General features: G+C 71.7%; 47 protein-coding genes and 3 pseudogenes (2 of these 50 only partly in view). 28 read left to right on the top strand and 22 right to left on the bottom strand.

Annotated elements, in window-relative coordinates; genetic code table 11:
- The 3 genes and pseudogenes from ACFY2L_RS01175 to ACFY2L_RS01165 form a co-directional block, all read right to left on the bottom strand.
- Nucleotides 1-1,484, bottom strand: partial view of an ABC transporter ATP-binding protein gene (locus ACFY2L_RS01175; protein ID WP_390821685.1) — the 5' portion only. Its footprint begins 406 nt before the window's first position; only the first 1,484 of its 1,890 coding nucleotides appear in the window; the start codon lies at nt 1,482-1,484; its stop codon lies off the left edge, out of view.
- Nucleotides 1,485-1,809: 325 nt separating this feature from the next.
- Nucleotides 1,810-2,250: a hypothetical protein gene (locus tag ACFY2L_RS01170; protein WP_390821206.1), complete on the bottom strand. Its 441-nt coding sequence runs from the start codon at nt 2,248-2,250 to the stop codon at nt 1,810-1,812.
- A gap of 923 nt (nt 2,251-3,173) precedes the next feature.
- Nucleotides 3,174-3,863: pseudogene (locus tag ACFY2L_RS01165) on the bottom strand (ATP-binding protein); the annotation flags it as partial.
- Nucleotides 3,864-4,132: 269 nt separating this feature from the next.
- Between ACFY2L_RS01165 and ACFY2L_RS01160 the strand changes: the two are divergent.
- The 3 genes from ACFY2L_RS01160 (at nt 4,133) to ACFY2L_RS01150 (ending at nt 6,161) form a co-directional block, all read left to right on the top strand.
- Nucleotides 4,133-4,993, top strand: a complete 861-nt coding sequence (locus ACFY2L_RS01160) for a helix-turn-helix transcriptional regulator (RefSeq protein WP_390655953.1) — start codon at nt 4,133-4,135, stop codon at nt 4,991-4,993.
- On the top strand, nt 4,994-5,248 hold the full coding sequence (locus ACFY2L_RS01155; RefSeq protein WP_057580268.1) for a DUF397 domain-containing protein: 255 nt from the start codon (nt 4,994-4,996) through the stop codon (nt 5,246-5,248).
- A 100-nt stretch (nt 5,249-5,348) separates the two neighbouring features.
- Nucleotides 5,349-6,161 (top strand): SAM-dependent methyltransferase, encoded by an 813-nt coding sequence (locus ACFY2L_RS01150; RefSeq protein ID WP_390655954.1) that lies wholly within the window; start codon nt 5,349-5,351, stop codon nt 6,159-6,161.
- Between the two features lie 219 nt (nt 6,162-6,380).
- Here ACFY2L_RS01150 and ACFY2L_RS01145 read toward each other — a convergent pair.
- The 4 genes and pseudogenes from ACFY2L_RS01145 to ACFY2L_RS01130 all read right to left on the bottom strand — a co-directional run.
- Nucleotides 6,381-6,701: pseudogene (locus tag ACFY2L_RS01145) on the bottom strand (dual specificity protein phosphatase family protein); the annotation flags it as partial.
- Nucleotides 6,702-7,230: 529 nt separating this feature from the next.
- Nucleotides 7,231-8,718 (bottom strand): glutamate synthase subunit beta, encoded by a 1,488-nt coding sequence (locus ACFY2L_RS01140; protein WP_390821205.1) that lies wholly within the window; start codon nt 8,716-8,718, stop codon nt 7,231-7,233.
- A gap of 94 nt (nt 8,719-8,812) precedes the next feature.
- Nucleotides 8,813-9,292: a DUF1772 domain-containing protein gene (locus ACFY2L_RS01135; RefSeq protein WP_390655957.1), complete on the bottom strand. Its 480-nt coding sequence runs from the start codon at nt 9,290-9,292 to the stop codon at nt 8,813-8,815.
- Nucleotides 9,293-9,432: 140 nt separating this feature from the next.
- Nucleotides 9,433-10,176, bottom strand: a complete 744-nt coding sequence (locus ACFY2L_RS01130; RefSeq protein ID WP_390655958.1) for a DUF2293 domain-containing protein — start codon at nt 10,174-10,176, stop codon at nt 9,433-9,435.
- Nucleotides 10,177-10,323: 147 nt separating this feature from the next.
- Between ACFY2L_RS01130 and ACFY2L_RS01125 the strand changes: the two genes are divergently transcribed.
- Nucleotides 10,324-10,965, top strand: a complete 642-nt coding sequence (locus ACFY2L_RS01125; RefSeq protein ID WP_390655959.1) for a uridine kinase — start codon at nt 10,324-10,326, stop codon at nt 10,963-10,965.
- Between the two features lie 217 nt (nt 10,966-11,182).
- Nucleotides 11,183-11,617, top strand: a complete 435-nt coding sequence (locus ACFY2L_RS01120) for a CBS domain-containing protein (RefSeq protein ID WP_390655960.1) — start codon at nt 11,183-11,185, stop codon at nt 11,615-11,617.
- Between the two features lie 39 nt (nt 11,618-11,656).
- Here the strand turns inward: ACFY2L_RS01120 and corA are convergent, their stop codons facing one another.
- Complete coding sequence (gene corA, locus ACFY2L_RS01115; RefSeq protein ID WP_390655961.1) at nt 11,657-12,784, bottom strand: magnesium/cobalt transporter CorA; 1,128 nt, start codon at nt 12,782-12,784, stop codon at nt 11,657-11,659.
- Nucleotides 12,785-13,074: 290 nt separating this feature from the next.
- Here corA and ACFY2L_RS01110 point away from each other — a divergent pair, with 290 nt between their 5' ends.
- Nucleotides 13,075-13,869, top strand: coding sequence for a methyltransferase (locus ACFY2L_RS01110; protein WP_390821203.1), 795 nt, complete (start codon nt 13,075-13,077; stop codon nt 13,867-13,869).
- A gap of 318 nt (nt 13,870-14,187) precedes the next feature.
- Here ACFY2L_RS01110 and ACFY2L_RS01105 read toward each other — a convergent pair whose 3' ends face one another.
- The 4 genes from ACFY2L_RS01105 to ACFY2L_RS01090 form a co-directional block, all read right to left on the bottom strand.
- Entirely contained in the window at nt 14,188-15,117 is a 930-nt protein-coding gene (locus ACFY2L_RS01105; RefSeq protein ID WP_390821684.1) for a carbohydrate kinase family protein, read from the bottom strand.
- Between the two features lie 77 nt (nt 15,118-15,194).
- A complete protein-coding gene (locus tag ACFY2L_RS01100) occupies nt 15,195-16,103 on the bottom strand; it encodes a pseudouridine-5'-phosphate glycosidase (protein WP_390821202.1) in 909 nt (302 codons plus the stop codon).
- 140 nt (nt 16,104-16,243) lie between these two features.
- Complete coding sequence (locus ACFY2L_RS01095) at nt 16,244-16,798, bottom strand: methylated-DNA--[protein]-cysteine S-methyltransferase (RefSeq protein WP_390655964.1); 555 nt, start codon at nt 16,796-16,798, stop codon at nt 16,244-16,246.
- A 49-nt stretch (nt 16,799-16,847) separates the two neighbouring features.
- Entirely contained in the window at nt 16,848-17,720 is an 873-nt protein-coding gene (locus ACFY2L_RS01090) for a glycerophosphodiester phosphodiesterase (protein ID WP_390655965.1), read from the bottom strand.
- Between the two features lie 275 nt (nt 17,721-17,995).
- Between ACFY2L_RS01090 and ACFY2L_RS01085 the strand changes: the two genes are divergently transcribed.
- The 7 genes from ACFY2L_RS01085 (at nt 17,996) to ACFY2L_RS01055 (ending at nt 26,790) form a co-directional block, all read left to right on the top strand.
- Entirely contained in the window at nt 17,996-18,862 is an 867-nt protein-coding gene (locus ACFY2L_RS01085; protein WP_390821200.1) for an MHYT domain-containing protein, read from the top strand.
- A 40-nt stretch (nt 18,863-18,902) separates the two neighbouring features.
- Nucleotides 18,903-21,047, top strand: coding sequence for an excinuclease ABC subunit UvrB (gene uvrB / locus ACFY2L_RS01080; protein ID WP_390655967.1), 2,145 nt, complete (start codon nt 18,903-18,905; stop codon nt 21,045-21,047).
- Between the two features lie 161 nt (nt 21,048-21,208).
- On the top strand, nt 21,209-21,787 hold the full coding sequence (locus tag ACFY2L_RS01075) for a TerD family protein (protein WP_390655968.1): 579 nt from the start codon (nt 21,209-21,211) through the stop codon (nt 21,785-21,787).
- Nucleotides 21,788-21,842: 55 nt separating this feature from the next.
- Nucleotides 21,843-23,957, top strand: coding sequence for a TerD family protein (locus ACFY2L_RS01070; protein WP_390821198.1), 2,115 nt, complete (start codon nt 21,843-21,845; stop codon nt 23,955-23,957).
- 222 nt (nt 23,958-24,179) lie between these two features.
- Complete coding sequence (locus ACFY2L_RS01065; protein ID WP_390821197.1) at nt 24,180-25,181, top strand: TerC/Alx family metal homeostasis membrane protein; 1,002 nt, start codon at nt 24,180-24,182, stop codon at nt 25,179-25,181.
- Between the two features lie 126 nt (nt 25,182-25,307).
- The gene (locus ACFY2L_RS01060) at nt 25,308-25,622 is read left to right on the top strand and encodes a hypothetical protein (RefSeq protein WP_390655971.1); all 315 of its coding nucleotides are present in this window, start codon (nt 25,308-25,310) and stop codon (nt 25,620-25,622) included.
- A 67-nt stretch (nt 25,623-25,689) separates the two neighbouring features.
- The gene (locus ACFY2L_RS01055) at nt 25,690-26,790 is read left to right on the top strand and encodes a calcium:proton antiporter (RefSeq protein WP_390655972.1); all 1,101 of its coding nucleotides are present in this window, start codon (nt 25,690-25,692) and stop codon (nt 26,788-26,790) included.
- A gap of 49 nt (nt 26,791-26,839) precedes the next feature.
- Here the strand turns inward: ACFY2L_RS01055 and ACFY2L_RS01050 are convergent, their stop codons facing one another.
- Nucleotides 26,840-28,144 (bottom strand): MFS transporter, encoded by a 1,305-nt coding sequence (locus tag ACFY2L_RS01050; protein WP_390655973.1) that lies wholly within the window; start codon nt 28,142-28,144, stop codon nt 26,840-26,842.
- A gap of 165 nt (nt 28,145-28,309) precedes the next feature.
- Between ACFY2L_RS01050 and aroQ the strand changes: the two genes are divergently transcribed.
- Nucleotides 28,310-28,783 carry a type II 3-dehydroquinate dehydratase gene (gene aroQ / locus ACFY2L_RS01045; RefSeq protein WP_390655974.1) on the top strand — a complete coding sequence of 158 codons (474 nt, stop codon included), beginning with the start codon at nt 28,310-28,312 and terminating at the stop codon, nt 28,781-28,783.
- Between the two features lie 25 nt (nt 28,784-28,808).
- Here the strand turns inward: aroQ and ACFY2L_RS01040 are convergent, their stop codons facing one another.
- The 5 genes from ACFY2L_RS01040 to ACFY2L_RS01020 form a co-directional block, all read right to left on the bottom strand.
- Nucleotides 28,809-29,561, bottom strand: a complete 753-nt coding sequence (locus ACFY2L_RS01040) for an amino acid ABC transporter ATP-binding protein (protein WP_390655975.1) — start codon at nt 29,559-29,561, stop codon at nt 28,809-28,811.
- Nucleotides 29,558-30,481, bottom strand: coding sequence for an amino acid ABC transporter permease (locus ACFY2L_RS01035; RefSeq protein ID WP_390655976.1), 924 nt, complete (start codon nt 30,479-30,481; stop codon nt 29,558-29,560). The genes ACFY2L_RS01040 and ACFY2L_RS01035 overlap by 4 nt, the downstream gene beginning before the upstream one ends.
- Nucleotides 30,478-31,362: an ABC transporter substrate-binding protein gene (locus ACFY2L_RS01030; RefSeq protein WP_390655977.1), complete on the bottom strand. Its 885-nt coding sequence runs from the start codon at nt 31,360-31,362 to the stop codon at nt 30,478-30,480. The genes ACFY2L_RS01035 and ACFY2L_RS01030 overlap by 4 nt, the downstream gene beginning before the upstream one ends.
- 297 nt (nt 31,363-31,659) lie before the next feature.
- Nucleotides 31,660-32,316 carry an MBL fold metallo-hydrolase gene (locus ACFY2L_RS01025; RefSeq protein WP_390655978.1) on the bottom strand — a complete coding sequence of 219 codons (657 nt, stop codon included), beginning with the start codon at nt 32,314-32,316 and terminating at the stop codon, nt 31,660-31,662.
- A gap of 9 nt (nt 32,317-32,325) precedes the next feature.
- On the bottom strand, nt 32,326-33,012 hold the full coding sequence (locus ACFY2L_RS01020; RefSeq protein WP_390821196.1) for a maleylpyruvate isomerase family mycothiol-dependent enzyme: 687 nt from the start codon (nt 33,010-33,012) through the stop codon (nt 32,326-32,328).
- A 222-nt stretch (nt 33,013-33,234) separates the two neighbouring features.
- Here ACFY2L_RS01020 and uvrA point away from each other — a divergent pair, with 222 nt between their 5' ends.
- Entirely contained in the window at nt 33,235-36,267 is a 3,033-nt protein-coding gene (gene uvrA, locus ACFY2L_RS01015; protein ID WP_390821194.1) for an excinuclease ABC subunit UvrA, read from the top strand.
- A gap of 98 nt (nt 36,268-36,365) precedes the next feature.
- Here uvrA and ACFY2L_RS01010 read toward each other — a convergent pair whose 3' ends face one another.
- The 3 genes and pseudogenes from ACFY2L_RS01010 to ACFY2L_RS01000 all read right to left on the bottom strand — a co-directional run bounded on the left by ACFY2L_RS01010 (nt 36,366) and on the right by ACFY2L_RS01000 (nt 39,800).
- Nucleotides 36,366-37,277 carry a carbohydrate kinase gene (locus ACFY2L_RS01010; RefSeq protein WP_390655981.1) on the bottom strand — a complete coding sequence of 304 codons (912 nt, stop codon included), beginning with the start codon at nt 37,275-37,277 and terminating at the stop codon, nt 36,366-36,368.
- Nucleotides 37,278-37,570: 293 nt separating this feature from the next.
- A pseudogene (locus ACFY2L_RS01005) lies at nt 37,571-38,653 on the bottom strand (LacI family DNA-binding transcriptional regulator); the annotation flags it as partial.
- Between the two features lie 175 nt (nt 38,654-38,828).
- Nucleotides 38,829-39,800: a hypothetical protein gene (locus ACFY2L_RS01000; RefSeq protein ID WP_390655982.1), complete on the bottom strand. Its 972-nt coding sequence runs from the start codon at nt 39,798-39,800 to the stop codon at nt 38,829-38,831.
- Between the two features lie 357 nt (nt 39,801-40,157).
- Here ACFY2L_RS01000 and uvrC point away from each other — a divergent pair, with 357 nt between their 5' ends.
- The 13 genes from uvrC to ACFY2L_RS00935 all read left to right on the top strand — a co-directional run bounded on the left by uvrC (nt 40,158) and on the right by ACFY2L_RS00935 (nt 56,922).
- On the top strand, nt 40,158-42,302 hold the full coding sequence (gene uvrC, locus ACFY2L_RS00995; RefSeq protein ID WP_390655983.1) for an excinuclease ABC subunit UvrC: 2,145 nt from the start codon (nt 40,158-40,160) through the stop codon (nt 42,300-42,302).
- The gene (rapZ, locus tag ACFY2L_RS00990; RefSeq protein WP_390655984.1) at nt 42,299-43,300 is read left to right on the top strand and encodes an RNase adapter RapZ; all 1,002 of its coding nucleotides are present in this window, start codon (nt 42,299-42,301) and stop codon (nt 43,298-43,300) included. The genes uvrC and rapZ overlap by 4 nt, the downstream gene beginning before the upstream one ends.
- Entirely contained in the window at nt 43,297-44,364 is a 1,068-nt protein-coding gene (gene yvcK / locus ACFY2L_RS00985) for a uridine diphosphate-N-acetylglucosamine-binding protein YvcK (protein WP_390655985.1), read from the top strand. The genes rapZ and yvcK overlap by 4 nt, the downstream gene beginning before the upstream one ends.
- On the top strand, nt 44,355-45,344 hold the full coding sequence (gene whiA / locus ACFY2L_RS00980) for a DNA-binding protein WhiA (RefSeq protein ID WP_351217830.1): 990 nt from the start codon (nt 44,355-44,357) through the stop codon (nt 45,342-45,344). The genes yvcK and whiA overlap by 10 nt, the downstream gene beginning before the upstream one ends.
- A gap of 144 nt (nt 45,345-45,488) precedes the next feature.
- The gene (locus ACFY2L_RS00975; RefSeq protein ID WP_390821192.1) at nt 45,489-48,443 is read left to right on the top strand and encodes a M14 family zinc carboxypeptidase; all 2,955 of its coding nucleotides are present in this window, start codon (nt 45,489-45,491) and stop codon (nt 48,441-48,443) included.
- A gap of 227 nt (nt 48,444-48,670) precedes the next feature.
- Complete coding sequence (gene gap, locus ACFY2L_RS00970; protein ID WP_390655987.1) at nt 48,671-49,678, top strand: type I glyceraldehyde-3-phosphate dehydrogenase; 1,008 nt, start codon at nt 48,671-48,673, stop codon at nt 49,676-49,678.
- A 134-nt stretch (nt 49,679-49,812) separates the two neighbouring features.
- A complete protein-coding gene (locus ACFY2L_RS00965; RefSeq protein WP_390655988.1) occupies nt 49,813-51,024 on the top strand; it encodes a phosphoglycerate kinase in 1,212 nt (403 codons plus the stop codon).
- A gap of 4 nt (nt 51,025-51,028) precedes the next feature.
- Nucleotides 51,029-51,805, top strand: coding sequence for a triose-phosphate isomerase (gene tpiA / locus ACFY2L_RS00960; RefSeq protein ID WP_390655989.1), 777 nt, complete (start codon nt 51,029-51,031; stop codon nt 51,803-51,805).
- Nucleotides 51,806-51,918: 113 nt separating this feature from the next.
- Nucleotides 51,919-52,149 carry a preprotein translocase subunit SecG gene (secG, locus tag ACFY2L_RS00955; RefSeq protein ID WP_189718317.1) on the top strand — a complete coding sequence of 77 codons (231 nt, stop codon included), beginning with the start codon at nt 51,919-51,921 and terminating at the stop codon, nt 52,147-52,149.
- 211 nt (nt 52,150-52,360) lie between these two features.
- Nucleotides 52,361-52,696: an RNA polymerase-binding protein RbpA gene (locus tag ACFY2L_RS00950; protein WP_003957010.1), complete on the top strand. Its 336-nt coding sequence runs from the start codon at nt 52,361-52,363 to the stop codon at nt 52,694-52,696.
- Between the two features lie 152 nt (nt 52,697-52,848).
- A complete protein-coding gene (locus tag ACFY2L_RS00945) occupies nt 52,849-54,117 on the top strand; it encodes an MFS transporter (protein ID WP_390821191.1) in 1,269 nt (422 codons plus the stop codon).
- 73 nt (nt 54,118-54,190) lie between these two features.
- Nucleotides 54,191-55,843, top strand: a complete 1,653-nt coding sequence (gene pgi / locus ACFY2L_RS00940) for a glucose-6-phosphate isomerase (protein WP_390655991.1) — start codon at nt 54,191-54,193, stop codon at nt 55,841-55,843.
- A 92-nt stretch (nt 55,844-55,935) separates the two neighbouring features.
- Nucleotides 55,936-56,922: a hypothetical protein gene (locus ACFY2L_RS00935; RefSeq protein WP_390821190.1), complete on the top strand. Its 987-nt coding sequence runs from the start codon at nt 55,936-55,938 to the stop codon at nt 56,920-56,922.
- Nucleotides 56,923-56,937: 15 nt separating this feature from the next.
- Here the strand turns inward: ACFY2L_RS00935 and ACFY2L_RS00930 are convergent, their stop codons facing one another.
- Nucleotides 56,938-57,369, bottom strand: the end of a protein-coding gene (locus ACFY2L_RS00930) for an FtsX-like permease family protein (protein WP_390821188.1). Its footprint extends 1,851 nt past the window's final position; the window shows 432 of its 2,283 coding nt (coding positions 1,852-2,283); its start codon lies beyond the right edge, outside the window; its stop codon occupies nt 56,938-56,940.

Raw genomic sequence — 57,369 nt, 5'->3', positions numbered from 1 at the left:
GTGTCCAGACCGCGCGGCAGATCCGCGACCACCTCCTCGGCGCCGGCCTCCGCGATCGAGCCGGTCAGCCGTTCCTCGGTCAGCGGCGCCGACGAACGCCCCACCGCCACGTTCACCCGTGCCGTGAACGGCCAGCGCTTGAAGTCCTGCGCCACCATCGCGATGCGCTCGGCCAGTTGGTGCCGGTCCGCGTCCGCCGCGTCCACCTCGTCCCACAGGATCCGCCCTCGGTCCGGCCTGTACAGCCCGGCCAGCAGTTTCACCAGGGTCGTCTTGCCGGAGCCGTTCTCCCCGACCAGCGCGATGATCCGGCCGAGGGGCAGGGACAGCGTGACGTCGTCGAGGGCGGGCCGCGTCGACTCGCCCGGATAGCCGAACGTGACGTTCTCGAAGCGGATCTCCCGCGGCTCGTCCGGCAGGGCCGCGCCGCCCACCGGGATCGCCCGTTCGGCCGCCTCGACGTACAGGCGCTGCAGATCGCCCACGAACAGGGCCTCCTCGTGCAGCTGGTTGACCTCCAGAACGAGGGTGTTCAGGCTCGTGGAGCCGCTGCGGATCGCGATGACCGCGGTGCCCGCGACCGCCAGCGCCATCGTCCCGGTGAGCAGCAGCCCGCCGAGCGTGGCGTACGTCGCGACGGTCGCCAGCCCCGTCCAGGTGGCCGCGATCAGACCGGTCCGGGCGGCGAGCCGGGCCAGCCGGGCCTGCTCCGCCTCCGCGGTCTCCGACATCGCGCGGAAGTGCTTCAGCAGGAACGGGCCGACACCGTGCACACGGATCTCGGGCGCGGCCGCCGGCTCGGTGAGGAGACTGGCGATGAGATGACCCGCGCGCGCGTGCTGCACCCAGGTGTGGAACGACTCGTAGCGGCGCCGGGCGTTCGTCAGGGCGCTCCACGCGCTGGGCAGGGTCATGGTGACCAGCAGGGGCAGCAGGAGCGGGTGCAGCACCGTCAGCACACCGGCCGCCGCCATCAGCGAGATCATCGCGTTCACCACGCGCGTGCCGTACATGATCATGCGACGGGCGGACGCGGCGCCGTACTGCGCGGTGTCCAGCAGCTTGTGGAAGGCGTGGTCCTCGATCGCGGCCAGCTCCACCGCCGCCGCCCGTTCCAGGTACAGCTCGGTCGCCACCCGCTCCACCTTGGGTTCCAGACGCCCGGTCGCATACGTCGACGCGGCCCGCAGCAGCGCTCCGAGGAGGAGGACCGCGGCCATGACGAGCAGGGCGGGAAGGGCGCCGCGCAGCCGGTCCTCGATCGGGCCGCCGGCGATCAGCCGGCCCAGCACCGAGTTCACCGCGAGCAGGCTCACCGCCTGGGCCGCACCGCGGCCGGTCTCCGCGCCCAGCACGATCCGGGCGGCCCTGGGGTCGGCCTGCCGGGCCAGCCGCAGGCTCGCCGCCAGCAGGGAGGGCAGCCGGGTCACCATGGCGCGGAAGCTCAGTTCGAGGAAGGCGTCGCGGTGCTGGTTCCAGCCCATGTCGTAGCGGAGCGGGCCACCGAAGAGCAGCCGCTCGGACTCGGACACCTCGCGTTCGTCGGGACCGTTCGGTTTGTGTGCCTTCCCCACCTTTTCCGCCTCCCGCGATCGTGGACGAACGGCCACTATCGCGGCAGGGGACGGGTGAGGACAGGGCGCGGGGCGCGGAGGAGGCATGCGCGCGGGCGTACGCCCGGGTGCGGGAGAGCGCCACCGCCCGGGGCCGGTGGTGCGCCGGGTCCGCCGGGTTCCGGTAGGGGCGCACGCGCGGGGCCGGGGGAGGGCCGGGGAGGCGCGGAAGGCGTCCGCCCGCACCGGCTGTGGATTACGCGCTGATCGGCCGTGACCAGGTGGGCGTCGTGCCCGTGAGGCGGCACAGGGCCAGATAGAGGGGGATCGGCGGGGTGTACGGAAGCGTACCGTCCGGTCGGTGGATGAGATCGGGGACCGGCACGGCGTCCGGGACGATCGCCCCCCGCGTGTAGCGCACCGGGGCGGGCCACTCCAGGGCGTAGTCGGAGTCGGACGGGACGAGCCACCACCAGTGCGCCTCGTCGGCGTACACGCAGCCCACGCGGGGCAGCCGGGGCATGAGCAGCGGGCCGATCCCGGCGGGGACGGCCACGGCGTCGCAGCCCAGCGGTGCGGTCATGCCGTCCGGCACGGCGAGCCGGCGCGGGGGCTCCGGAGCCGTGCCCAGGCCGCGCCGCACACGGACGAGGGTGTCGAGGGAGCGCACCGGCCGGGGGCGGGGTGCGCCGCTCACGCCCTCCCTCGCTCTCGGCTTCTTTCGAGCGCGGGGAGCCCGGTGCCGCCCGGCCCGGCACCGCCGCCGGGGAACGGACGCGGCGCGGGGGCCTCGCCGGCGGGGGCGGGGGAGTGGCCCGGTACCTGATGCGCCGGGATGCGGTGCTCGGTGCCGAGCTGGTCCGGGACGTGGTGGTCGAGGGCCCGGTGGTCCGGTGTGCGGTGGTCCGGTGTGCGCTGGTTCAGCGGGGCGTGGCCGAGCGGGGCGTGAGTGAAGGGAGTGTGGTCCAGCGCGTGGTGGCTCGGGCCGTGGTGGTCGAGGACGCAGAGGTCGGGCACGTGCTGGCCCGGGCTGCGCCGGTCCGGACCGAAGGGGTTGAAGGCGCGGTGGTCCGGGCCGAGGGCCCCCAGGGTGCGGGGGTCCGGGACGCGCGGGCTCGGTCCCTGGCGTTCCGGGGCGTGAGACTGCGGGGCGTGTGACTGCGGGGCGTGCTGGTCCCGGTCGGCGGTGCCCTGGGGGTGGTGAGCCGTGTCGCGGTGGCGCGCGGCGGGGGAGGCGGCGGCGCCGTCGTGATCCGGTGCGTGTCGCTGCGGCGGGTGCTGGTCCGCGCGGTCCCTGCCGAGGTGCTCCGGGCCGTGGTTGCGCTGGGGTACCACCTGCGGAGATCGGATGCCGGGCTCCGGGGCGGGGCGAGTCGGATGGCCGGCGTGGGTCCCGGGCTCCGGGGCGTCCTGCGGGGTGGGGCGAGCGGTGCGGGCCGGGCGGCGGGGGTCCGTTTCGAGGGCGTCGTGCGAGGCCGGGCGGATCAGCTCCGCCGCGTACGCCTCCGTCGCGCCGTGCGAGGGCGCCGGGGACGTCGCACGCGTCTCCGCACCCGCCGTGCGGTCGTGCTGATGGCCCACCCGGGGCGCCGGTGTGCCGCTCAGCCCCGCCCGCAGGGACTGCTCCTCGGACTCGTCCTCGTCCCCGGAGCCGTCGGCGGTGCCGGGCTTGGGGCGGGCACCCCAGCCGAGGTCGTCGCGCGGCTCCGCGGGGTCGCGGACCGGGTCGGCGCTCACGCTGTCACCGGCCTCGGCGGGCTCGGCGGCCGCGGTGGGCGCGTCGGCACCGCGCGGCAGATCCGCCCAGACCAGCAGGCCGGAACCGTGTTCCTGGGCGCCCCAGGACTGACAGAGGGCCTCGACGAGGAGCAACCCCCTCCCGTGCTCCTCCTCGGGGCGCTGCGGAGAGGGATGCGGGTCGTCGGGAGAGCAGCCCTGGTCCCGCACGGCTATGCGCACCACGTCGTCGCCGTCGAGCAGCTCGCACACGACGATGTCGCTGGCCGTGTGCACGATCGCGTTGGTGACCAGCTCGGATATGACGAGCAGCGCGGTGTCGCAGGTGTCCTCGCACACCGACCAGCCGGTCAGTCGCGCCCGTGCCAGGCGTCTGGCCTGGGCGGGGGAACCCGGGTGTGCGGCCAGCTCGAAGCGGAACCGGCGCTCGGCAGCGGCCTGGTCGGGGCCGGCTCCCTCCCCCACTCCCGAACCGACTCGAGCGGGGATACCCCCATCGGCGGCACCGAGACCCTGGGGGCGGCCTGCGGCGGCGTCTGTTCCTAAGGGCGCGGACGGAATCACGCTTGCCACTATCGCCCCGCCGTGAACACTTGGCAAGTGTCACTCTGAAAAATGCAGAGTGCTGTGTGACGCAGTGGAACGCCGTGGCACACTGCTCGCAACAGCACGTTGAGCGGCGCCAGTTGGGATCGCCGGAGATCCGTACATAGTCGTACAGGTCTTCGAATGGGTCTTCGAATGGCGCCGTAAGGCTTGTCAGGATTCGTTTCGGTACCGGCCGGTCGGGGCCCAGTGCGGCCAAGGCGACCGGCCTGCCGGGCTCTTCGTGGAGGTGGAGCGTGAGCGAACCGCGGTCCGCGCCGACCGTCGGACAGGTCGTCCTCGGCCGGCGCCTGCTGGACCTGCGGGAACGCGCAGGGCTCAAGCGCGAGGAGGCGGCCCGAATCCTCCGCGTCGCACCCGCCACCGTCCGCCGTATGGAGATGGCCGAGGTCGGCCTCAAAATTCCGTACCTCCAGCTGCTGCTGAAGGCGTACGGCGTCACCGACGAGGAGGCGGACGGGTTCGTGCAGCTGGCCGAGGAGGCCAACAAGCCCGGCTGGTGGCAGCGGTTCCACGACGTCCTGCCCGGCTGGTTCTCGATGCACGTCAGCCTGGAGGGCGCGGCCGCCCTGATCCGCCAGTACGAACCGCACTTCGTCCCCGGTCTGCTCCAGACCGAGGACTACGCGCGTGGTGTCCTGAGGTCCGGTGCCATCGGCCAGACGCGGCCGGAGGACATCGAGGGTCTCGTCGCCCTGCGCATGCAACGCCAGGAACTGCTCACTCGTCAGGACGCGCCCCGGTTGTGGGTCGTGATGGACGAGACGGTGCTGCGCCGCCCGGTCGGCGGCCCGGAGGTGATGCGCGCGCAGATCGACAAACTGCTCGAGGCGACGAAGCTGCCCAATGTGACGCTGCAGGTCGCCCCGTTCGCGGGCGGGCCGCACCCCGGCACCTACGGGCCCTTCGTGCTGTTCCGATTCGCCATGCCGGAGCTTCCGGACATGGTCTACAGCGAGTACCTGACCGGCGCCGTCTATCTCGACGCGCGCTCCGAGGTGGCGACCCACCTCGAGGTCATGGACCGCATGGCGGCGCAGGCCGCTACTGCACATCGCACGAAGGAGATCCTCAGGGATTTCCGCAAGGAGCTGTGAATGGATCGCATCAAGCCGCGCAAACGGGTCTACAACGGCATGCCCGCGCGGGACTTGGGCAGCGAAGGCTGGCACAAGCCATGGAGCGGCGGCAACGGAGGCAACTGCCTGGAGGCGATGAAGCTCGCCGACGGCCGGATCGCCGTACGGCAGTCGACCGACCCGGACGGTCCGGCGCTGATCTACACCACCGACGAGATGACGGCGTTCATCGAGGGTGCCAAGGCGGGGGAGGCGGACTTCCTGCTGTCGTGACCCGGCTGTCCCGTACCTTGCCTTTCGATTGTCGCTTTCTCGTTCAACTTCCCTATTTTGGTGCTGACTTGCTTACTCTTTGTGTCTTACGGAGGGCCTCATGACCGGGCAGGAACCCACCCCCGGCGTCCAGATCGACACCAGCAGACCCCATCCGGCGCGGATGTACGACTGGTACCTCGGCGGCAAGGACAACTACCCCGTCGACGAGGCGATGGGCCGGCAGATGCTCGCGCTCGACCCGCGCGTGCCGGTGATGGCACGAGTCAACCGTGCCTTCATGCACCGCGCCACGCGCTGGCTGGCCGGGAACGGCATACGCCAGTTCCTGGACGTCGGCACGGGCATCCCCACCGAGCCCAACCTGCATCAGGTCGCCCAGGGGATCGCGCCGGACGCCCGGGTCGTCTACTGCGACAACGACCCGATCGTGCTGGCCCACGCGGCGGCCCTGCTGCGCAGCACACCCGACGGCGTCACGGAGTACCTTCAGGCGGACGTCCGGGACCCGGCCGCCATCGTCGAAGGGGCCGGGAAGATCCTGGACTTCAGCCGGCCGGTGGCCCTGTCGCTGGTCGCGCTGCTGCACTTCGTCTCCGACGAGGACGGCGCCCACGATCTCGTCGGACGGCTGCTCGCCGAGCTTCCCTCGGGCAGCTACCTGATGATGACCCACGCCACCGCCGACTTCACCCCGCAGGAGTCCGCGGCGGCCACCGAGAAGCTCAGGGCGGCGGGCGTCACGCTGGCCCTGCGCTCCCGCGAGGAGTTCAGCCGGTTCTTCGACGGCCTCGACCTGGTCGACCCGGGCGTGGTGGTCGTCCCCGACTGGCACCCCGAGCTCGGCGAACCGGTCCCCGGTCAGGACGACGGGGTCATCCCGGGCTACGGGGCGGTGGCCCGCAAGCCGTGATCCCGCGCGGGCCGGCGGGCCGGGCGAAAGGCCAGGCCGCGGCCCGGAGGGGCAGAACCAGGTCAGCATGCGCCGTGGGGCGTCCACCGGACGGCTCACGGCGACCACCGGCAGCGGCGGCTGCTCGGCCTCGGTGCGTTCGAGGTGCAGCCCGTAGTGGATCTGCTCGATCGACGGCGGTTCGACCGCGAGGTTGCGCCGGACCGCCCCCGAGGCGGACTCCTGCCCCGTCTCCACGAGGTACGCGGCCGCCACCGTGCCGGTGCGGCCCACTCCGGCGCCGCAGTGCGCGAACACCTTCCCGGGTCCCTGCGTGACGGCCGCGAGGAACCGCTACACCTGCTCGGGCCTGGGTGTCTGTCCGTCACGGATGGGCAGGCGAACGACGTTCAGCCCGGCGTCACGCGGGTGGGCGAGCTGGGCCGCGCTCAGGTCCTCGGCACGCAGGTCGATGACGGTCGTGAAGCCCAGGCCAGCCAGTGCGCGGTACCCGGCCGGGGAAGGGGCCGCACCGCGCCACAGCCGCCCCTGGGTGCCCACCGGCTGGACGTTGTGAATGCCCTGCACCGTCCGCGTTCCCGCGGGTGCGGAGGTCTCCTCACGGGCCCAGTACGACAGAGCCGCGATACCGCCGGCTCCGGCGGCCCGGCTGCACGAGCACCGCCACGGGCGCCGTGGCCCCGTCCGGCCGGTGCGCCGAGTCGAGCACGCTGCGCACCGCCGCACGGAAGGCGGGCCAGCCGCGTACGTCGAGCACGGAGACGAACCGGCCGGCCAGCGAGGACTCCCTGGTGTCCTCCTGCGGGGACGGGGAGCGTCGACGAGCGGGCGGTCGCCGCCCTCCGAGAGTCCGTCCCAGGCCCGCCAGAGGGCCACCGGATGGCCGCCCGCCTGGCACGGGATCACCGATCCGGGGAGGACGGGCGCGGCGCGGGCTGCGCGGGCGAGGTTCCCAGCCTCGGATCCCGCCTGCCCGGGGATCGCGGCCGCCGGGCTCCTGCGAGTAGGGCGTAAGGGTGGAAAATCGGCGCGAGGCCGTCAGGACTGTCACCTCGTCGCCGAGGGCGGCCTAGACGCTCATGGGCCGGTCGTACGGCGATATGGGCGCCGGCAGCCGCGAACTGCCCGACAGATGGCGGTCGACGGCCGCCGCGACCGCGCGCCCCTCCGCGATCGCCCACACGATCAGCGACTGTCCGCGCGCCGCGTCCCCGGCGGCGAACACCCCGGGGACGTTCGTCGCGAAGCCGGCGTCCCGCGCGATCGTGCCGCGCGGTTCCAGCGCCAGCTCCAGCTGGTCCACGAGCCCGTCCTCGCGGTCGGGCCCGGAGAACCCCAGCGCCAGCAGGACCAGGTCCACGGGCAGTGCCCGCCCGCTGCCCGTCACCGGCCGGCGCAGCGCGTCGACCTCGACGAGGTGCAGCGCCCGCACCCGCCCGTCCTCGTCGCCGGTGAAGCGGAGCGTGGAGGCGGCGAACAGGCGCGCGTCCGCGTCGGCCGCCGGCGCGCTGCGCAGGTCGCGCGCCTCCTCGTGCGCGGCCGACAGCCGGTAGATCTTCGGGTACGTCGGCCAGGGGTCGACGTCCTCGTCCCGGTCCACGCCGGGCTGGGCGTAGATGTCCAGCTGGGTCACCGAGGCCGCGCCCTCGCGGACCGCCGTCCCCAGACAGTCGGCCCCGGTGTCGCCCCCGCCGACGATCACGACGTGCTTGCCGGCGGCGGACAGCGGCGAGACCTCCAGATCGCCCTCGCACACCCGGTTGGCCAGCGGCAGGTACTCCATCGCCTGGTGTATTCCGGCCAACTCCCGTCCCGGCACGGGCAGTTCCCGCCAGGCCGTGGCCCCGGTGGCGATCACCACCGCGTCGTAGCGGGCCCGCAGCTCCGCGGCACCGACGTCCCGGCCGACCGCCGTCCCCGTACGGAACCGGGTCCCCTCGGCGCGCATCTGCTCGATCCGCCGCTCCAGATGGTGCTTCTCCATCTTGAACGCGGGGATGCCGTACCGCATGAGACCGCCGATCCGGTCGTCCCTCTCGTACACGGCGACCGTGTGCCCGGCCCGGGTCAGCTGCTGCGCCGCGGCCAGCCCGGTCGGTCCGGAACCGATCACCGCCACGGTCTTCCCCGAGAGCCGGTCCGGCGGCCGCGGCGGCGTGAACCCCTCCTCCCAGGCCCGGTCGGCGATCGCCACCTCGACGTTCTTGATGGTCACGGCGGGCTGGTTGATGGCGAGGACGCACCCCGCCTCGCACGGCGCCGGACACAACCGCCCGGTGAACTCCGGGAAGTTGTTCGTCGCGTGCAGCCGGTCGCTCGCCGCCCGCCAGTCCTCCCGCGACACCAGGTCGTTCCACTCCGGGATCAGGTTGCCGAGCGGACACGCGTCGTGACAGAACGGGATGCCGCAGTCCATGCAGCGGTCGGCCTGCTTGCTGATGATGGGCAGAAGGGCCCCGGGGACGTAGACCTCGTCCCAGTCCCGGACCCGCTCCCCGACCGGCCGCCGGGGCCAGTCCTGGCGGGGCGTGGTCATGAATCCCTTGGGATCGGCCATGGGCGTCTTCCTTGCGTACGCGTGGACAGGCCGAGCGTCATCGGGCGGCACTCTTTCGGCCACGATACGTCCCGCCGGCCCCCCGCGCAGAGAGTCAGAGCAGGGCCAGCGCGTACACGATCGCCGCCGCCGCAGAGGCGATCGCCCGCACATGGTTCCACCGCGTCCACTCGCGCACGTACGTCGGCCAGTACGTGACCGCCTCGGGCGTGTCCGGCTCCAGCTTTCTCAGCGCCTCGTTGCGCGGCACGTTCGCCGTCACCGTCACCCCGAACGCACCGACCAGATACAGAGCGCTGCCCAGCAGCAGCGGGACCCCGCCCTCGTCCGGCCACAGCAGGAACGTCACCACGGCGATTCCCGCGCACAGCCCCGCCGAGCCGAGGAACAGCGCCATGAACGCCGGGGTGATCGCCGAGGAGTTGATCGCCCGCATCGCGGCGACGCCCTGCGCGGGCGGCAACGCGGCGAGACCTCGCATCACCAGCACCGAGAAGGCACAGAACACCCCCGCCATCAGCCCCGTCGCCAGTACTCCCAGCAGCGCGAGCATCGGATACGGCCCTTCTGTCATCAATGTCGACTCCCCGTGTCGTGCGCAGATCCTGCCCGCTCGGATCAGTCACCTCAAGTGAAATCCCGTACATGCCCGGTGACCGCGGCCGGGACGCGGGAGGTCATGTGCGGTCGTCTCCTGGTGGTCGCGCGGGAGCCCTACGCGGCGGTCCCGGTGTCTTCCGGCAGGCCGGCCTCCGTGCCCTCCGGCGAGCCGGCTCCGGCGCTCTCCCGCCATTCCCGCAGCCTTCGCTCCGTCCGCGCGGCGATCCGCCGCCTCGCCTCGTTGCGCGGCACGCCGCTCATCAGCAGGTCGTCGTACGGCGTGTCCAGATGCCGTACGGACGCCGCGACCGCCGAGACGACCGCGCCCTCGGACAACGCCCGCCCGGCCGCGCTGCGCCCCACCCGCCCGCTGCCCCGCACCGAGGCGTGCGCCGCGATCTCCCCGGCCCGCTCCGCGGGGCAGCCGGGGAACAGCCGCAGGATCTCCGCCGCGAAGGCCTCCGCGAACCGCGCGTCCTGTGCGGCCCGCCGCCGCGCGTCACGCAGCCGGCGCCGCCGCCGCGCCTCGGCGTCGGCCAGGCACCGCTCCTCGGCCCGGGCGAGTCCCGCCTCCTCGACCAGGACGCCCTGCCGTTCGTACCGCCCCTTGCGCCGGTTGAACCGCACCACCACCGCAGAGAGCGCGCTCTCCTCCCGCGACCTGCGTGTCAGTGCGGTGTCGCCGCGCGGCAGGAACACCAGGTGCCCCAGATCGGCACAGTCCAGGCAGCGCGGGCCGCCCTCGTCCAGGACCAGCATCGGCTGCGGTCCCCGGCGGCACCCGGCACAGTGCCTGCGCCGAAGCGGCTGTACGACGAGGAGCCCGGTGCGGGACGGGGGAGTCGTGACTGCTGCCATGAGGGCTTCATTCCCGCTGGTGGGCGCGGTATCCGGCACCGCGTGGTCAGGTGCTGCGGTCCGCCCGGCCCGGGCAGGCCCGGTGCGCGCGGGTCGTGGCCCCCTGCGCGCGGACCCCGCCGCGTCCGGGCCGGCACCTGACGCATCATGGGCCGTGTGCGACTCGAAGCGATCACCTGGGAACGGCTCGGCGACCTTCTCGCCGAGCGGCTGCTCGACCTCAAGCCGGCGGACGGCAGCCCCTGGCCCCGCGTCGCCTTCGACGGAGCTCCGGCGGCCCGCCCCGGAGACCTCGCCGCACGCGTCGCGGAAGCGCTGCGGACACGAGGCCGTGCGTCCCGCGTCGTCGACGCGCACGGCTTCCTGCGCCCCGCCTCCCTTCGACTGGAGTACGGCCGTCACGACGTGGAGGCCTACTACAACGGCTGGTTCGACACCGGCGCCCTCTGGCGCGAGGTGTTCGGCCCCCTCGAACCCGGCGGCGACGGACGGATCCTCCCCGACTTCTGGGACCCGGCCACCGACCGCGCCACGCGCAGTCCCTACGTCCGACTCCCGCCCGGCGGCATTCTGTTGCTGCACGGCCCCCTCCTGCTGCGGCACTGGTTCCCGTTCGACCTCACCGTCCATGTCCAGCTCTCCCCGGCCGCCCTGCGCCGGCGCACCCCGGAGGCGGACCGGTGGACACTGCCCGCCTTCGACAGCTACGCCGAGGAGACCGATCCCGCCGCCACGGCCGACGTCCTCGTCCGGGCGGACGATCCGCGCCATCCGGCGTGGGGCGGGTGAGCCGGTCCCGGGGACGGGCGATTCACCGCGACCCCGTGTCCTCCCCTCCGCCAGGCAGCGCACCCCTTCTGCCCGCCCGCGCCGTGCAGTTGCGACCCGGGCGCCGGACGCAGCCGGGTGAGATGCGGGTGTCCGGAAGCCCGACGAGAATGGAGGGGCCGCCGGGACCAGCGGTGCCCTCCGCGCCGCGCCGGCCGTCCGGCACCGGGAGGTATCCATGACCACAGCCGGAGACATCATGCACCGGGGCGCCCGCTGGATCCCCGTTCACGAAACACTCGACCGTGCCGCACAGTTGATGCGCGAACTCAATGTCGGAGCCCTGCCGATCAGCGACGAGAACGAGCGGCTCTGCGGCATCCTCACCGACCGCGACATCGTCGTCGGCTGCGTGGCCATGGGCCGCGACCCGTCGAGGGTCACCGCGGGCGAGATGGCCCAGGGCACTCCGCGCTGGATCGAGGCGAGCGCCGACGTCGGCGACGTGCTCCGCGAGATGCGGGACCACCAGATCCGCCGGCTGCCCGTCATCGAGAACAAGCGCCTGGTGGGCATGATCAGCGAGGCCGACCTCGCCCGGAACCTGAGCGAGGACCAGATCGCCTCCTGGGCCGAGAGCGTCTACGCCACGACCGGCTCCACCCCGTACTGACGTCCTGCCGGCGCCGCCCCGTCTCCGGGCGACGCCCCCTCAGAGCCAGCCGTTGCGCCGGAAGCCGCGGTACAGCACCAGGCAGGCCACGGATATCACGCCGATGACCAGGGGGTAGCCGAACCTCCAGTGCAGCTCCGGCATGTGATCGAAGTTCATGCCGTACACCCCGCAGACCATCGTCGGCACCGCGATCACCGCGGCCCAGGCCGTGATCTTCCGCATGTCCTCGTTCTGCGCGACCGTGACCTGCGCCAGATGCGCCTGCAAGATCGAGTTCAGCAACTCGTCGAACGCGGCGATCTGCTCGGTGGCCCGCAGCAGGTGGTCGGAGACGTCCCGGAAGTACGCCTGTATCTCCGGGTCGACCACCCGCACCGGCCGGTCGGCGAGGTCCGTCAGTGGGCGCTTGAGCGGCACCACCGCCCGCTTCAGCTCCAGCAGCTCACGCTTGAGCTGATATATGCGTCCCGGGTCGGCCCGTGCGCCGTTCTCCGCGAAGACGTCCGCCTCGACCTGGTCGATGTCGGCCTGCACGGCGTCCGTGACGTTCAGATAGTCGTCGACGACATGGTCCGCGATCGCGTGCAGCACCGCCGACGGCCCCTTGGCGAGCTGGGCCGGATCCGACTCCAGCTCCTCGCGCAGCGGACCCAGCGAGCCGTGCCGCCCGTGCCGGACCGTGACCACGAAGTCCTGGCCGACGAACACCATGATCTCGCCGGTGTTCACCACCTCGCTCGTCGCCGTGAGCTCCTCGTGCTCGACGTAGCACACCGTCTTGAACACCGCGAAGAGCGTCTCGCCGTACCGCTCGACCTTGGGGCGCTGGTGGGCCTCGACGGCGTCCTCCACGGCCAGCGGATGCAGGTCGAAGAGCTCGGCGATCCCCGCGAACTCGTCGTTCGTCGGCTCGTGCAGGCCGAGCCAGACGAATCCGTGGCCGCTCTTGCGCACCCGCTCCACCGTCTCGACCAGATCGTCACTGACGGGGGTCCGGACGCCGTCCCTGTACGTCACGCAGTTCACCACCGAGGACCCCAGCGGGGAGCGCGCGGGGTGGCTGAGGTCGACCCGGGCACGCCGCCGGGCCAACCGCGCCACCTTCCGCAGGCCGCCGACCCCTCCGAGGCCGGTGACCTTCCGCAGATTCCCCGCCATGGTCATCTGGATCTCCTTGCGTACATCTCCTCGCGTCGCGCTCCTGCGCCCTGGCCAGCCAGTCTGCCAGGCTCGCGCCTGCCGTGGGAAAGCCTGTGGAAAGGGTCGGTTCCGCTTTGTTCCCGCCTGTGGACGACGGGACTTCGGGTCACCACCGGGACGGACTGCCCGGCCGCTCCGACGCGGCTGCCGGCCGCCCACGCCCTGGATTCCACGCCCTGTCACCGTGGGCGCGACGAGCGATCCGGGCCGCGTCGACCGCCCGCGGCAAGCGGGACAACTGGGATGATCGGCACATGACGCGAACCGACGGGTACCTTCTCGACAACCAGCAGACCGAGGCGGGGGAACGCTTCGACGCCTTCGCCGCCCTCTTCGACCCCACGACGTTCCGCCACCTCGAAGGGCTGGGCGTCGGCCCCGGCTGGCGCTGCTGGGAGGTCGGGGCCGGCGGTACCTCCGTCGTGACCTGGCTGGCGAAGAAGGTCGGACCCACCGGCAAGGTCGTCGCCACCGACATCGACACCTCCCGGCTGACCCCGGCCGCCCGGCCGCCGGTCGAGGTGCGCGTCCACGACGTCGGCGTCGACGAACCCCCCACCGAGGGCTTCGACCTGGTGCACGCCCGGCTCGTCCTGGTCCATGTCCCGGACCGGGAGCGGGCCTTGCGCTCGATGGTCAAGGCCCTGCGCCCCGGCGGACGTCTCCTGATCGAGGACGGGGACCCCGCGCTGCAGCCCCTGCTCTGCCCCGACGAGCACGGTCCCGAACAACAGTTGGCGAACCGGCTGCGGCACGGCTTCCGCAAGCTGCTCGCCGACCGGGGAGCCGACCTCTCCTACGGCCGTAAGCTGCCGCGTCTGCTCCGCGAGGCCGGGCTGCGGCGCGTCGAGGCCGACGCCTATTTCCCGGTCACCTCACCGGCCTGCGCGGCCCTGGAGTCGGCGACCGTCCGGCAGATCCGGGGCGGACTCGTCAGCGCCGGCCTGGCGACGGACGAGGAGATCGAGCGCCACCTGGCCAACGTCGCCTCCGGCACCATGGACCTGGCCACGGCACCGATGATCTCGGCGTGGGGGCGGAAGGATTAGGGGCGAGGCGACGAGGCGCGGCGACGGCCGCCCGGGGCGGTCTGCCCGCCCGCGAGCGAAGTGCTCCTCAGCGCTGACACGACCCCCGGCCCCGGCCTCAGCCGACGCGGCGCCGACCCGTTCGACCGCCCGGGCCCCGCTCTGCACCGCTCCGCCGCCGCTGCCCCGGCCCCGGCCTCAGCCGACCCGGGTTCCGTCCGCGATCCTCGGTGTCGACGCGGTGCCGGACGCGGGTGGTCGCGCGCCGACCTGTTCGACCGCCGGGGCTCCCGCTCTGCACCCCCGCCGCCGCTGCTTCCGGCCGCACCCGCCCCTGCCTCAGCCGACGCGGGTCCCGTCCGCGATCCTCGGCGTCGACATGTCACCGGACGCGGGTGGTCGCGCGCCGACCTGTTCGACCGCCCGGGCTCCCGCTCTGCACCCCTCCGCCGCCGAGGCCCCGGGCTCCGCGCCGGTGAGCAGGGCGGCCAGGAACGCGCCCGTGAAGGCGTCGCCGGCGCCCGTGGTGTCCCGGGGCGTCGCCGCGACGGCGGGGACGCGGGTGAGGACGGTGCCGTCCCGCGCGATCAGCGCCCCCGCCGCGCCCTCCTTGGCCACCACCAGCGGGACACGGCGGCTCAGTTCGGCAGCGGCGTCCGCCCCGTCGGGCAGCCCGGTCAGCAGACACGCCTCGTCACGGCTGGGCAGCAGCACGTCCACCCCCTCCACCAGGTCCAGGAAACGGTCGACGCCCAGTGCGGCCAGGAATCCCGCCGACGCCGGATCGAGGCTCACCGGTACTCCACGGGCGCGCGCCGCCGCCACCGCCGTACGCACCAGCGCGCGACCGGACCCGGAGAACATCAGGTAGCCCGACAGGTGCAGCCGGCCGGCCCCGTCAAGGAGCGCGTCCGACCAGTCGTCGGGTGCGAGCCGCAGCGAGGCGCCGCTGTCGGTGAGGAAGGTGCGCTCGGCCGCGGCGTCCGCGTCGACCAGACAGATGACCGTCCCGGTCGGCGCCTGCGGGTCGACGACGAGCCGGGGCCGTACCCCGCAGGCGGTCAGCTCCCGTTCGTGCCAGGCCACCGCGTCCTGGCCCACCCGGCCGAGCAGCCGTACGTCCGCACACCCCCAATGCGCGGCCCAGCACGCCACATTGGCGCCCGCCCCGCCCGGCAGGGTCCGGATCGCGGCGGCCGTGTCCGTCCCCGCCGCCAGGGGCCCCCGATGGCGCGCGACGACATCCGTCACCACGTCCCCGACGACCAGAAGCGCCCCGCCCGGAGCCGGAGCCGACGCCGGAGCCGGCCCGCCGTGCGCGCGTTCCGTTCCGCCCGGCCGCCCGGTCACACCTCGGCCCAGGCCGTGGCGATCCGCGCCGCAAGCCGCACGTTGCCGCGCACCGCCGCCAGATTGGCGCTCAGGGACGCCCCGTCGGTGTGCCGGACCAGGTGGTCGAGGAGGAACGGTGTGACGCCCTGGCCGGTGACGCCCTCCTCCTCGCACGCCTGCAGCGCCTCGGCGAGCACCCGCGCGTGCAGCCCGGGATCGAGCTGCTCCTCCACGGGCACCGGGTTGGCGACGATCAACGCCGACTCCGGTACGCCGAGCGCGTCCTGAGCCCGCATCACGTCGGCCACCTGCGCGGGCGTGTCCAGCGTCCACTCCACCGGATGCCCCGAGTCGGACAGGTAGAAGCCCGGGAAGCGGTCCGTGCCGTAACCGGCGACGGCCACCCCCAGCGTCTCGAGACGCTGCAGGGTCGCCGGAACGTCCAGGATCGACTTCACCCCCGCGCACACCACGGTGATCCGGGTACGCGCCAGCAGCCCCAGGTCGGCGGACTCGTCCTGGGTCACCGTCCATTCCCGGTGCACCCCGCCGAGCCCGCCCGTCGCGAACACCCGGACACCCGCCAGTGCCGCCAGCAGTGCCGTCGCCGACACCGTCGTCGCCCCGCTCGCCCCCGAGGCCACCGCGAGCGGCAGGTCGCGATGGCCCAGCTTGCGTATCCCGTCCTCGTTGGCGACCCGCTCCAACTGCTCCTTGTCCAGACCGACATGGGGCCGCCCGTCCAGGACGGCGATGGTCGCCGGAACGGCACCCTCCGCGCGGACGACCGACTCCAGCTCCAGTGCCACCTGGAGGTTGCGCGGGCGCGGCAGCCCGTGCGCGATGATCGTGGACTCCAGCGCGACCACGGGTCGACGCGCGTCGACCGCATCCCGCACCTCTTCCGACACCACCAGCACCATGCGCCTGTCTCCTGTCCTCGGGTCTTCCCTCATCTCTGGCGGGCGGCGCGCCCGGCCAAACCCCGACGGCCTGTGGGGGACGCCACCGGCCCGCGAGGCATGGCGGACGGAACCCCGTTCACGCGGGCCCGAGGCGATCCTCAGAACAGCGGCTCGGGCAGCACCCCTTCCAGCGCGAGCAGCCTCCGCTTGGTCTCCAGACCGCCGCCGAACCCGCCGATACCGCCGTCGCTCTCGACGACCCGGTGACAGGGCACGACGACCGGCAGCGGATTGGCGCCCATGGCCGTGCCCACCGCCTGCGCCGCCCCCGGCTGCCCGACCCGCTTGGCCAGGTCGCCGTACCCGACGACCGCGCCGTACGGCACGCCGGTGGCTAGTTCGCGCAGGACCTGGCGGTTGAAGCCCGAGATCAGCGACCAGTCCAGAGGCAGCTCGAAGTCGCGCCGGTCACCCGCGAAGTAGGCGTCGACCTGGCGTATCGCCTCGGCCAGCAGAGGGGAACCGGGGGCCTCGACCGGGTCCGTGCCCAGCCTGTCCGCCAGCCTGCCCAGAGCCGTGTCGCGGACCGCGTCGGTGGCGTGGAACACGACGTTGACCACGCCCTTTCCGGTCGCGGCCAGCAGCAGTGGACCGATGGCGGTGCCGACGACGGCCCACACGACCTGCTGCTCGTCCTGCCCGTGGCTGTTCATGCGACCCACCGTACGGCCCGCCACTGACAACGGGGTCGGTACGCCGGGGTCAGTACCAGTACAGGGCCCTGCGCACCACGTCGGGTCTGTTCGTGATGACGCCGTCGACGCCGTATCCGGCGACGGTCCTCGCGGTGGAGGCGTCGTCGACGGTCCAGACGAAGACCCGCACCGGTCGGCCGTGCGGTCCCGTCAGCGCGTGCACGGCGTCCACGTAGTCCCGGGAGAGGGCGTTGTACGACGGGTTGATCAGGTCGGCGAAGCCCGCGTACCGGGCCAGGTCCGCCGCGGCCGGCGCACCCAGCAGACCGGTCCGCACGCCCGGCTTCAGCTCGTGCACGGTGCGCAGACTCTCCGCACTGAAGCTCTGCACGATCAGGCGGGCGCTGAGATGCCGCCGGTCGAGCCAGCCCTCGTTGCTCAGGAGTTTCAGCGTCTGCTGCTCGATCCCCGGGTAGAGCGCGGGGTTCTTGATCTCCAGGAGCAGCTTCTGGTGGTTGCGCTCCACCCGCTCGACGTACTGCTCGAGCGTCGGCACACGCGCGCCCGCGTACGTCTCACCGAACCAGCTGCCCGCGTCCAGCCGCGCGATCTCGGCCGCGGTGAAGTCCTTCACCTTCCAGGGGGCACGGTCGGGGAAGACCTCCTCGACGTCGGTCGTACGGCGGAGAGTGTCGTCGTGGATCACCACGAGCTCGCCGTCCTTGGTGCGCTGGACGTCGTTCTCCACCCAGCGGATGCCGAGGGCGGCGGCCTCGTCGACGGCGTCGAGCGTGTTCTCCGGGGCGACCGCGGAGGCCCCCCGGTGGGCGATCACCACGGCCCGGGCGGGGATGCCGGCCCGGGCGTCGTGGACGGGGAGCAGAAGGGCGACGGTGCCCAGGAGCGCGGTGGTCGTGGCGGCAACTGCGCGCGCGTGCATACGTACTCCTCGCGTCGGTTGATCACGTACAGCTCAACTGTGACAGCACAGAGTCAACGACGGAGGGGTGCGGGACGACCACACGATGAACGGAGATGCCCGGGACCGCTCACCGCTGCCGCACATGTGGGGTAAGGGCGTGTTTCTTTGCCGGAAAATCGTTCGACCATTCCGGTGGGGGTCATACTCTCTCTCAGCCTTGGCCGTTCGCGCGGCCCTGGGGAGGGGCGCGTTTCAGGGAAATCAAAGCAAACGGGGCGGAAGGGCAACCGCGCATGCACGGCACGGTCGACGGTTTCAGCTACGGACTCGTCACACCGCTGGTGGCCTACGTCATGGCCTGCCTCGGCGGCGCTCTCGGCCTGCGCTGCACCACCAGAGCCCGGCTCGTCGCCCACTCCTGGCGCCCCGGATGGCTGGCCCTCGGCTCGGCGGCGATCGGCTCCGGCATATGGACCATGCACTTCATCGCGATGATGGGTTTCACGGTCGCGGGAGCCCCGATCCATTACGACAAACCGACGACCTACGCCAGCCTCGGCGTCGCCGTCATCATGGTGGGCGTGGGGATCTTCATCGTCGGCTACCGGGGCGCCACCGGCACCGCGCTGTTCACCGGCGGCACCGTCACCGGCCTGGGCATCGCGTCGATGCACTACCTCGGCATGGCCGGGATGCGCTTCAGTGGAAAGCTGGAATACAACACGTTCACCGTCTCCGTCTCCGTGGCCATAGCCATGGCCGCCGCCACCGCCGCCCTGTGGGCCGCCGGACAGGTCCGGGGCTTCGCGTGGAGCGTGGGCGCCAGCCTCGTCATGGGGCTGGCCGTCACCGGCATGCACTACACGGGCATGGCGGCCCTGAGCGTCCATCTGCACGCGACCGGCACGCCGACCGAGGGCGACTCGCCCGCCGCCCTCCTCGCCCCGATGCTGATCGGACCCCTCGCCTTCCTCCTCCTCGCCGGCGTCGTCGTGGTGTTCGACCCGCTGATGGGCGTGGGCAGGCCCGACCGGACCCGCGCCGAGCACATGCCCGGCGTCCCGGCGCACCCGCCCGTGCGGCACTCCGCCGGCCGTCCGGCGCCGCGCGCCCGCCGCAGGCTGCCCCACCGGGAGTCCCGCACCCCGCAGAACCGCTGATCCGACCTCGTTGTCAGTGGGTGGTCGTACGGTTGATGGCATGCGGCCCGTCTCTCACATCGAACGCACGGTGGCGCCCTTCGAGGTCGTCAGCCCCTACCAGCCCAGCGGCGACCAGCCGGCGGCCATCGCCGAGCTCGCCAAGCGCATCGAAGGCGGCGAGAAGGACGTCGTCCTCCTCGGCGCGACCGGCACCGGCAAGTCCGCCACCACCGCGTGGATGATCGAGAAGCTCCAGCGGCCCACCCTGGTGATGGCCCCGAACAAGACCCTGGCCGCCCAGCTGGCGAACGAGTTCCGGGAACTGCTGCCCAACAACGCGGTCGAGTACTTCGTCTCGTACTACGACTACTACCAGCCCGAGGCGTACGTCCCGCAGTCGGACACCTATATCGAGAAGGACTCCTCGATCAACGAGGAGGTCGAGCGACTGCGCCACTCGGCGACCAACTCGCTGCTCACCCGCCGTGACGTCGTCGTGGTCGCCTCGGTCTCCTGCATCTACGGCCTCGGCACCCCGCAGGAGTACGTGGACCGGATGGTCCCCCTGAAGGTCGGCGAGGAGATCGACCGGGACGAGCTGCTGCGCCGTTTCGTGGACATCCAGTACACGCGCAACGACATGGCGTTCAGCCGGGGCACCTTCCGCGTGCGCGGCGACACCATCGAGATCTTCCCGGTCTACGAGGAGCTCGCCGTCCGCATCGAGATGTTCGGCGACGAGATCGAGGCCCTCTCCACGCTGCACCCGCTCACCGGCGAGATCATCAGCGACGACCAGCAGCTCTACGTCTTCCCGGCCTCCCACTACGTCGCCGGCCCCGAGCGCCTGGAGCGGGCCGTCAACGACATCGAGAAGGAGCTCGGCGAGCGGCTGGCCGAGCTGGAGAAGCAGGGCAAGCTCCTGGAGGCCCAGCGCCTGCGCATGCGCACCACGTACGACATCGAGATGCTCCGCCAGATCGGCTCCTGCTCCGGCGTGGAGAACTACTCGATGCACTTCGACGGCCGCACCCCCGGCTCCCCGCCGAACACCCTGCTCGACTACTTCCCGGACGACTTCCTCCTCGTCATCGACGAGTCCCACGTCACCGTCCCGCAGATCGGCGCCATGTACGAGGGCGACGCCTCCCGCAAGCGCACCCTCGTCGACCACGGCTTCCGCCTGCCCTCCGCCCTCGACAACCGCCCACTGAAGTGGGAGGAGTTCCAGGAGCGCATCGGGCAGACCGTCTATCTGTCGGCGACGCCCGGCAAGTACGAGCTCTCGCGCGGGGACGGCGTCGTCGAGCAGATCATCCGCCCCACCGGCCTCGTCGACCCGGAGGTCGTCGTCAAGCCCACCGAGGGCCAGATCGACGATCTCGTGCACGAGATCCGCAAGCGCACCGAGAAGGACGAGCGCGTCCTGGTCACCACGCTCACCAAGAAGATGGCCGAGGACCTCACGGACTACTTCCTGGAACTCGGCATCCAGGTGCGCTATCTGCACAGTGACGTCGACACGCTGCGCCGCATCGAGCTGCTGCGCGAGCTGCGTGCCGGCGAGTTCGACGTCCTGGTGGGCATCAACCTCCTGCGGGAGGGCCTCGACCTGCCCGAGGTGTCGCTCGTGGCGATCCTCGACGCCGACAAGGAGGGCTTCCTGCGCTCCGGCACCTCCCTGATCCAGACCATCGGCCGCGCCGCTCGTAACGTCTCCGGCCAGGTCCACATGTACGCCGACAAGATCACCCCGGGCATGGAGCGGGCCATCGAGGAGACCAACCGCCGCCGCGAGAAGCAGGTCGCCTACAACAAGGCGAACGGCATCGACCCCCAGCCGCTCCGCAAGAAGATCAACGACATCGTCGCGCAGATCGCGCGCGAGGAGGTCGACACCGAGCAGCTGCTCGGCACCGGCTACCGGGCGAAGAAGGACGGAGGGGGCACCAAGGCGCCGGTGCCCTCCCTCGGCGACAAGGCGGCCAAGGGCGCGAAGGCCAAGTCCGCCAAGGGCAAGGCCAAGGAGACGGTGCCCACCGACCGTCCCGCGGCCGAACTCGCCCAGCAGATCGAGGAGATGACGGAGCGCATGCGGGCCGCCGCCGCCGACCTGCACTTCGAGGTCGCCGCCCGGCTGCGCGACGAGGTCTCCGAGATGAAGAAGGAACTGCGTCAGATGAAGGAGGCCGGCCTGGCCTGACGGACCCGCTCGGTTGCTGCGCCCGGGCCGCACACGCCGAGTGTTGCAAGACCGACACAAAGTGCGTGCCCGGGTACGGCACTGTCAGTGCCTGTGCGTAGGGTTTTCGGCAACCGCGGACTCCGCGGCAACAGGGGACAGTTCGAGAGGGGAATCAGCCCGTGACCGTCAACATGACCAAGGGCCAGGCCATCAGTCTGCAGAAGAACGACGGGGGCAGCCTGACCGCGGTCCGCATGGGTCTCGGCTGGCAGGCGGCGCCCCGGCGCGGCCTCTTCGGCTCCCGCACCCGGGAGATCGACCTCGACGCCTCCGCCGTCCTGTTCGCGGACAAGCAGCCCGTCGACGTCGTCTTCTTCCGCCACCTGGTGAGCGACGACGGCTCCGTCCGGCACACCGGTGACAACCTGGTGGGCGGCGTCGGCCAGGGCGGCGACGACGAGGCGATCCTCGTCGACCTGGCGCGCGTCCCGGTCCACATCGACCAGATCGTCTTCACCGTGAACTCCTTCACCGGGCAGACCTTCCAGGAGGTGCAGAACGCCTTCTGCCGTCTGGTCGACGAGACCAACGGCCAGGAGCTGGCGCGCTACACGCTCGCGGGCGGCGGCGCCTACACGGCCCAGATCATGGCCAAGGTGCACCGCTCGGGCCAGGGCTGGACGATGACGGCCCTCGGCGCCCCGGCCAACGGCCGCACCTTCCAGGACCTGATGCCCACCGTCCTGCCGCTCCTGTAGACACGAGCCGGCCCGCGGACACGACAACACCACACGCGACACAGGGGGACAGGCGATGACGGCCGAGCTGGTGCGGGGGCAGAACCACCCGCTCTCCCGGGTCCGCCTCGAGATCAGGGTCTCGGCCGGCACGCCGGTCGTGGCCGTGGCCACGCTCAGCGACGAGAACGGCAGGGCACAGGACGTCGAGTGGGTGGCCCACCCGGGCTCTCCCACGCTGCCCGGTCTGGAGGTCTCCCGGCAGGCGGCCGCGGACCACCGTCTCGCGGTGGACCTGGACGCCATGCCGGAGAGCGTGCACCGCGTCAACGTCCTGCTCTCCCTGCCCCCGGGCGACGGGGCAGGGCCGGTCAGCTTCGGTTCCGTCCCGCCCCCCGCCGTCGCGGTCACCGGCCTCGACGGCACCGAGGTCGCCACGTACACCCTCACCGGCCTGAGCGCCGAGTCGGCGGTCGTCGCGCTGGAGCTCTACCGGCGCCAGGGCGCATGGAAGGTGCGCGCCGTCGGCCAGGGGTACGCGGGAGGGCTCGCCGAGCTCCTCACCGACCAGGGCCTGCCGCAGGCGCAGCAGCTCGCGGCCGGTATCAACGAGGCGGTGGCCCAGGGGCTGGCCCGCTCGGTGACGGCCCCGCCGCCCCGTACTGCGGACGGCGACCGCGCCCGGCAGGCTGCCGCCTCCGCACTCGGCGGCCCGGACCCGAGCGGCTCCGCGTACGGCGCACAGGGCGCCCAGGGCGTCCCCGGTCCCCACGGGGCGGGCCAGGGCGCCGACGGGCCGTTCGGCACGGGTCAGAGCCCGCAGTCCGGTACGGGGACGGCCTACCCGACGGGCGCGCCGGCGAGTTCCGCGCCCACGGGTTCGGTGCCCACGGGCGCCGCGGCGGGGCCGGTGCAGCCGGACTCCGCGCCTGCGTCGCACCCCCAGTCGACGTCCCCGACCGCCGCCGCGGGCGGCCCGGTCAACTACGTCCACCCCCGTCGGCAGAACGCCGCTCCGCCGCCTCCGCCCACGGCGCCGCCGGCCCAGCCCGGGCAGCCCGCGACGCCCGTCGCGGGTGACGCGACCGGCTGGTCCATGGAGGAGCGGCTGTACAACCAGGTCTGGGGCATGTTCGAGGACCTGGCCCGCACCACGGCCGCCTATCGCAGTGCCGTCGACTTCGCCGACACGCGCCTGGAGAAGGAGCTGGACCAGGTCCTGTCCGACCCACGCAGCAGGATCGGCGGCCAGGGCGACGCCGCCCGCGAAGCGGCCCAGGCCAGGCACATCCAGCTCGTCGACCAGGCCCGGGAGGCGTTGGACCGGGACCTCGTCCAGCTCACCGCCGAGGCCGACGTCGTCGAACCCGCGCTGCCGCCGGCCTACGCCCGCTGGGACAACCCCGTCTGGCACGCCTACCGCGTCCCCATGGAGATGCCCATGGCGCTGCGCCTGGGCGACCTCCACCTGCCCGAGAGCGACCCTCTGCGCATCCCGTTGCTGGTCCGCCTCCCGCTGGAGCGCGGGCTGTGGATCGACAGCGGAACCACGCAGTCGTCCGAGGACTCCCTGCTCGACTCCCATGAGCTGCGGCACCTCGCCCTGGTGTCCGCGGTGGCCCACACCGCCAGGCTGCTGGCGGCGTACCCGGCGGGCGAGTTCACCGTGCACGTCATCGACCCGGCCGGGGCGGGCGCGCAGGCGCTGGCACCGCTCGTGCGGTCCGGAGTGCTCGCCGCCCCGCCGGCCGCGGGCGCGGCGGGTGTGGCGGACGTCCTGGGCCGGCTGACCCAGCGCGTCGACCTGGTGCAGATGGCGGTGCGCGGCGGCGCGGCCGACTCCCTCCCGCCGGGCTTCGACACCTCCCAGCAGCTCCTGGTGGTCAACGACTTCCCGCACGGCTTCGACGACCGCGCGGTGAACCAGCTCCGCTACCTCGCGGACGAGGGCCCCTCCGTCGGCGTCCATCTGATGCTGGTCGCCGACCGGGAGGACGCCGCCGGTTACGGTCCGTTGCTCGACCCGCTGTGGCGCGGGTTGCTCCGGCTGACCCCGGTGCCCGACGACCACCTGGCGGATCCCTGGGTCGGGCACGCCTGGACGTACGAACCGGCGCTCGTACCCCCGGGGAGCCAGGTGCTCCAGCAGGTGCTGGCCCAGGTCGCGACGGCCCGCACCAAGTACACGTAAAGAACTCTGACCTGGGAACTTGGCACTTCTTTTGCCAATCACTTTACCTTTCCTTGGTGATTGGGGTACTGTCTTCCTCACGGAGGGGAGTACTCCCTGCTGCGGCGCACCCGTCAATACGGATCGACTCGATCCCGGGGCGTCGGCCCGGGACCGGGCGGAAGAGACCTCCGGCAGCGCGACGACGCTGATTACCTGCCGTTACGTACTGCCGGAGGCGCAGTGGATGTTTCCCTGAACCTGTGGGTTCTCACCATCGTGGGCCTGGCCGCCCTGATCGCGGTCGACTTCTTCATCGGCCGCAAGCCGCATGACGTGTCGATCAAGGAAGCCGGTATCTGGACCGTCGTCTGGATCGCCCTGGCCGGGCTCTTCGGACTCGGCCTGCTCGTCTTCGGCGGTGGCCGGCCCGCCGGAGAGTTCTTCGCCGGCTTCATCACCGAGAAGTCGCTCAGCGTCGACAACCTCTTCGTCTTCGTGCTGATCATGGCGAAGTTCGCGGTCCCGTCGCAGTACCAGCAGCGGGTCCTGCTGATAGGCGTCCTCATAGCCCTGGTCCTGCGGGCCGTCTTCATCGCCGCGGGCGCCGCGATCCTCGCCAGCTTCTCCTGGGTGTTCTACCTCTTCGGCGCCTTCCTGATCTGGACCGCCTGGAAGCTCGTCCAGGAGGCACGGGCCGACGAGGAGGACGAGGAGTTCGAGGAGAACAAGCTGCTCAAGGCCGCCGAGCGCCGGTTCGGCGTCGCCGACCGCTACCACGGCACCAAGCTGTGGATCCAGCAGAACGGCAAGCGGGTCATGACCCCGATGCTGGTCGTCATGCTCGCGATCGGCACCACCGACGTGCTGTTCGCCCTCGACTCCATCCCCGCGATCTTCGGCCTCACCCAGGACCCGTACATCGTGTTCACCGCCAACGCCTTCGCGCTGATGGGCCTGAGGCAGCTGTACTTCCTCATCGGCGGCCTGCTGAAGAAGCTGGTCCACCTCAGCTACGGCCTGTCGATCATCCTGGGCTTCATCGGCGTCAAGCTGGTGCTGCACGCGCTGCACGAGTCCGGGGTCCACGTCCCCGAGATCAGCATCCCGGTCTCGCTCGGCGTCATCTGCTCCGTCCTGATCGTCACCACGATCACCAGCCTGCGCGCCTCGAAGAAGCAGGCGGCGGCCGAGGCGGCGCAGACGGCGAGCGAAGGCGCTCCGAAGGACAGCATCCAGGCCTGACCACGGACGACGTAGGAACAACCAGCCCGGGAGTGGTGCGCGGCGCATTGCCGGGCACCGCTCCCGGTGCTTCGTTGGAACACGGGCGTTCTCCATCCGGAGACACCCGCTACCGGCGGAGGCACCATGGGCACTGCACCGAGGTTCGTACAGATCATCGACTTCGAGACCGACCGCATCGACGAGATGCGGGCGCTCGCCGAGGAGGGGGAGCAGGACCTCGGGAACCGCGCCGACGGCCCCCGGCGCCGTCTCGTCCTCAAGGACAGGAACCAGCCGAACCGCTATCTGGTCCTGGTCGAGTTCGAGTCCCACGAGGCGGCCATGCGCACCAGCGAATCCCCCGAGACGAGCAAGTTCGCGGAGCGGATGGCCGCGCTCTGCACCAGGCCCCCGTCCTTCACCGACTGCGACATCCAGGACACGACCGAGTTCGAGTGACACAGGGCGCGCGCGGGCCCCCGGCAGCCGGAATGCGAAGCCCCGTCAGCTCTGCGACGATCGCTGCATGATCGCTCGGCTCAGGTCGCTCACCACCCGGTGGACGTCCCTCGTGCCGGTGCTCGCAGTCGTCCTCCTGGCCCTGACCTGGGGACGCGACCTGCCCGCGGCGGTCGTCGCGCTGGTGACCGTGGTCCTCGCCGGAGCCGTGCTGGCCGCCGTGCACCACGCCGAGGTCGTCGCCCACCGGGTCGGTGAGCCCTTCGGCTCCCTCGTCCTCGCGGTCGCCGTGACGGTCATCGAGGTCGCCCTGATCGTGACCTTGATGGTGGACGGCGGCGACAAGAGCGCGACCCTGGCGAGGGACACGGTCTTCGCGGCCGTGATGATCACCTGCAACGGCATCGTGGGCCTGTGCCTGCTGACCGCCTCCCTGCGGCACGGCACGGCCGTCTTCAACCCCGAGGGCACCGGCGCGGCCCTGGCCACCGTCGCGACCCTGGCCACGCTCAGTCTGGTCCTGCCGACCTTCACGACCAGCAAACCGGGCCCGGAGTTCTCCACCGTCCAGCTCACCTTCGCCGCGCTGTCCTCGCTGATCCTGTACGGACTGTTCGTGGCGACCCAGACCGTCAGACACCGCGACTACTTCCTGCCGGTCACCCGGAAGGGAGAAGTGATCACCGCCGCCGACCACGCGGGCGCACCGTCCTCCCGGACCGCCCTGATCAGTCTGGGGCTCCTCGGCCTCGCCCTGATCGGAGTGGTCGGTCTCGCGAAGGGTGTCTCGCCCACGATCGAGTCCGGGGTGGACGCGGCCGGCCTGCACCAAGCCGTCGTCGGCGTGGTCATCGCCCTGCTCGTGCTGCTTCCCGAGACCATCGCCGCACTGCGCTCCGCCCGCCGGGACCGCGTGCAGACCAGCCTCAACCTCGCGCTCGGCTCCGCCATGGCCAGCATCGGGCTGACCATCCCCGCCGTCGCCCTCGCCTCCGTCTGGCTCTCCGGCCCGCTCGTCCTCGGCCTGGGCGCCACCTACGTGGTGCTGCTCGCACTGACCGTCGTGGTCAGTTCCCTGACGGTGGTGCCGGGACGGGCCACCCCCCTTCAGGGCGGCGTGCACCTCGTGCTGTTCGCCGCCTACCTGGAACTGGCGATCAACCCCTGACCGACGGCGCGGCACCCCGCCGACGACGGGCGGCCCCTCCCGCCGGCGGTCAGTCCAGGACGGGTCGCACGGCCGCCACCGGCACCGGCCGTGTCTCCGGCAGCAGCGCGAAGCAGCCGAGGCTGAGCAGGGCGATCGCGGTGAGATACGCGCCCACGGCCCAGGGGACCCGCCCCGAGTGCTCCGCCAGCGCCGTCGCCGCGATCGGCGTCAACGCGCCCCCGAGGACACCGCCGAGGTTGTAGCCGACGGCCGCGCCCGTGCAGCGCACCCTCGGCTCGTACAGTTCGGGCAGGTAGGCCGCGATCACCCCGAACATCGTGACGAACGCGACCAGCGCTCCGAGGAAGCCCAGGAACATCGGCAGGGGAGCCCCGGTCGCCAGCAGCGCCACCATCGGCAGCATCCACAGCGCGGCCGCCGCGCACCCCACCAGACACAGCGGCCGCCGTCCGAAACGGTCCCCGAGCATCGCCGCCACGGGTGTCAGCGCGCCCTTCACCACCACCGCGGCCATGATGCAGGCCAGCATGACGGTCCGGCTCACCCCCAGCCGCTCGGTGGCGTAGGCCAGGGACCAGGTCGTCACGGCGTAGAAGATCGCGTATCCGACGGCGAGGCCGCCGGCGGTCAGCAGGACCAGTCGCCAGTGGTCGCGCACCACTTCCGCGAGCGGCACACGCGCGTGCTCGCCGATCTCCAGGAACCGCGGGCTCTCCGGGAGCGACGACCTCAGCCACAGCCCGAGCACGGCCAGCACCCCGGCGGCCCAGAACGGCACCCGCCACCCCCACCGGGCGAACTGCGCCTCCGTCAGCGTCGCCGACAGCACCAGAACCACCCCGTTGGCGAACAGGAACCCGAGGGCGGGCCCGACCTGCGGGAAGCTCGACCAGAGCCCGCGCCGCTCGGCAGGCGCGTGTTCCGCCGTGAGCAGCACCGCGCCACCCCACTCCCCGCCGAGCCCGAGCCCCTGCAGAAAGCGCAGCACGAGCAGCAGCAGGGGCGCGGCCACGCCGATGCTGTCGAACACCGGCAGGCACCCGACCGCGACCGTCGACGCCCCGGTCAGCAGCAGCGAGCCGACGAGGACCGGGCGGCGTCCGTGCCGGTCCCCGACATGTCCGAACAGCACCGACCCGAGCGGGCGCGCCACGAAGCCCACGCCGAACGTCCCGAACGCGGCCAGCGTCCCGGCCAGCGGCGAGAACGTCGGGAAGAACAACGGCCCCAGGACCAGCGCGGCCGCGGTCCCGTAGACGAAGAAGTCGTAGAACTCGATGGCCGTTCCCGCGAGCGAGGCGGCGGCGAGCCGTGGCAGGGAGGGCGCCCTTACGGTGCGTACATCGTGCATGTCGCGTCAACTACCCACGGTGACGGACGGTTACGGGGGCGCGCGGGGGTGACGGGGGCGGACGACGGGTGACGGACACGGCCTCTCGCCGCGCCCTCGCACCGTGATAGACCGGGTCCGAGCAGCGGTCCCCGGCGGACCGCCCCCGAACGGACCGGAGGAACCGTGCCCCGCACCCTCGCCCAAGCCCCGATCATGATCCTGAACGGCCCCAACCTGAACCTCCTGGGTCAGCGCCAGCCTGAGATCTACGGGTCCGACACGCTCGCCGACGTCGAGGCGATGTGCGCGAAGGCGGCGGCGGCGCACGGCGGCACGGTGGACTTCCGGCAGTCCAACCATGAGGGGCAACTCGTCGACTGGATCCACGAGGCACGCCTCGGCCACTGCGGCATCGTGATCAACCCGGGCGCCTACTCGCACACCTCGGTCGCGATCCTGGACGCGCTCAACACCTGCGACGGCCTGCCGGTCCTGGAGGTCCACATCTCCAACATCCACAAACGGGAGACGTTCCGTCACCACTCGTACGTCTCCCTGCGCGCCGACGGTGTCATCGCGGGGTGCGGGGTGCAGGGGTACGTGTTCGGGGTGGAGCGCGTCGCCGCGCTCGCCGGGGCGGGACAGGCGGACGCGTAAGCACCGGCCTCCTGGCGTACGCCCCTTACAGGCGGCCCGCCTCCACGATCCGCCGCAGGAACCGCCGCGTGCGCTCCTGCCGCGGATCACCGAAGACCCGCTCGGCCGTGCCGCGCTCCAGCACCACGCCTCCGTCCAGGAAGCAGACCTGGTCGGCGACCTCGCGGGCGAAGCCCATCTCGTGCGTGGCCAGCACCATGGTCATGCCGTCGTCCTTCAGATCGCGCACGACGTTCAGGACCTCGCCGACCAGTTCCGGGTCCAGGGCCGCGGTGACCTCGTCGAGCAGCAGCAGCCGGGGACGTACGGCGAGGGCCCGCGCGATGGCCACGCGCTGCTGCTGGCCGCCGCTGAGCCGGTCGGGGTACTCGCCCGCCTTGGCGCCCAGCCCCAGCCGCTCCAGCAGCCCCCTGGCCTGTTCCTCGGCCTCCGCCCGCGCGACGCCGTGCACACGGCGCGGGGCGAGCGTGATGTTCTCCAGCACCGTCATGTGCGGGAACAGGTTGTACGCCTGGAACACCACGCCGATACGGCGCCGTATCGCGTCCTGGTCGGCACGCGGGTCGGTGATCTCCTCGCCGTCCAGCCAGATCGCGCCGTCGTCGATGTCCTCCAGGAGGTTGGCGCAGCGCAGCAGCGTGGACTTGCCGGAGCCGGAGGCGCCGATCAGGGCGGTCACCGTGTGCGGGGCGACCTCCAGGTCGACGTCCCGCAGGACGACCGAGCCGCCGAAGGTCTTGCGGACCGACTCCATCCGCAGCACCGGGACGTCGCTCATGTCGTTCCTCCCTGGGCCCGCTGACGGTCCATCCGGGCCGTCACCCAGTCAGTGAAGCGGGTCATCGGAATGGTCAGGGCGACGAAGACCAGCCCCGCCACGATGTACGGCGTGTAGTTGAGGCTGCGGCCCACGATGATGTCCGCCGCGCGTACGGCGTCGACGGCGCCGCCGATCGACACGAGACCGGTGTCCTTCTGCAGGGACACCAGGTCGTTCAGCAGGGGCGGCACCTGGCGGCGCACGGCCTGGGGGAGCACCACGTAGCGCAGCGCCTGCCGGTTGGACAGCCCCAGGGAGCGGGCCGCGGCACGCTGGGAGGGGTGCACGGACTCGATGCCGGCGCGGAACACCTCGGCGACGTACGCCGAGTAGGTCAGCGTCAGCGCCGTGCCGCCGAGCAGCACCGGGTCGACGGTCACGCCCTGCAGACGCAGCGCCGGGACGCCCAGGACCACGATCATCAGGTTGATGATCAGCGGCAGTCCGCGGAAGAAGTCAGTGTACGCCGCCGCGAGCACCCGCAGCGGGAAGAAGACGGGGCCGCGCAGGGTGCGGGCCACGGCGATGAGCATGCCGAGCACCAGCACGGCGACGCCGCAGACCAGCAGCAGCCGGAGGTTCAGCCAGAGCCCGTCCAGGACCTTGGGGAACGCCTCGCGCGCGTACTGCCCGTTGAAGAACGTCTCCTTGGTGCGCGGCCAGCCGGGCGCGCTGACGACGACCAGGTAGAGGACGACGGCGGTGACCAGGGTCGACAGCGCGGCGATCGCCGTGGCGCGGCGGGCACGCGTGCGCTTGTGGCGTTCGCGCTCCAGCCGCCGCTGTGACGGGACGTAGGCGTCACCGCTGCCGTCCCCGGTCATGTCGCCCTTGTCGTCCGCGCCCTCCTGGCCGGACTCCTCCTTCGTGACCGTCACTTGAGCACCGGGGCGTCGACGGCGTCGGAGAGCCACCGCTGCTCGATCTTCGCCAGGGTGCCGTCCTCGCGGAGGGCGTCCACGGCGTCCGTCACGCAGGAGGTGAGCGTGCTGCCCTTGTCGAGCACGAGCCCGAACTGCTCCGGCGTACCGCCCTGGTTCTCGAACTGGCCGACGATCCTCGCGTCGGTGACCTCGGCGGCCGTGATGTAGAACGCGGTCGGCAGGTCGGTGACGATCGCGTCGACCTGACCGTTCTTCAGCGCGGACTTCGCCTGGTCGTTCTTCGCGTAGACGGCGGCTTCCCGGGTCGGCTTCACCACGTCGTCGATGTAGTCGAGGCTGGTCGTGCCGACCTGGGCGCCCAGCTTGAGACCCTTGAGATCCGCGATGCTCGTCGCCTGTGCGGCCTTGGTGCCCTTGAGCGCGATGACGGCCTGGCGCACGTCGTAGTAGCCGGACGAGAAGTCCACGGCCTTCTTGCGCTCGTCGCTGATGGACACCTGGTTGATGTCGAAGTCGAAGGTCTTCTCACCCGGCGCGAAGGCCTTGTTGAACGGCACGCTCTGCCAGACGACAGCGCTCTTGCCGTACCCGAGTCGCTGCGCCACGGCGTAGGCCACCGCCGACTCGAAGCCCTCGCCGTTGGACGGCTTGTCGTCCTTGAACCAGGGCTCGTACGCGGGTTCGTCGGTGGCGATCGTCAGCTTGCCCGCGGTCTTGGTCGCCAACTCGCCCTTGGCGCAGGTCGTTCCGGCCGAGCCGGAGGACTTGGCGGACGCGTCGGCCTCGGGCTGCGGAGCGCAGCCGACCGCGGTCGCGAGAAGGGCGACGGTGGCGCCGGCGACGGCGCGGCGCAGAACACGAGGGGCGAGGTGCATGGCGGGAGATTGGCAGCCAGATCCACGTCTGTCCAGGTCACATGGGCGTTTGTCCGCATGCTGGGAACGGGTGTTGCGTTCTCGTGAACAGTGGTGGGACGGCTTGCCCGGGCCGCCGGTCGAGGGCGGGGATCGGAGACCGGCGGCCCGTTCCGCGCCGGAGCCGTCATCCCGCGCGGGGCTGCCACCAGTTGACCGCGCAACCACGTGTGCGGGGAGCGCGCGTGGGGCACCGACACGTGCACGGAATTCACACGGGGCGCGCGTCCAACACCGCGCGCCCCCTGTGAGGAGAACTCACCACCCGCGCGCGTGCCACTCCGGAAGGTGCGGGCGCTCCGCGCCCAGCGTGGTGTCGTTGCCGTGCCCCGGGTACACCCAGGTCTCGTCGGGCAGGACGTCGAAGATCTTCGTCTCGACGTCGTGGATCAGGCTGGCGAACGCCTCGGGGTCCTTGCGGGTGTTGCCGACCCCGCCCGGGAAGAGACAGTCTCCCGTGAAGACGTGGGGATGCCCGTGCGGGTCGTCGTAGACGAGCGCGATCGAGCCGGGCGTGTGTCCGACGAGATGCCGCGCGGTGAGTTCCACGTTCCCCACCCTGATGACATCGCCGTCGTCGACCAGGACGTCGGTCGGCACCGGGATGCCCCCGGCGTCCTCCCGGCCCGCGTACGTACGCGCGCGCGTGGCCGCCACGACCTCGGCGAGCGCCTGCCAGTGGTCGCCGTGCTGATGCGTGGTGACGACGGACGCGATGCCGTCGTCGCCGATCGTCCCGAGCAGCGCCTGCGCGTCGTTGGCCGCGTCGATCAGCAGCTGCTCGTCCGTGGCCCGGCAGCGCAGCAGATAGGCGTTGTTGTTCATCGGGCCGACCGCGATCTTGGTGATCATCAGGTCTTTGAGCTCGTGCACGTCCGCCGGGCCGCCGACCGTCACCTCTCCGCTGTACGTCATGGCGGCAGCCTATAGCGGGGGCAGGGCCGGGAGCGTCCCGCCGGCCACGGTCAGGCCGGTTCCGGCGCGGCGCCCGGCCAGCCAGCCCAGCAGGTCGGCGGGGGACCCCGTGACGGTCACCTCCGGGCCGTCCGCCTCCCGCCCGGTGCGCCACGCGCGCGTGCCGTCGGTCAGACGGGTCGGCGGCACGTCGGGGTGTCCTGCGAACCGCTCCGCGAGGAAGTCGGTCTCCCGCGCGACGAAGTCCGCCGGCAGGTCCTCCAGCCGGTAGCCGATCCCGAGGTCCACGTGGTGGAGCTCGACCTCCACCCAGCGCCGGAAGGGCACCCGCGCGGCGACGTCCGTCACGCCGTTGCGCAGCTCCACCGTGCGCGACCAGTCGGCGGGCACCGCCCCGGTGTCCTGGAAGCGGGCCGCGCTCTCCCTGAGGTCCGTGAGCTGGACCTCCAGGGGGCGCGGGGCGTCCCGCTCGATGTCGGCGTCCCGGACGGAGGCGTCGGCGTACATGGGCCGGCCCTCCAGGACGTTCACCAGGGCGTCCGCGTTGCGGGCGAGGTGGGCGAGGACGTGACCGCGGCTCCAGCCGGGCAGGCGTGACGGCTCTCTCACCGCCGCGTCGTCCATTTTGCCGACTGCGGTGAGCAGCCGCTCGGTCGCGTCATGTACAGACACCAGGTCACGAGCGTGATCAATCATGCTGCTGACCTTAGCCCGGCCACTCCTTCGGGTGAAGGTGTCGGAGCGTGGCCCGAAATCGAATGCACGTGCTATATGGTCGGTGGCGGCGTCGGGCATGCTGGATGGCCGGGGATTGTTGTCAACCGGTGAATCCGACCGGCGTTGTCAGTGGCTCCCCCTAGTCTGAGAAAGACGGGGGCCCCGCCCCTGTCACTTCTCTCAAGAAAGGTGCGGACCGGCGTGGCCGACCGTCTCATCGTCCGTGGCGCGCGCGAGCACAATCTGAAGAATGTCTCGCTCGACCTGCCGCGCGACTCGCTCATCGTCTTCACGGGCCTGTCGGGGTCGGGCAAGTCCTCGCTGGCCTTCGACACCATCTTCGCCGAGGGGCAGCGGCGCTACGTGGAGTCGCTCTCGTCGTACGCCCGCCAGTTCCTCGGCCAGATGGACAAGCCGGACGTCGACTTCATCGAAGGTCTGTCGCCCGCCGTCTCCATCGACCAGAAGTCGACCTCCCGCAACCCGCGGTCGACGGTCGGCACCATCACCGAGGTCTACGACTACCTGCGTCTGCTCTTCGCGCGCATCGGCAAGCCGCACTGTCCCGAGTGCGGCCGCCCGATCTCGCGCCAGTCGCCGCAGGCCATCGTCGACCGGGTCCTGGAGCTGCCGGAGGGGAGCCGCTTCCAGGTGCTCTCGCCGCTGGTGCGCGAGCGCAAGGGCGAGTTCGTCGACCTGTTCGCCGACCTCCAGACCAAGGGCTACTCCCGCGCGCGCGTCGACGGCGAGACGATCCAGCTGTCCAGCCCGCCCACGCTGAAGAAGCAGGAGAAGCACACCATCGAGGTGGTCGTCGACCGCCTCACGGTGAAGGACTCCGCCAAGCGCCGCCTCACCGACTCCGTGGAGACCGCCCTCGGCCTGTCCGGCGGCATGGTCGTGCTCGACTTCGTGGATCTCCCCGAGGACGACCCCGAGCGCGAGCGCATGTTCTCGGAGCACCTGTACTGCCCCTACGACGACCTGTCCTTCGAGGAGCTGGAGCCCCGCTCCTTCTCCTTCAACTCGCCGTTCGGCGCCTGCCCCGAGTGCACCGGCATCGGCACGCGCATGGAGGTCGACCCCGAGCTGATCGTCCCCGACGAGGACAAGTCCCTCGACGAGGGCGCCATCCACCCCTGGTCGCACGGCCACACCAAGGACTACTTCGGCCGCCTGATCGGCGCCCTCGCGGAAGCGCTGGGCTTCCGCACCGACATCCCCTTCGCGGGACTGCCGCAGCGCGCCAGGAAGGCGCTGCTCCACGGCCACAAGACGCAGATCGAGGTCCGCTACCGCAACCGCTACGGCCGCGAGCGCGTGTACACCACGCCCTTCGAGGGCGCCGTGCCGTTCGTCAAGCGCCGGCACAGCGAGGCCGAGAGCGACGCCAGCCGCGAGCGCTTCGAGGGCTACATGCGCGAGGTGCCCTGCCCCACCTGTGAGGGCACGCGCCTGAAGCCGATCGTCCTCGCGGTCACGATCATGGACAAGTCCATCGCCGAGGTCTCCGGCATGTCCATCAGCGACTGCGCCGACTTCCTGGGCGAGCTGAAGCTCAACGCCCGCGACAAGAAGATCGCCGAGCGCGTCCTGAAGGAGGTCAACGAGCGGCTGCGCTTCCTGGTCGACGTCGGCCTCGACTACCTCTCGCTCAACCGCGCGGCCGGCACGCTCTCCGGCGGCGAGGCCCAGCGCATCCGCCTGGCCACCCAGATCGGCTCCGGCCTCGTCGGCGTGCTCTACGTCCTCGACGAGCCGTCCATCGGCCTGCACCAGCGCGACAACCACCGGCTGATCGAGACCCTGGTCCGGCTGCGCGACATGGGCAACACGCTCATCGTCGTCGAGCACGACGAGGACACCATCAAGGTCGCCGACTGGGTCGTCGACATCGGCCCCGGCGCCGGCGAGCACGGCGGCAAGGTCGTGCACAGCGGCTCCCTGAAGGAACTGCTCGCCAACGCCGAGTCGCAGACCGGTCAGTACCTGGCCGGCAAGAAGTCCATCCCGTTGCCGGACATCCGGCGTCCCCGCGACCCGTCCCGCCAGCTCACCGTGCACGGCGCCCGCGAGAACAACCTTCAGGACATCGACGTGTCCTTCCCGCTGGGTGTGTTCACCGCGGTCACCGGCGTCTCCGGCTCCGGCAAGTCCACGCTGGTCAACGACATCCTGTACACCCACCTGGCCCGTGAGCTCAACGGCGCGAGGAACGTACCGGGGCGGCACACGCGCGTGGACGGCGACGACCTCGTCGACAAGGTCGTACACGTCGACCAGTCGCCCATCGGCCGCACCCCCCGCTCCAACCCGGCCACCTACACGGGCGTCTTCGACCACGTCCGCAAGCTGTTCGCCGAGACCACCGAGGCGAAGGTCCGCGGCTACCAGCCCGGCCGCTTCTCCTTCAACGTCAAGGGCGGCCGCTGCGAGAACTGCGCCGGTGACGGCACGATCAAGATCGAGATGAACTTCCTCCCGGACGTGTACGTCCCGTGCGAGGTCTGCCACGGCGCCCGGTACAACCGGGAGACCCTGGAGGTCCACTACAAGGGCAAGTCCATCGCCGACGTGCTGAACATGCCGATCGAGGAGGCGACGGAGTTCTTCGAGGCGGTCCCGGCGATCGCCCGCCACCTCAACACCCTGAAGGACGTCGGCCTCGGCTACGTCCGGCTCGGCCAGTCCGCCACGACCCTCTCCGGCGGTGAGGCGCAGCGGGTCAAGCTCGCCAGTGAGCTCCAGCGCCGCTCCACCGGCCGCACGGTCTACGTGCTGGACGAGCCGACCACGGGCCTCCACTTCGAGGACATCAGCAAGCTCCTGAAGGTCCTCTCCGGCCTGGTCGACAAGGGCAACACGGTCATCGTCATCGAGCACAACCTCGACGTGATCAAGACCGCAGACTGGATCGTCGACATGGGCCCCGAGGGCGGCGCCGGCGGCGGCCTCGTCGTCGCCGAGGGCACTCCGGAGGAGGTCGCCGGGGTACCGGCCAGCCACACCGGCAAGTTCCTGCGCGAGATCCTCGGCGCCGACCGCGTCAGCGACGCGGCGCCCGTGAAGGCCCCGCGCAAGGCTGCGGCCAAGAAGGCGGTCGCGGCCGCCTCGACGGCGCGGAAGACGGCGACGGCCAGGACGAGGACCGCCAACAACACCGCCACCAAGAAGGCGGCCGCGGTGACCAAGAAGGCGGCACCCGCGAAGACCACGCGGACCCGCAAGGCCTGAGACGCCCCTCGCGGAGCCGAGCGGACCCGAAGAGTACGGTGCCCCACGGGAACGTCCCGTGGGGCACCGTCCGTTCGCCCGCAACCGCCGACCGGCGTCTAGTCCTCACCCAGTTCCGAGGCGTACGGCGGTTCCGCCCCCGCCCGCGAACAGGTGATCGCCGCCGCGCGCGCGGCGAACCTCAGCAACTCCTGCCAGCCGTCCGCGCCCAGCCCGGCGAGGGCCGCCGGGGACAGGGCGTCCCGCACCGAGAGGCCGTGCAGCAGCGCCGCGTTCACGGTGTCACCGGCGCCTATGGTGTCCACGACGTCGACCCGCTCGCCCGGCACGGCATGCACGGCCCCGTCCCGGGTGATGACGCTGAGCCCGTCGGCGCCATGCGTGATCACGACGGCCGAGGGACCGGCGGACAGCCACTCGTGCGGGGTGCCGCCCAGCCACAGGGCGTCCTCCTCCGAGAGCTTCAGCAGGTCCACCGAGGGCAGCCAGCTCTTGAACCGGGCCCGGTAGGCGTCGGCGTCGGGGATCAGCCCGGGCCGGATGTTGGGGTCGAGCGCGGTGAACACGCCCTGCCCCGACGCGGTCCGCAGCAGCTCCTCGTAGGCGCTCGCGCCCGGCTCCAGAACCAGCGAGCAGGTGCCGAAGGACACCGCGCGCGTCCCCGCGGGAAGGCCGGCCGGGGCGGTGAACAGGCGGTCGGCGGTGCCCTCGACGTAGAAGGAGTAGGCGGCGGAGCCGTTCCCGTCGACGGTGGCGACCGCGAGGGTGGTCGGCTCGGTGCCTCGCTGCACCGCCGACACGTCCACGCCCGACTCCCGCAGCCTGCCGAGCAGGGCCTCCCCGAACGCGTCGTACGAGACGCGGGAGCAGAAGGCGGTGGGGGAGCCGAGGCGGCCGAGGGCGACGGCGGTGTTGAACGGCCCGCCGCCCAGCGCCGGCCGCAGACCCGCGAGGGCACCCGTGCCCTGCGGTACCAGGTCGATCAAAGCCTCACCGGCGACGACGATCACGGGGCGGTTCCTTTCGGGGACGCTGCGGGCTGCTGTGCCTGCTCGGCCTGCTGGGCCGGCTCGGACTGCTTGGTGTGGTCCGACCGCTGGGCCTGCTCGGAAGGCTCGGGCCGGCCGGAGGGTGCGGGCCGGCCGGAGGGTGCGGGCCGCTCGGGGTGCCGGGGCTGCTCGGACGGTGCGGGCCGCTCGGGCCGCTGAGGCTGCTCGGACGGCGCCGGAAGCCGACCCCGCCCGCTCTGCGAGGCGCCCAGGGATGGAGACGCCCCTGCGGGCGGAGACGCCTCCACGGGCGCAGACGTCCCCAAGGACGGAGACGTCCCCACCGGCGGAACGGACGGATCCACGCAGCCGCACGACGTGCGGTGCACGAACGCGCAGGGCAGCCGTACCGTCCGGGCCGGGCGGTCGGGAGCGGCCAGGCGTTCTAGGAGCACCCGCACGGCCTGGGCGCCGATCTCCCTGCTGGGCTGGGCGATCGCGGTGAGCCGGGGCGCGAACAGATCCGCCCACGCGAAGTCGTCGAAACAGCACAGGGCGATGTCGCCGGGCACCGACAGGCCACGGTCGCGCAGGGTGCGCAGGGCGCCGATGGTCATCGCGTTGTTGGCGGTGACGAGGGCGGTGGGCGGGGCAGGCAGGGACAGCAGGGCGGTGGTAGCCCGTTCGGCGCCGGCCGACGCGGAGTCGCCGTGTGCCACGAGGCGCTCGTCGTGGGGGAGCCCGGCGGCGGCCAGGCCGTTCCGGTAGCCGGTGATGCGTTCGGCGGTGGTGCTGAGGCCGGGCAGGCCGGCGACCAGGCCGATGCGGCGGTGGCCCAGCTCGGCGAGGTGGGTGACCAGCCGGGCCGTCGGTCCGGTGTTCTCGGCGCAGACCTGGTCGAAGCGGAGGGAGTCGTCCGCCAAGCCCTCCACCGCGCCCTTTCCCGGGGCGTCGACGAGCCGGTCGAGGAACACGGTGGGGACGGTGTGCCGGGTGAGGTAGGAGAGGAGCCCGCGCGGGTCGGCGGACGGGGCGACGATCATGCCGTCCACGCGGCGCTCGTGCAGGAGCTGGACGACCTTGCGTTCGTGCTCGGGGTCGTCGTGCGGATCGGCGATCAGCAGGCTGTAGCTCGCCTCCAGGGCGGCGGTCTCGACGCCCTGGAGGATCTCCGTGAAGTACGGGTTGCTGATCGCCGACACCGCGAGCCCGATGGAGCGGGTGCGGGAGGTCACCAGGGAGCGGGCCAGGGTGTTGGGCGTGTAGCCGAGCGCGTCGATGGCGTCCAGGACGGCCTGGCGGGTGTGCGGGAGCACCGGGCGGGTGTCGTTCAGCACGTGCGAGACGGTCGCCACGGACACCCCCGCGCGCCGTGCCACATCGGCCATGGTCGGCATCGCGTCTCCTTCCCTGGCCCCGCGGGTGTGGCGGAATTCCGGTACGCCGCACCCGCCGCCCGAGCCCTACGGACGGGAAGCTATCTCATTTCACGGCGCGCGTAAACGCTTGCGCAAACGTTTACGTCTCTGCGGCGCGACCTCCCCTCCGGTGGCCCTCCCGCTCACCCCCGGTTCACTCCCAGTCCCAGCCGATGCCCACCATGCCCGAGCGCACGCGCGGCTCCACGAGATGGACCGAGCGGTGGCGGAAGCTGAGCGGCAGCTCCTGACGCCCGCCGCGCGGCGCCGCCGCCGAGTGCTGGGTGAACCGGTGACAGCGCAGGGGCAGCGCCTGCTCGTCGAACCGGATCTGCAGGGCGTACTGGCCGCCCGCCGCCCCGAAGTCACGGACGTACTCGCGGGAGGCGCCTGCGGTGCCGTCCTCGACGGCGTAGCGGAAGAGGAAGGTGTCGCCGGCCCGCAGCCGGGTGTCGAAGAGGAGCTCGGCGACCACGACACCGGTGTCGTGGTGACGGCGTACCCGGCCGGTGCGGCAGTTCTCGAGGGCGTGCACGGTCATCCGCTCGGGCGCGCAGCCGGGATCCCCCTGGTGGACGGCCACGAAACGGTCGACGCCGTCCCGGTGGGCGCGCACGATGTGCTGCGACTCGCGGCTCAGCAGCTCGCGGCGCGCCCCGATGCGGACCCGCTCGTGGTGGCCCAGGGCGTGCAGTCCTCCGTCGAGGGGGCACTCCAGTTCGGCGTGCAGCCGTTCAAGGACGTCGGAGGCCTCCAGGAAGGAGCGGTAGGACCGTCCGGAGGGCTGCCCGGCCGCGGAGGCGGCGCCGTCCCGTCCGTCGGTGTCCTCCAGCAGCCGGATCAGTGACTCGTCCGGCAGGTGCAGGATCTCCTCCAGCGCGCGGACGGCCCGCAGCGACTCGGGGCGCTGCGGGCGCCGGGCGCCCTGCTGCCAGTAACTCAGGCTTGTGACGCCGACTTTGACCCCGTGACGCGACAGATGGTGCTGGACACGCTGCAGGGGCAGTCCACGGGCGGCGATCGCGGCGCGCAGCGCGACGTGGAACGGGCCGCCTCGCAGGACCGTGTCCAGGTGCGCGGCGACGACGCCGTCGGCGGCGTCCGCGTGCTGTGTGGCGTGCGGCATGCAGAGGCCTTTCTGTGAATGCTCGCGACGGCTGGTCGGACCGCCGCATGAGGTTTCGGGGCTTCCCCGCTGACGCCGGAGGGCTCCTTCACATCCGTAAGGCGTCCCTCAGTGCCCCGAGTTCCCCCGCATTGAAGCGTGTTGACCAAGTCCCGACAACACCTGATGCCCGAGTGGCACATGCGGTCGGCCGGTCCGAGGGGCCCGCCCCAGGGAGCCGGCCGTGGGCCGGAGCCCGCCGGGCGGACGGTGTCCGGAGTCACACCGGGCGCCGGAGTTGTCCACAGGCCCGCCGGGAGGCCCGTGGTTGTCCACAGGCCCGTCGGAGTGTCACCCCGCGCCAGTAGGGTGTGAGACATGGCCGACCCCTCCAGCTACCGCCCCAAGCCGGGACAGATCCCGGACTCTCCCGGGGTGTACAGGTTCCGCGACGAGCACCGCCGGGTGATCTACGTCGGAAAGGCGAAGAGCCTGCGCCAGCGCCTGGCGAACTACTTCCAGGACCTGGCGGCCCTGCACCCGCGCACCCGGTCGATGGTCACCACGGCCGCGTCCGTGGAGTGGACGGTCGTGTCCACGGAGGTCGAGGCGCTGCAGCTGGAGTACTCCTGGATCAAGGAGTACGACCCCCGGTTCAACGTGAAGTACCGCGACGACAAGAGCTACCCGTACCTCGCGGTGACGATGAACGAGGAGTTCCCGCGCGTGCAGGTGATGCGCGGCCACAAGAAGAAGGGCGTCAGGTACTTCGGGCCGTACGCGCACGCGTGGGCGATCCGGGACACGGTCGACCTGCTTCTGCGCGTCTTCCCCGTGCGCACCTGCTCCGCCGGTGTCTTCAAGAACGCCGCCCGCACCGGCCGGCCGTGCCTGCTCGGTTACATCGGCAAGTGCTCCGCGCCCTGCGTCGGCCGGATCTCCGCCGACGACCACTGGGAACTGGCCGACGAGTTCTGCGACTTCATGGCCGGCCGCACCGGCACCCACCTCCGCCGTCTGGAGAAGCAGATGACGGAGGCGGCCGAGGAGATGGAGTACGAGCGGGCCGCCCGCCTGCGCGACGACATCGAGGCCCTGAAGAAGGCCATGGAGAAGAACGCGGTCGTGCTCGCGGACGCCACCGACGCCGACCTGATCGCGGTCGCCGAGGACGAGCTGGAGGCGGCCGTCCAGATCTTCCACGTCCGCGGCGGACGCGTGCGGGGCCAGCGCGGCTGGGTCACCGACAAGGTCGAGGAGATCACCACCGGCGCCCTCGTCGAGCACGCCCTGCAGCAGCTGTACGGCGAGGAGACCGGCGACGCCGTCCCCAAGGAGGTGCTCGTCCCCGCGTTGCCCGACCCGGTCGAGCCCGTCCAGGAGTGGCTCACCGGGCGCCGCGGCTCGGGCGTCTCGCTGCGCGTCCCGCAGCGCGGCGACAAGCGGGCCCTGATGGAGACCGTGGAGCGCAACGCCCAGCAGGCGCTCGTCCTGCACAAGACCAAGCGCGCCTCCGACCTGACCACGCGCTCGCGTGCCCTGGAGGAGATCGCCGAGGCCCTCGACCTGGACAGCGCCCCCCTGCGCATCGAGTGCTACGACATCTCGCACCTGCAGGGCGACGACGTGGTGGCCTCCATGGTCGTCTTCGAGGACGGCCTGGCGCGCAAGAGCGAGTACCGCCGCTTCCAGATCAAGGGCTTCGAGGGCCAGGACGACGTCCGCTCCATGCACGAGGTGATCACCCGCCGCTTCCGGCGCTACCTCGCCGAGAAGGAGCGCACGGGCGAGTGGGCCGACGGCGAGGACGCCCTCACCGACGGCAGCACGCTCACCGACGGCACCGCCCTCGCGGACGGCGGCGGTCCCGCCGCCGACGGCTCCCCGACCGACGGCTCGCAAGCCTCCCTCGCCCGCGGTCCCAAGGACGACGAGGGCCGCCCCAAGCGCTTCGCCTACCCGCCCCAGCTCGTCGTCGTCGACGGCGGCCGGCCCCAGGTCGCGGCCGCCCGGCGCGCCCTCGACGAGCTCGGGATCGACGACATCGCCGTCTGCGGTCTCGCCAAGCGACTGGAGGAGGTCTGGCTGCCGCAGGACGACGACCCGGTCGTCCTGCCCCGCACCAGCGAGGGCCTCTACCTCCTCCAGCGCGTGCGCGACGAGGCCCACCGCTTCGCGATCACCTACCAGCGCACCAAGCGGGCCAAGCGGTTCCGGGCAGGCCCCCTGGACGAGGTGCCGGGCCTCGGCGAGACCCGCAAGCAGGCGCTGATCAAGCACTTCGGCTCGGTGAGGAAACTGCGAGCCGCGACGATCGACCAGATCTGCGAGGTCCCGGGCATAGGCCGCAAGACCGCGGAGACCATCGCCGTGGCCCTCGCCCAGGCGGCTCCGCCGGCCCCCGCCGTGAACACGGCGACCGGAGAGATCATTGAAGAAGAGGAACCCGGAACGACGACCGGTTCCCCCGGAGATCCCGTGACAGCGGGCGCCCCGGAAGAACGACGGGGGCAGGAGACATGACCGAGCACGAGCACGACGCACATCCCACGGACGAGCGAGATCAGGCGCAGGTCGCGGCGCCGCACGAAGACGGCGCACGCCACGAAGACGGAGCACAGGTGAGTACGGACAGCACGCCGCCCGGGATCCCCGAGGCGGCCATCCCCGAGCTGGTGATCATCTCCGGCATGTCCGGGGCCGGCCGCTCGACGGCCGCCAAGTGTCTGGAGGACCTCGGCTGGTTCGTGGTCGACAACCTCCCGCCCGCCCTGATCCCCACCATGGTGGAGCTGGGCGCCCGCTCCCAGGGCAACGTCGCGCGGATCGCTGTCGTCGTGGACGTCCGCGGCCGCCGCTTCTTCGACAACCTCCGCGAGTCCCTCGCCGACCTGGAGTCGAAGAACGTCACGCGGCGGATCGTCTTCCTGGAGTCCTCCGACGACGCCCTGGTGCGGCGCTTCGAGTCGGTGCGCCGCCCGCACCCCCTGCAGGGCGACGGCCGGATCGTCGACGGCATCGCCGCCGAGCGCGAGCTGCTGCGCGAGCTGCGCGGCGACGCCGACCTGGTGATCGACACCTCCAGCCTCAACGTGCACGAGCTGCGCGCCAAGATGGACGCCCAGTTCGCGGGGGAGGAGGAGCCCGAGCTGCGGGCGACCGTCATGTCGTTCGGCTTCAAGTACGGCCTCCCGGTCGACGCCGACCTGGTCGTGGACATGCGCTTCCTGCCCAACCCGCACTGGGTCCCGGAGCTGCGCCCCTACACCGGCCTCAACGAGGAGGTCGCGGCGTACGTCCTCAACCAGCCCGGTGCGAAGGAGTTCCTCGACCGGTACGCGGAGCTCCTCCAGCTGGTTGCCGCGGGCTACCGCCGGGAGGGCAAGCGCTATGTGACCATCGCGGTCGGCTGTACGGGCGGCAAGCACCGTTCGGTCGCGATGTCGGAGAAGCTCGCCGCGCGTCTCGCGGCCGAGGGCGTGGAGACGGTGGTCGTGCACCGGGACATGGGACGGGAATGACAGGACGTACTCCGCGGCTGAGCCGGCTGCGCAGGGTGGCGCCCGAGGGGCGGGTGAGCCGGCCGGTGGAGGCACGGGGCGCCAGGCCGCGCCGGCGCGGTGCCCAGCCCAAGGTCGTCGCCCTCGGCGGCGGCATGGGCCTGTCCGCCTCGCTCGCCGCACTGCGCCGGATCACCGGCGACCTCACCGCCGTCGTGACGGTGGCCGACGACGGCGGCTCCAGCGGACGGCTGCGGGACGAGCTGGGCGTGCTGCCGCCCGGCGACCTGCGCAAGGCGCTGGCCGCACTGTGCGGTGACGACGACTGGGGCCAGACCTGGGCCCGGGTCATCCAGCACCGCTTCCAGTCGCAGGGCGAGATCAACGGGCACGCGGTCGGCAATCTGCTGATCGTCGCGCTCTGGGAGCAGCTCGGCGACCACGTCCAGGCCCTGGACCTGGTCGGCAGGCTGCTGGGCGCGCACGGGCGCGTGCTGCCCATGTCCGCCGTACCGCTGGAGCTGCAGGCCCTGGTCAAGGGGCACGACCCCCGGCGGCCGGAGGACGTCGGCACCGTGCGCGGGCAGGCGACCGTGGCCCTCACGCCCGGCGAGGTCCAGTCCGTGCACCTCGTGCCGCACGACCCGCCGGCGGTCCCCGAGGCGGTGGCGGCCGTCCTGGACGCGGACTGGGTGGTCCTCGGCCCCGGCTCCTGGTTCTCCTCGGTCATCCCGCACCTCCTGGTGCCCGAACTGCTGGACGCCCTCATGGAGACCAAGGCGCGCCGGGTACTCTCGCTGAACCTCGCGCCGCAGCCGGGAGAAACCGAGGGCTTCTCCCCGCAGCGTCATTTGGAGGTTTTGGGACGACACGCCCCTAAACTCGCCCTGGACGTGGTGCTGGCCGACGAGGCCGCCGTGCCCGACCGCGACTCCCTGACCGACGCCGCCACCCGGTTCGGGGCCGCTGTCGAGCTGGCGACGGTGGCCCGGACCGACGGAACGCCCCGGCACGACCCGGAGCTCCTCGCCGCCGCGTACGACCGTATTTTTCGGATGCATGGAAGGATCGGCCCATGGCGATGACGGCAGCGGTGAAGGACGAGATCTCCCGGCTCCCCGTCACCCGGACCTGCTGCAGAAAGGCGGAGGTCTCCGCCATCCTGCGGTTCGCCGGCGGCCTCCACCTGGTGAGCGGCCGCATCGTGATCGAGGCGGAGCTGGACACGGCGATGGCGGCCCGCCGGCTCAAGCGGGACATCCTGGAGATCTTCGGCCACAGCTCGGAACTGATCGTGATGGCTCCCGGCGGTCTGCGCCGCGGCTCGCGCTACGTCGTCCGAGTGGTCGCCGGCGGTGACCAGCTGGCCCGCCAGACCGGCCTGGTCGACGGCCGGGGACGTCCGATCCGGGGGCTTCCCCCGCAGGTGGTCTCCGGTGCGACCTGTGACGCCGAGGCGGCCTGGCGCGGAGCCTTCCTGGCACACGGCTCGCTCACCGAGCCCGGCCGTTCCTCCTCCCTGGAGGTGACCTGCCCCGGTCCCGAGGCCGCGCTCGCGCTGGTCGGCGCCGCGCGCCGGCTGTCGATCGCCGCGAAGGCCCGCGAGGTGCGCGGGGTCGACCGGGTCGTCGTCCGTGACGGCGACGCGATCGGCGCCCTGCTCACCCGCCTCGGCGCGCACGAGTCGGTGCTGGCCTGGGAGGAGCGCCGGATGCGCCGCGAGGTGCGCGCCACGGCGAACCGGCTCGCCAACTTCGACGACGCCAACCTGCGCCGCTCCGCCCGTGCGGCCGTGGCCGCCGGGGCCCGCGTCCAGCGCGCCCTGGAGATCCTCGGCGACGAGGTGCCCGAGCATCTCGCGGCGGCTGGCCGGCTGCGCATGGAGCACAAGCAGGCCTCCCTGGAGGAGCTGGGCGCGCTCGCCGACCCGCCGCTGACCAAGGACGCGGTCGCCGGCCGGATCCGCCGCCTGCTGGCGATGGCCGACAAGCGCGCCGCGGACCTCGGGATTCCGGGCACGGAGGCCAATCTCAGCGAGGAGCTGGCCGACAACCTCGTGGGCTGACGGTCCCTCAGGACGCCGGTGGTGTGCCCCGATCGGGTGATGCCACCGGCGTTTTGCTGTCTTCGAGGCGCCCTTGACTGGATCATGAACTGTCATGAGCCTGGCAGAGTTCGCTGCTGTGGCGAACCTACGCAAGGGGGGTTCATGAGACGCAGAGCGAGATCGATCCTCGCCGTCGGCGCACTCCTGCTCGGCGGAGCGGCACTCGCACCCATCGCCCAGGCGCAGCCCGCGGACGCACCGAAACCCGACCCGGACGAGGTCAAGGTGTTCCGCGCCGAAGTCACCAAGAAGCAGGTACCCCTGCTGCTGGCGGCCGGTCAGGACGGGCACGAACTCAGTGAGCAGGCGCCCGAGAAGGGCACCGCGACCGTCGAGGTCTACCTCACCGACAAGCAGGCCCACAAGCTCGAGAAGCAGGGCGTCGAGCTCACCGAGCACACCCTTTCGGCCAAGGCCGAGGACCGGGTCGAGGCGGCCTCCGACGGAGTGTTCCGCCCCTACAGCGGCAGCGGCGGCCTGAAGGAGGAGCTGCTGCGCACAGGGCAGCAGAACCCGGGCCTCACCAAGGTCGTCTCCATCGGCAAGACGGTCAACGGCCAGGACATCCTCGCGCTCAAACTGACCAAGAACGCGAAGAAGACCAAGGACGGCTCCAAGCCCTCCGTCCTGTACGTGTCCAACCAGCACGCGCGCGAGTGGATCACGCCGGAGATGACCCGCCGGCTGATGCACCACTACCTGGACCACTACCGGACCGACCCGCGCATCAAGAAGATCGTCGACTCCACCGAGCTGTGGTTCGTGCTGTCGGCCAACCCCGACGGCTACGACTACACCTTCCAGAGCGCCGACAACCGCCTGTGGCGCAAGAACCTGCGGGACGTCAACGGCGACGGCGCGATCTCCACCGGCGACGGCGTCGACCTCAACCGCAACTTCCCCTTCAAGTGGGGCTACGACGACGAGGGTTCGTCCCCCAACCCCACCAGCCAGACCTACCGCGGCGCGAGCCCCGGTTCCGAGCCCGAGACCAAGGCGCTCGACGCCTTCGAGAAGCGGATCGGGTTCACGTACGGCATCAACTACCACTCCGCCGCCGAACTGCTGCTCTACGGCGTCGGCTGGCAGGTCGCCACCGACACCCCGGACGACGTCCTCTACAAGGCGCTCGCCGGCACCCCCGAGGACTCCGCGATCCCGGGCTACCACCCGCAGGTGTCCTCGGAGCTGTACACGACGAACGGCGAGGCGGACGGCCACGCGGCGAACGTCAACGGCACGGCGATGTTCACCCCGGAGATGTCGACCTGCCAGACCGCGTCGAACATCGACCCGAACGACCAGTGGAACGCCTCCGACTGCCAGTCGGTGTTCAACTTCCCGGACGACGAGAAGCTGATCCAGCAGGAGTTCACCAAGAACATCCCGTTCGCGCTCTCCGTCGCCGAGTCCGCCGCGCGCCCCGACCAGCCGAAGTCCGCGGTCGGCCGCACCGCCGCCGACTTCACCCCCGCGCCGTTCAGCACGTCGTACTCGCGCGGCGCGGACCAGGAGGTCTCCGTCGTCGTACGGAAGGCGGTCCGCGACAAGGAGCTCAAGTACCGCGTCAACGGCGGCCGTACGCACGACCGGGCGCTCAGGGCCTGGAAGGGCGGCGAGACCTTCGGAGGGGACGACAACCTCTACTTCGACGAGTACCGCGCCAAGGTGCGGGACGGCGAGCCGGGCGACAAGGTCGAGGTGTGGTTCACCGGTCGGACCAGGGCCGGCAAGAAGGTCTCCAGCGCGCACTTCACCTACACGGTCGCCGCGCGGCCCAAGGCCGACACCCTGGTCGTCGCCGAGGAGGGCGCGGCCGCCACGCAGGCGCGGGCCTACGTCGACGCGCTGAAGGCCAACGGGCGCAAGGCGGTCGTCTGGGACGTCGCCACCCAGGGCGTGCCCGACGCGCTCGGCGTACTGCGCCACTTCAGGACCGTCGTCCACTACACGGGCGCGAGCGCCCCCGGCAACCCGACCCAGCTCGCGCTGCGCGCCTTCCTCAACGAGGGCGGCAAGCTGATCGAGGCGGGCGAGCTGGCCGGCGGCACCGTCGACCTCGGCGACGGCACGCCGTCCGACGACTTCAGCCAGTACTACCTGGGCGCCTACTCCCGTACGTCGACCCCCGGCGCCACCGGCTTCACCGGCTCCGGCGCGCTCGCGGGCGCCGGCGGGGCCCTCGGCGCCGCCACCGGCAACCCGCTGGACAAGGCGGGTACCTACGGCGTCACCTCGGACGAACTGCCGGCCTCCGCGTATCCGCAGTTCACGAGCGCGGGCGCGGGCCGGTTCAGCGGGACGGTCAACCCGTACGGGCCGTACTCGGGCACGTACATGGCCGCCGCGGTGCACACCGACGACGCCTACAAGCGCCTCACCCGCACCATCGACCTCAGCGGTGTCGGCGCGGCGAGCAAGCCGGCGCTGCGGACCCGGCTGCTGTGGGACACCGAGCCCGGCTACGACAACGCGATCGTCGAGGTCCACACCGTCGGCGCCGACGACTGGACCACGCTGCCCGAGGCGGGCGGCGCCACCGGCACCGCCGTACCGGCGGAGTGCGGCGCCGGCTTCTACATCGGCGAGCATCCCTGGCTCCGGCACTACCTCACCCTCGGGACCAACGACTGCGCCGCGACCGGCACCACCGGCTCCTGGAACGCCCTCACCGGCGCGTCCAGCGGCTGGCAGCAGGTCAGCTTCGACCTGAGCGCCTACGCGGGCAGGAACATCGAGGTCTCGATCAGCTACGTCACCGACCCCGGCACCGGCGGCCACGGCGTCCTCGCCGACGACGCCTCGCTGGTCGTCGGCGGCACCGCCACCGAGGCCGAGGGCTTCGAGACCTCGCTGGGCGCCTGGCAGGCCGCCGGACCGCCCGCGGGCAGCCCGGCCGTCCTGAAGAACTGGACGCGGACCGGAGCGCTGTTCCAGACGTACGGCGCGGTCACCACCGACGACACCGTGCTGCTCGGCTTCGGCCTGGAGCACGTGACCTCGGCGGCCGACCGCTCGGCGCTCATCGGAAAGGCCCTCGCATCACTTGATCAGTGACGCTCCGCCGCACCGTACTTGACGCTCCGTAGCAAAATCGGCCGGAAACACCTTCCGACCAGGGCGGTCCGTACCCCTACTGGCGGGTACGGACCGTCCTGCCGTGTATGGGCGAAGTCGATGTCACCGACGGCGCCTCGGAGAGGTAGGGTCGGGGGTGGTCGGGGACATCCCAAATACAGCTCGCCGGCACCGCATGGCCGGCGTACCAACGAGGAGATCGGTTCGTGACGATCCGCGTAGGCATCAACGGCTTTGGCCGCATCGGTCGTAACTACTTCCGCGCGCTGCTGGAGCAGGGTGCTGACATCGAGATCGTGGCTGTCAACGACCTGGGTGACACCGCGACAACCGCTCACCTGCTCAAGTACGACACCATCCTGGGCCGCCTGAAGGCCGAGGTGTCGCACACCGCCGACACGATCACCGTCGACGGCCACACCATCAAGGTCCTGTCCGAGCGCAACCCCGCCGACATCCCGTGGGGCGACCTCGGCGTCGACATCGTCATCGAGTCGACGGGCATCTTCACGAAGAAGGCCGACGCCGAGAAGCACCTCGCCGGCGGCGCCAAGAAGGTCCTCATCTCGGCTCCGGCCTCCGATGAGGACATCACCATCGTGATGGGCGTCAACCAGGACAAGTACGACGCCGCCAACCACCACGTCATCTCCAACGCCTCGTGCACCACCAACTGTGTGGCGCCGATGGCCAAGGTCCTCGACGAGAACTTCGGCATCGTCAAGGGTCTGATGACCACGGTCCACGCGTACACCAACGACCAGCGCATCCTGGACTTCCCGCACAAGGACCTGCGCCGCGCCCGTGCCGCCGCGGAGAACATCATCCCGACCACGACGGGCGCCGCCAAGGCCACCGCCCTGGTCCTCCCGCAGCTCAAGGGCAAGCTGGACGGCATCGCCATGCGCGTCCCGGTCCCCACCGGCTCGGTCACCGACCTCGTCCTGGAGCTCGGCCGCGAGGTCACCAAGGAGGAGATCAACGCCGCCTTCCAGAAGGCCGCCGAGGGCGAGCTGAAGGGCATCCTCGAGTACACCGAGGACCCGATCGTCTCCTCCGACATCGTCAACGCCCCGGCGTCCTGCACCTTCGACTCCTCCCTGACCATGGTCCAGGAGGGCAAGAACGTGAAGGTCATCGGCTGGTACGACAACGAGTGGGGCTACTCCAACCGTCTCGTCGACCTGACCGTCTTCGTCGGCGGCCAGCTCTGATCGTCGGATCAGGCACCTGAGGTGAGAGCAGGGCTCGGGCGGCGCAGGGACGCGCCGCCCGGGCCCTGACTCACGTACGCAGCGCCCCTGTCTACGATCACGGAGCATCACCAGCCCTCCCGGGAGTCCTTTTCATGAAGACGATCGACGAACTCCTCTCCGAAGGAGTGTCCGGCCGGCGGGTCTTCGTCCGCGCCGACCTCAACGTGCCGCTGGACAACGGCACCATCACCGACGACGGCCGAATCCGCGCCGTCCTGCCGACCGTCAAGGCCCTCGCGGACGCGGGCGCCAAGGTGGTCGTCGCCTCCCACCTGGGCCGCCCCAAGGGCGCCCCGGACCCGGCGTTCTCCCTCGCCCCCGCCGCCTCCCGGCTCGGCGAACTCCTCGGCTCCGCCGTGGCCTTCGCGACCGACACGATCGGCGACTCCGCCCGGGCCACGGTGGCCGGCCTCGCCGACGGCCAGGTCGCCGTCATCGAGAACCTGCGCTTCAACGCGGGCGAGACGTCCAAGGACGACGTCGAGCGCGGCGCCTTCGCCGACCAGCTCGCCCAGCTCGCCGACGTCTACGTCGGCGACGGCTTCGGGGCGGTCCACCGCAAGCACGCCTCCGTGTACGACCTCCCGGCCCGGCTGCCGCACGCCGCGGGCTTCCTCATCGCCACCGAGGTCGGCGTCCTGAAGAAGCTCACCGTGGACGTCCAGCGCCCCTACGTGGTCGCGCTCGGCGGCGCCAAGGTCTCCGACAAGCTCGCCGTCATCGACGAGCTGCTCGCCAAGGCCGACCGCATCCTGATCGGCGGCGGCATGGCGTACACCTTCCTCAAGGCCAAGGGCCACGAGGTCGGCATCTCCCTCCTGCAGGAGGACCAGGTCCCGGCGGTGCAGGAGTACATCGAGCGCGCGGAGAAGACCGGCGTCGAGCTGGTCCTGCCCGTCGACGTCCTCGTCGCCGGCGAGTTCCCGGACCTGAGGACGAAGGCCCCGGCCCACCCCACCACCGTCGCCGCGGACGCGATCCCCGCTGACCAGGAGGGTCTGGACATCGGTCCCGAGACCCGCAAGCTGTACGCCTCGAAGCTCGCCGACGCGGCCACCGTCTTCTGGAACGGCCCGATGGGCGTCTTCGAGCACCCCGACTACGCCGAGGGCACCAAGGCGGTCGCCCAGGCCCTCATCGACTCCCCGGCCTTCACGGTCGTCGGCGGTGGCGACTCCGCCGCCGCCGTCCGCCTCCTGGGCTTCGACGAGAACGCATTCGGCCACATCTCGACCGGCGGCGGCGCCTCCCTCGAATACCTCGAGGGCAAGACGCTCCCCGGCCTCGCCGCACTGGAGGACTGACCCGATGAGCACGCGCACGCCGCTGATGGCGGGCAACTGGAAGATGAACCTCAACCACCTCGAGGCCATCGCGCACACCCAGAAGCTCGCCTTCGCCCTGTCCGACAAGGACTACGAGGCCGTCGAGGTCGCCGTCCTGCCGCCCTTCACCGACCTGCGCTCCGTGCAGACCCTGGTCGAGGGCGACAAGCTCGCCATCAAGTACGGCGCCCAGGACATCTCGGCCCACGAGTCGGGCGCCTACACCGGCGAGATCTCCGGCCCGATGCTCGCCAAGCTGAAGTGCACGTACGTGGCGATCGGCCACTCCGAGCGCCGCCAGTACCACGGCGAGACCGACGAGCTGGTCAACGCCAAGGTCAAGGCCGCCTTCAAGCACGGCATCACCCCCATCCTGTGCGTCGGCGAGGAGCTGGAGGTCCGCGAGGCGGGCAACCACGTCTCCCACACCCTCGCCCAGGTCGAGGGGGGCCTGAAGGACCTCCCGGCCGAGCAGGCCGAGACCGTCGTGATCGCCTACGAGCCCGTCTGGGCCATCGGCACCGGCAAGGTCTGCGGCGCCGCCGACGCCCAGGAGGTCTGCGCCGCGATCCGCGGGAAGATCGCCGAGCTGTACTCGCAGGAGCTGGCCGACAAGGTCCGCATCCAGTACGGCGGCTCCGTCAAGTCCGGCAACGTCGCCGAGATCATGGCGCAGGCCGACATCGACGGCGCGCTGGTCGGGGGCGCCTCCCTGGACGCCGACGAGTTCGTCAAGATCGTGCGGTTCCGCGACCAGTGAGCCGAGCTGTGAGTATGCGGTAGCGGCGATCCGTCGTACCCTTGCGGGGGCACAGCCCAGGTGCTGTGCCCCCGTCGTTATCCGATTCCGAGGAAGTTGGTCCAGCCGTGGTTTTGGGGTTCTCGATCGCCCTGATCGTCTTCAGCCTGCTGCTGATGCTGCTGGTGCTGATGCACAAGGGGAAGGGCGGCGGTCTCTCCGACATGTTCGGTGGCGGCATGCAGTCCTCCGTCGGCGGCTCCTCGGTCGCCGAGCGCAACCTCGACCGCATCACCGTCGTGATCGGTCTGCTCTGGTTCGCCTGCATCATCGTCCTCGGCATTCTCATGAAGACGAACAGCTGATCAGCCTCTCACAGGCACGCACATTCCGTACGTAAGGCCCCATGTTCGGTACGCGCAGCTGAGCGCGGCCTATCATGGGGCTTGCGTCTGGGGTAGGGGAGCTGTAACTCCAGTCACTGGACGCGCGTTGGGCCTTACGTAGACTGAGGCGCTCGCAGCGAAGCGAAACGCCGACTCGCTTTGCGGCACCATTACGCAGGGAGTTACGACCGTGGCAAGTGGCAACGCGATCCGAGGAAGCCGGGTCGGGGCGGGGCCGATGGGCGAGGCCGAGCGGGGCGAGTCCGCGCCCCGTCTGCGCATCTCCTTCTGGTGCTCCAACGGGCACGAGACGCAGCCCAGCTTCGCCAGCGACGCGCAGGTTCCCGACACCTGGGACTGCCCCCGCTGCGGCTTCCCTGCCGGACAGGACCGGGACAACCCCCCGGACCCGCCGCGCACCGAGCCCTACAAGACGCACCTCGCCTATGTGCGGGAGCGGCGCAGCGACGCGGACGGCGAGGCGATCCTCGCCGAGGCGCTCGCCAAACTGCGGGGCGAGATCTAGGAGTTGAGACCGGCCGGGGACCGTGAGGGTGCCTGGCCGGACCGCTTCTCGCTCGTGCGGTGACCGCCGCCGAACCCGTTGTCAGTGGTCTCCTCTACGGTCCTTCGTACGGGTTCCCGCATCCGCGGTGAACCGGTGGACCAGGGGGATGCATGACGGGGGCCGAGGCGGACCGGAGGCATGCGCCGGCGTGGCGCGGAGCGTTCGGGCGGCTGTGGAGCGCCGCCGTGATCTCGCGCTTCGGAGACGCGCTGCGTGCGGCCGCCCTGCCGCTGCTCGCCGTACGGCTCACGGACGAGCCGCTGGTCGTCGCCTCCGTGACCGCCTGCGCCCATCTCCCCTGGCTGCTGTTCGGACTGCTCGGCGGGGCCGTCGCCGACCGGGTGGACCAGCGGCGCGCCATGTGGGCCGTCGACACCGTACGGGGACTGCTCGTCGCCGGATTCGCGCTCGCCGTGGGCCTCGGCCACGCCTCCGTCCCGCTGCTGCTCGCCCTCGCCTTCCTGCTGACCACCCTCCAGACCCTCTTCGACAACGCCTCCACGGCCCTGCTGCCGGCCCTGGTGCCCCGCGCGGCCCTCGGCAGCGCCAACGCACGGCTCATGACCGGTCAGCAGCTCGCCGGCGGCCTGCTCGCCGGACCGTTCGTGCCGCTGCTGCTGGGCGCCGGCGCGTTCCTGCCGTTCGCGGTCGACGCCGGCACCTATCTGCTGGCCGCCGCCCTGGTCGCCTCCCTGCGGACCCGGCCGCCCGAGCGGGAGCCGCGCCCCGCCGGCGGCACCCTGCGGGCGGAGATCGCCGAAGGGCTGCGCCACCTCTGGCGCGACGACGTCCTGCGACCGGTCTGCGCGGCCACCCTGCTCTGCAACATCGGCATGGGCGCCCTCATCGCCACCCTGGTGCTGCACGTGACGCGATGGCTGCACGCGGGCACCACCGGGTACGCCGCCGCCATGACGGTGTACGCGCTCGGCAGCCTCGCCGGCGGCTTCGTCGCCCAGCACGTCGCGCGCCGCACCGGCCGGGCGCGGGCCCTGCTGCTCGGCGGCTGTGTCCAGGTCGGGTCCCTGCTGCTCATGGGCACCGTCCGGCACCTCGCCGCGCTCCTCGTGGGCATGCTGCTGCTCGGGACCATGGGCATGGTGTGGAACGTCAACCAGGTCACGCTCATGCAGCAGCGCAGCCCCGGGCCCATGGTCGGCCGTATCGCCTCCGCCTTCCGCACGGCCTCCACGTCCGGCGCGCCTCTGGGCGCCCTGCTCGGCGGAGCCGCCGCCGACGCCCTCGGGCTCGCCGCCCCCGCGCTGCTCGCGGCCCTGCTCTTCGCCCTGTCCGTCGCCGCGTTGATACCCGCGGGCCGGGCGGACGTACCTGTTGTTGTCCCGCAGGACGGTTCGGCGTCCGCTCGTGCGACGCGCTGATCAACTAGGTTGGGACCGGCGGGGCAAGGCGTGCGCAGCAGCACGGACAGGTGAGGAAGGGCAGAAGTCCGACATGAACGCAGACGGCCGTACGAGGCTCAACCAGACGCCCGAGTGGACGGCGCTGGCCAAGCACCGCGAGGAGCTCGGCGAGGTACAGCTGCGAGAGCTGTTCGCCGCCGACCCGGAGCGCGGCAGCGGGTACACGCTGCAGGTCGGCGACCTGCACATCGACTACTCCAAGCACCTCGTCACCGACGAGACGCTGCGGCTGCTGCGCGAGCTGGCCGCGGCCACCGACGTCTTCGGCCTGCGGGACGCCATGTTCCGCGGCGAGAAGATCAACACCACCGAGCACCGCGCGGTGCTGCACACCGCCCTGCGCGCCCCGCGCGACGCGGTGATCGAGGTCGACGGGGAGAACGTGGTCCCGGCCGTCCACGCCGTCCTGGACAAGATGGCCGACTTCTCGGACCGCGTCCGCTCCGGTGCCTGGACCGGCCACACCGGGCGGCGCATCAGGAACGTGGTCAACATCGGCATCGGCGGCTCCGACCTGGGCCCGGCCATGGCCTACGAGGTGCTGCGCAGCTACACCGACCGCGACCTGACGGTCCGCTTCGTGTCGAACGTCGACGGTGCCGACCTGCACGAGGCCATCCGCGACCTGGACCCGGCCGAGACGCTGTTCATCATCGCCTCCAAGACCTTCACCACCATCGAGACGATCACCAACGCCACCTCGGCCCGCCAGTGGCTGCTGGCCGCCCTGGGCGACGAGGCGGCCGTCGCCCGGCACTTCGTGGCGTTGTCGACCAACGCGGAGAAGGTGGCCGGCTTCGGCATCGACACGGCCAACATGTTCGAGTTCTGGGACTGGGTCGGCGGCCGCTACTCCTACGACTCGGCGATCGGCCTCTCCCTGATGATCGCCATCGGACCGGACCGCTTCCGTGAGATGCTCGACGGCTTCCACCTCGTCGACGAGCACTTCCGCACCGCGCCCGCCGAGGCCAACGTGCCGCTGCTGCTCGGCCTGCTGGGCATCTGGTACGGCAACTTCCACGACGCCCAGTCGCACGCCGTGCTGCCCTACAGCCACTACCTGTCCAAGTTCGCCGCCTACCTCCAGCAGCTGGACATGGAGTCCAACGGCAAGTCCGTCGACCGCGACGGAAAGGGCGTCGACTGGCAGACCGGCCCGGTCGTCTGGGGCACCCCCGGCACCAACGGCCAGCACGCCTACTACCAGTTGATCCACCAGGGCACGAAGCTGATCCCGGCGGACTTCATCGGCTTCGCCCGCCCGGTCGACGAGCTCAGCGCCGAGCTCACGGCGCAGCACGACCTGCTGATGGCCAACTTCTTCGCCCAGACCCAGGCGCTGGCCTTCGGCAAGACGCCCGAGGAGGTGCGCGCGGAGGGCGTGCCGGAGGAGCTGGTCGCCCACAAGACGTTCCGGGGCAACCACCCCACCACGACGATCCTGGCCCGCGAGCTGACCCCCTCGGTCCTCGGCCAGCTCGTCGCGCTCTACGAGCACAAGGTGTTCGTGCAGGGTGCCGTGTGGAACATCGACTCCTTCGACCAGTGGGGCGTGGAGCTGGGCAAGGTCCTCGCCAAGCGGGTCGAGCCCGCGCTGACGGAGGGGGCGGAGGTGCCGGGGCTGGACGCGTCCACCAGGGCGCTGGTGGCCCGGTACCGGGAGCTGCGCGGCCGTAGCTGAGGACGTGCTGCAGGGAAGCGGGCGGCGTACGGCCGTCCGCTTCCCGTAGACTCCCGGGCGATCATGAACACGATCGCTCGGGGGAGCTCAAGATGACGACTGGGCACAGGAGTTGGACCGGCGGCACACTCACCGCCCGCTCGTTCCTGAAGCCGCATCAGGTGGCGCGGGCGGTGTTCCACCCGACGTGGATCCCGCACGCGCTCGACCCGTCCGTGGAACAGCTCAAACGCATCCGGGTCATCGCGGGGGCGGTCGCCGCCCTCGGCGTCTACACCTCTGTGGAGGGCGGCTTCGCCTTCGAGGAGGTACTGGACAACGCGGCCACGGCCTCCGCCGTACTGTTCTTCCTCACCCCGCTGACCATCGGCGTGATGCTCTACGTCTGGCGGCGCGGCGGCACCGTACGCCAGTTGAAGGTGCCGCTTCTCAACTCGCTCAAGCTCCTGCTGTTCTTCATCGGGTCGGTCTTCACGACCGTGATGCTCTTCCGGCTGGGCGACGCGTTCGGGTTCGTCGCGCAACTCCTCCTCACCCTCGCCGGCTTCTGGATGGCTCTGTTCGTCATGGCGGGCGCGGTCAGGCTCACCGGGAACTTCTTCGGCACCGCCGCCGTCCATCGCGCCCTCCCGCCGCTGCTCGCCACGGTGACGACCTGGCTGATGGCCGTCCCCGACCTGGTCACGGGCGACCTGCACGGCCTGAGCCTCACCATGGGCGTCCTGTTCATCCTGGGCGCGCCGGTGACCGTCACGGCGATCGCCTTCCTGGAGACCCGCCGCCTCAAACAGCGCTACGGCATCCGCCTCACGGCCCACCCGGCCACCCTCCCGCCCCTGCCCACGCCGATGCCGCCGACGGCACCGCCGCACGTCCCCCGGCAAGGTGATCCCCGCGGCCACCCGTACGCGCCGGGCGCGGGGCGGCCGTATCCCCAGGCCGGCCCGTACGCGCCCGGTGCGGGGCAGCCGTATCCGCAGGGCAACCCCTACACGGCCGGCGGCGGAAACCCGTACGGCCCGACCCCGCCGTACGCCCCGCCGTACCCCCCGCCCCACCACAACCCCTACGGCGGCTGACGGCAGGAACCCCGGTCAGGCCACCGCGCTCAGGGTGTCCGCGAGCCGGTGCCGGGCCGCTCGGGACGCCGGGACGGCGGCGAGAGCGGACGCCCCCAGCACCGCCGCCGCGCCGAAGAGCGCCAGCAGGCCCGGGGACGGCACCCGGGCGATCCCCGCGCCGATGCCGCTCGACCGGCCCTGGGCGTCGATCAGCCAGTGGGCGAGGGGGGCGCCGAGGGCCGTGGCGGCGAGCACCGCGGCCAGCGCGGTACCGCCCGTGGCCGTGACGGTGACGGCGGTGATCTGCCGCGGGGACAGACCGATGGCCTTGAGCGCGAGCAGGTCGCGCTCGCCCTCGCGCACGGCGCCGCCGATCGCGGTGAGCAACTCGATCAGTCCGATCAGGGCGAGGACGCCGATCAGGCCCGCGACCACCCCGCGCAGCGACGACAGCCCGTCGGCCGG

This window comes from Streptomyces sp. NPDC001381, from assembly GCF_042895685.1.
In the GTDB taxonomy this organism is placed as follows: Bacteria; Actinomycetota; Actinomycetes; order Streptomycetales; family Streptomycetaceae; genus Streptomyces.
The sequence above is the reverse complement of the archived record's forward strand: the minus strand, read 5'-3'. Positions and strand labels throughout refer to the sequence as shown.

Bases quoted from the DNA above. Each gene is read 5' to 3' on its own strand.
- ACFY2L_RS01155 (WP_057580268.1), top strand. From the start codon at position 4,994: ATGGATCGCATCAAGCCGCGCAAACGGGTCTACAACGGCATGCCCGCG.
- ACFY2L_RS01150 (WP_390655954.1), top strand. From the start codon at position 5,349: ATGACCGGGCAGGAACCCACCCCCGGCGTCCAGATCGACACCAGCAGA.
- ACFY2L_RS01140 (WP_390821205.1), bottom strand. From the start codon at position 8,718: ATGGCCGATCCCAAGGGATTCATGACCACGCCCCGCCAGGACTGGCCC.
- ACFY2L_RS01135 (WP_390655957.1), bottom strand. From the start codon at position 9,292: ATGACAGAAGGGCCGTATCCGATGCTCGCGCTGCTGGGAGTACTGGCG.
- ACFY2L_RS01130 (WP_390655958.1), bottom strand. From the start codon at position 10,176: ATGGCAGCAGTCACGACTCCCCCGTCCCGCACCGGGCTCCTCGTCGTA.
- ACFY2L_RS01125 (WP_390655959.1), top strand. From the start codon at position 10,324: ATGGGCCGTGTGCGACTCGAAGCGATCACCTGGGAACGGCTCGGCGAC.
- ACFY2L_RS01120 (WP_390655960.1), top strand. From the start codon at position 11,183: ATGACCACAGCCGGAGACATCATGCACCGGGGCGCCCGCTGGATCCCC.
- corA (WP_390655961.1), bottom strand. From the start codon at position 12,784: ATGACCATGGCGGGGAATCTGCGGAAGGTCACCGGCCTCGGAGGGGTC.
- ACFY2L_RS01110 (WP_390821203.1), top strand. From the start codon at position 13,075: ATGACGCGAACCGACGGGTACCTTCTCGACAACCAGCAGACCGAGGCG.
- ACFY2L_RS01100 (WP_390821202.1), bottom strand. From the start codon at position 16,103: ATGGTGCTGGTGGTGTCGGAAGAGGTGCGGGATGCGGTCGACGCGCGT.
- ACFY2L_RS01095 (WP_390655964.1), bottom strand. From the start codon at position 16,798: ATGAACAGCCACGGGCAGGACGAGCAGCAGGTCGTGTGGGCCGTCGTC.
- ACFY2L_RS01090 (WP_390655965.1), bottom strand. From the start codon at position 17,720: ATGCACGCGCGCGCAGTTGCCGCCACGACCACCGCGCTCCTGGGCACC.
- ACFY2L_RS01085 (WP_390821200.1), top strand. From the start codon at position 17,996: ATGCACGGCACGGTCGACGGTTTCAGCTACGGACTCGTCACACCGCTG.
- uvrB (WP_390655967.1), top strand. From the start codon at position 18,903: ATGCGGCCCGTCTCTCACATCGAACGCACGGTGGCGCCCTTCGAGGTC.
- ACFY2L_RS01070 (WP_390821198.1), top strand. From the start codon at position 21,843: ATGACGGCCGAGCTGGTGCGGGGGCAGAACCACCCGCTCTCCCGGGTC.
- ACFY2L_RS01060 (WP_390655971.1), top strand. From the start codon at position 25,308: ATGGGCACTGCACCGAGGTTCGTACAGATCATCGACTTCGAGACCGAC.
- ACFY2L_RS01055 (WP_390655972.1), top strand. From the start codon at position 25,690: ATGATCGCTCGGCTCAGGTCGCTCACCACCCGGTGGACGTCCCTCGTG.
- ACFY2L_RS01050 (WP_390655973.1), bottom strand. From the start codon at position 28,144: ATGCACGATGTACGCACCGTAAGGGCGCCCTCCCTGCCACGGCTCGCC.
- ACFY2L_RS01040 (WP_390655975.1), bottom strand. From the start codon at position 29,561: ATGAGCGACGTCCCGGTGCTGCGGATGGAGTCGGTCCGCAAGACCTTC.
- ACFY2L_RS01030 (WP_390655977.1), bottom strand. From the start codon at position 31,362: ATGCACCTCGCCCCTCGTGTTCTGCGCCGCGCCGTCGCCGGCGCCACC.
- ACFY2L_RS01025 (WP_390655978.1), bottom strand. From the start codon at position 32,316: ATGACGTACAGCGGAGAGGTGACGGTCGGCGGCCCGGCGGACGTGCAC.
- ACFY2L_RS01020 (WP_390821196.1), bottom strand. From the start codon at position 33,012: ATGATTGATCACGCTCGTGACCTGGTGTCTGTACATGACGCGACCGAG.
- ACFY2L_RS01000 (WP_390655982.1), bottom strand. From the start codon at position 39,800: ATGCCGCACGCCACACAGCACGCGGACGCCGCCGACGGCGTCGTCGCC.
- uvrC (WP_390655983.1), top strand. From the start codon at position 40,158: ATGGCCGACCCCTCCAGCTACCGCCCCAAGCCGGGACAGATCCCGGAC.
- rapZ (WP_390655984.1), top strand. From the start codon at position 42,299: ATGACCGAGCACGAGCACGACGCACATCCCACGGACGAGCGAGATCAG.
- yvcK (WP_390655985.1), top strand. From the start codon at position 43,297: ATGACAGGACGTACTCCGCGGCTGAGCCGGCTGCGCAGGGTGGCGCCC.
- whiA (WP_351217830.1), top strand. From the start codon at position 44,355: ATGGCGATGACGGCAGCGGTGAAGGACGAGATCTCCCGGCTCCCCGTC.
- ACFY2L_RS00975 (WP_390821192.1), top strand. From the start codon at position 45,489: ATGAGACGCAGAGCGAGATCGATCCTCGCCGTCGGCGCACTCCTGCTC.
- ACFY2L_RS00965 (WP_390655988.1), top strand. From the start codon at position 49,813: ATGAAGACGATCGACGAACTCCTCTCCGAAGGAGTGTCCGGCCGGCGG.
- tpiA (WP_390655989.1), top strand. From the start codon at position 51,029: ATGAGCACGCGCACGCCGCTGATGGCGGGCAACTGGAAGATGAACCTC.
- ACFY2L_RS00945 (WP_390821191.1), top strand. From the start codon at position 52,849: ATGACGGGGGCCGAGGCGGACCGGAGGCATGCGCCGGCGTGGCGCGGA.
- pgi (WP_390655991.1), top strand. From the start codon at position 54,191: ATGAACGCAGACGGCCGTACGAGGCTCAACCAGACGCCCGAGTGGACG.
- ACFY2L_RS00935 (WP_390821190.1), top strand. From the start codon at position 55,936: ATGACGACTGGGCACAGGAGTTGGACCGGCGGCACACTCACCGCCCGC.